The sequence below is a fragment of the Arthrobacter sp. NPDC089319 genome, assembly GCF_040684925.1.
Lineage (GTDB): Bacteria > Actinomycetota > Actinomycetes > Actinomycetales > Micrococcaceae > Crystallibacter.
This window is the reverse complement of sequence record NZ_JBFBGZ010000008.1, coordinates 113,672-170,994: the sequence shown is the minus strand read 5'-3', so window position 1 is coordinate 170,994 and position 57,323 is coordinate 113,672. Positions and strand designations below refer to the sequence as shown.

The 57,323-nt window shown below is 67.3% G+C and carries 51 protein-coding genes (2 of these 51 running past the window's edge); 19 read left to right on the top strand and 32 right to left on the bottom strand.

Annotation, left to right across the window (positions count from 1 at the left end):
• The 6 genes from aceE to fabF form a co-directional block, all read left to right on the top strand.
• Positions 1–1,616: the 3' portion of a pyruvate dehydrogenase (acetyl-transferring), homodimeric type gene (aceE, locus tag AB0N75_RS13405; protein WP_364650571.1), read on the top strand. It extends 1,126 nt beyond the left edge of the window; the window shows 1,616 of its 2,742 coding nt (coding positions 1,127–2,742); its start codon lies off the left edge, out of view; the stop codon is at positions 1,614–1,616.
• 128 nt (positions 1,617–1,744) lie between these two features.
• On the top strand, positions 1,745–3,151 hold the full coding sequence (locus AB0N75_RS13400; RefSeq protein WP_364650568.1) for a helix-turn-helix domain-containing protein: 1,407 nt from the start codon (positions 1,745–1,747) through the stop codon (positions 3,149–3,151).
• Between the two features lie 109 nt (positions 3,152–3,260).
• Positions 3,261–4,226, top strand: coding sequence for an ACP S-malonyltransferase (locus AB0N75_RS13395; RefSeq protein WP_364650565.1), 966 nt, complete (start codon positions 3,261–3,263; stop codon positions 4,224–4,226).
• Complete coding sequence (locus AB0N75_RS13390; protein ID WP_364650562.1) at positions 4,223–5,290, top strand: beta-ketoacyl-ACP synthase III; 1,068 nt, start codon at positions 4,223–4,225, stop codon at positions 5,288–5,290. The genes AB0N75_RS13395 and AB0N75_RS13390 overlap by 4 nt, the downstream gene beginning before the upstream one ends.
• A 112-nt stretch (positions 5,291–5,402) precedes the next feature.
• Positions 5,403–5,648 carry an acyl carrier protein gene (locus AB0N75_RS13385; RefSeq protein WP_136786952.1) on the top strand — a complete coding sequence of 82 codons (246 nt, stop codon included), beginning with the start codon at positions 5,403–5,405 and terminating at the stop codon, positions 5,646–5,648.
• A gap of 106 nt (positions 5,649–5,754) precedes the next feature.
• Positions 5,755–6,990, top strand: a complete 1,236-nt coding sequence (gene fabF / locus AB0N75_RS13380) for a beta-ketoacyl-ACP synthase II (RefSeq protein WP_364650559.1) — start codon at positions 5,755–5,757, stop codon at positions 6,988–6,990.
• Between the two features lie 102 nt (positions 6,991–7,092).
• Here the strand turns inward: fabF and AB0N75_RS13375 are convergent, their stop codons facing one another.
• The 16 genes from AB0N75_RS13375 to AB0N75_RS13300 form a co-directional block, all read right to left on the bottom strand.
• Positions 7,093–7,596: a DUF3145 family protein gene (locus tag AB0N75_RS13375; RefSeq protein WP_353918298.1), complete on the bottom strand. Its 504-nt coding sequence runs from the start codon at positions 7,594–7,596 to the stop codon at positions 7,093–7,095.
• Positions 7,597–7,919: 323 nt separating this feature from the next.
• Positions 7,920–8,873, bottom strand: coding sequence for a tyrosine recombinase XerC (locus tag AB0N75_RS13370; protein WP_364650555.1), 954 nt, complete (start codon positions 8,871–8,873; stop codon positions 7,920–7,922).
• A 144-nt stretch (positions 8,874–9,017) separates the two neighbouring features.
• Complete coding sequence (locus AB0N75_RS13365) at positions 9,018–10,217, bottom strand: DNA-processing protein DprA (protein WP_364650777.1); 1,200 nt, start codon at positions 10,215–10,217, stop codon at positions 9,018–9,020.
• 50 nt (positions 10,218–10,267) lie between these two features.
• Complete coding sequence (locus AB0N75_RS13360; protein ID WP_364650552.1) at positions 10,268–11,809, bottom strand: YifB family Mg chelatase-like AAA ATPase; 1,542 nt, start codon at positions 11,807–11,809, stop codon at positions 10,268–10,270.
• On the bottom strand, positions 11,809–12,174 hold the full coding sequence (locus AB0N75_RS13355; RefSeq protein WP_364650774.1) for a YraN family protein: 366 nt from the start codon (positions 12,172–12,174) through the stop codon (positions 11,809–11,811). Before AB0N75_RS13355 ends, AB0N75_RS13360 begins: the two co-directional genes overlap by 1 nt.
• Before the next feature lie 1,202 nt (positions 12,175–13,376).
• Positions 13,377–13,700 (bottom strand): DUF2469 domain-containing protein, encoded by a 324-nt coding sequence (locus tag AB0N75_RS13350; RefSeq protein WP_127514805.1) that lies wholly within the window; start codon positions 13,698–13,700, stop codon positions 13,377–13,379.
• Positions 13,701–13,733: 33 nt separating this feature from the next.
• The gene (locus AB0N75_RS13345) at positions 13,734–14,432 is read right to left on the bottom strand and encodes a ribonuclease HII (protein WP_364650549.1); all 699 of its coding nucleotides are present in this window, start codon (positions 14,430–14,432) and stop codon (positions 13,734–13,736) included.
• Positions 14,429–15,247 (bottom strand): signal peptidase I, encoded by an 819-nt coding sequence (gene lepB, locus AB0N75_RS13340; RefSeq protein ID WP_364650546.1) that lies wholly within the window; start codon positions 15,245–15,247, stop codon positions 14,429–14,431. Before lepB (AB0N75_RS13340) ends, AB0N75_RS13345 begins: the two co-directional genes overlap by 4 nt.
• An 11-nt stretch (positions 15,248–15,258) precedes the next feature.
• A complete protein-coding gene (gene lepB, locus AB0N75_RS13335) occupies positions 15,259–15,966 on the bottom strand; it encodes a signal peptidase I (protein WP_364650771.1) in 708 nt (235 codons plus the stop codon).
• 40 nt (positions 15,967–16,006) lie between these two features.
• A complete protein-coding gene (rplS, locus tag AB0N75_RS13330; RefSeq protein ID WP_127514798.1) occupies positions 16,007–16,363 on the bottom strand; it encodes a 50S ribosomal protein L19 in 357 nt (118 codons plus the stop codon).
• Between the two features lie 315 nt (positions 16,364–16,678).
• A complete protein-coding gene (trmD, locus tag AB0N75_RS13325) occupies positions 16,679–17,653 on the bottom strand; it encodes a tRNA (guanosine(37)-N1)-methyltransferase TrmD (protein ID WP_364650543.1) in 975 nt (324 codons plus the stop codon).
• Complete coding sequence (rimM, locus tag AB0N75_RS13320) at positions 17,654–18,202, bottom strand: ribosome maturation factor RimM (protein WP_364650540.1); 549 nt, start codon at positions 18,200–18,202, stop codon at positions 17,654–17,656.
• Between the two features lie 123 nt (positions 18,203–18,325).
• Positions 18,326–18,565 (bottom strand): RNA-binding protein, encoded by a 240-nt coding sequence (locus AB0N75_RS13315; protein ID WP_127514794.1) that lies wholly within the window; start codon positions 18,563–18,565, stop codon positions 18,326–18,328.
• Positions 18,565–18,990, bottom strand: coding sequence for a 30S ribosomal protein S16 (gene rpsP, locus AB0N75_RS13310; protein WP_364650768.1), 426 nt, complete (start codon positions 18,988–18,990; stop codon positions 18,565–18,567). Before rpsP ends, AB0N75_RS13315 begins: the two co-directional genes overlap by 1 nt.
• A 323-nt stretch (positions 18,991–19,313) precedes the next feature.
• Positions 19,314–19,799, bottom strand: coding sequence for a hypothetical protein (locus AB0N75_RS13305; protein ID WP_364650537.1), 486 nt, complete (start codon positions 19,797–19,799; stop codon positions 19,314–19,316).
• A 67-nt stretch (positions 19,800–19,866) separates the two neighbouring features.
• The gene (locus tag AB0N75_RS13300) at positions 19,867–20,754 is read right to left on the bottom strand and encodes a VOC family protein (RefSeq protein ID WP_364650534.1); all 888 of its coding nucleotides are present in this window, start codon (positions 20,752–20,754) and stop codon (positions 19,867–19,869) included.
• Positions 20,755–21,015: 261 nt separating this feature from the next.
• Here AB0N75_RS13300 and AB0N75_RS13295 point away from each other — a divergent pair, with 261 nt between their 5' ends.
• Positions 21,016–21,447, top strand: a complete 432-nt coding sequence (locus AB0N75_RS13295; RefSeq protein WP_364650531.1) for a YkvA family protein — start codon at positions 21,016–21,018, stop codon at positions 21,445–21,447.
• Here AB0N75_RS13295 and AB0N75_RS13290 read toward each other — a convergent pair.
• The 4 genes from AB0N75_RS13290 to ffh all read right to left on the bottom strand — a co-directional run bounded on the left by AB0N75_RS13290 (position 21,429) and on the right by ffh (position 25,756).
• Positions 21,429–22,670: a hypothetical protein gene (locus AB0N75_RS13290; protein WP_364650529.1), complete on the bottom strand. Its 1,242-nt coding sequence runs from the start codon at positions 22,668–22,670 to the stop codon at positions 21,429–21,431. The genes AB0N75_RS13295 and AB0N75_RS13290 overlap by 19 nt on opposite strands.
• Before the next feature lie 61 nt (positions 22,671–22,731).
• A complete protein-coding gene (locus AB0N75_RS13285; RefSeq protein WP_364650526.1) occupies positions 22,732–23,442 on the bottom strand; it encodes an alpha/beta hydrolase in 711 nt (236 codons plus the stop codon).
• A gap of 10 nt (positions 23,443–23,452) precedes the next feature.
• Positions 23,453–24,010, bottom strand: a complete 558-nt coding sequence (locus tag AB0N75_RS13280; RefSeq protein ID WP_364650523.1) for an NUDIX domain-containing protein — start codon at positions 24,008–24,010, stop codon at positions 23,453–23,455.
• A gap of 159 nt (positions 24,011–24,169) precedes the next feature.
• On the bottom strand, positions 24,170–25,756 hold the full coding sequence (gene ffh, locus AB0N75_RS13275; protein WP_364650520.1) for a signal recognition particle protein: 1,587 nt from the start codon (positions 25,754–25,756) through the stop codon (positions 24,170–24,172).
• Between the two features lie 267 nt (positions 25,757–26,023).
• Between ffh and AB0N75_RS13270 the strand changes: the two genes are divergently transcribed.
• Positions 26,024–27,424, top strand: coding sequence for a glucose-6-phosphate dehydrogenase (locus AB0N75_RS13270; protein WP_364650765.1), 1,401 nt, complete (start codon positions 26,024–26,026; stop codon positions 27,422–27,424).
• Between the two features lie 55 nt (positions 27,425–27,479).
• Here the strand turns inward: AB0N75_RS13270 and AB0N75_RS13265 are convergent, their stop codons facing one another.
• From AB0N75_RS13265 to AB0N75_RS13255, 3 genes are all read right to left on the bottom strand, one after another.
• Entirely contained in the window at positions 27,480–29,318 is a 1,839-nt protein-coding gene (locus AB0N75_RS13265; protein ID WP_364650517.1) for an HNH endonuclease, read from the bottom strand.
• A 348-nt stretch (positions 29,319–29,666) separates the two neighbouring features.
• Complete coding sequence (locus AB0N75_RS13260; RefSeq protein ID WP_364650514.1) at positions 29,667–30,005, bottom strand: P-II family nitrogen regulator; 339 nt, start codon at positions 30,003–30,005, stop codon at positions 29,667–29,669.
• Positions 30,002–31,321, bottom strand: a complete 1,320-nt coding sequence (locus tag AB0N75_RS13255) for an ammonium transporter (protein WP_364650511.1) — start codon at positions 31,319–31,321, stop codon at positions 30,002–30,004. The genes AB0N75_RS13260 and AB0N75_RS13255 overlap by 4 nt, the downstream gene beginning before the upstream one ends.
• Before the next feature lie 323 nt (positions 31,322–31,644).
• Between AB0N75_RS13255 and AB0N75_RS13250 the strand changes: the two genes are divergently transcribed.
• Positions 31,645–32,910: an MFS transporter gene (locus tag AB0N75_RS13250; RefSeq protein WP_364650508.1), complete on the top strand. Its 1,266-nt coding sequence runs from the start codon at positions 31,645–31,647 to the stop codon at positions 32,908–32,910.
• A gap of 95 nt (positions 32,911–33,005) precedes the next feature.
• The gene (locus tag AB0N75_RS13245) at positions 33,006–33,803 is read left to right on the top strand and encodes a hypothetical protein (protein WP_364650505.1); all 798 of its coding nucleotides are present in this window, start codon (positions 33,006–33,008) and stop codon (positions 33,801–33,803) included.
• Between the two features lie 223 nt (positions 33,804–34,026).
• On the opposite strand, the gene ftsY is transcribed toward AB0N75_RS13245, so the two are convergent.
• Positions 34,027–35,235, bottom strand: a complete 1,209-nt coding sequence (gene ftsY, locus AB0N75_RS13240) for a signal recognition particle-docking protein FtsY (RefSeq protein ID WP_364650763.1) — start codon at positions 35,233–35,235, stop codon at positions 34,027–34,029.
• A gap of 92 nt (positions 35,236–35,327) precedes the next feature.
• On the opposite strand from ftsY, the gene AB0N75_RS13235 reads away from it, so the two are divergent.
• From AB0N75_RS13235 to AB0N75_RS13225, 3 genes are all read left to right on the top strand, one after another.
• A complete protein-coding gene (locus AB0N75_RS13235; RefSeq protein WP_364650502.1) occupies positions 35,328–36,578 on the top strand; it encodes a CHAD domain-containing protein in 1,251 nt (416 codons plus the stop codon).
• Positions 36,579–36,726: 148 nt separating this feature from the next.
• Complete coding sequence (locus tag AB0N75_RS13230; RefSeq protein ID WP_364650498.1) at positions 36,727–37,461, top strand: glutamine amidotransferase; 735 nt, start codon at positions 36,727–36,729, stop codon at positions 37,459–37,461.
• Between the two features lie 66 nt (positions 37,462–37,527).
• Positions 37,528–37,995, top strand: a complete 468-nt coding sequence (locus AB0N75_RS13225) for a GatB/YqeY domain-containing protein (protein ID WP_364650495.1) — start codon at positions 37,528–37,530, stop codon at positions 37,993–37,995.
• Between the two features lie 161 nt (positions 37,996–38,156).
• On the opposite strand, the gene AB0N75_RS13220 is transcribed toward AB0N75_RS13225, so the two are convergent.
• The gene (locus AB0N75_RS13220; protein WP_364650493.1) at positions 38,157–38,660 is read right to left on the bottom strand and encodes a flavin reductase family protein; all 504 of its coding nucleotides are present in this window, start codon (positions 38,658–38,660) and stop codon (positions 38,157–38,159) included.
• Between the two features lie 215 nt (positions 38,661–38,875).
• On the opposite strand from AB0N75_RS13220, the gene AB0N75_RS13215 reads away from it, so the two are divergent.
• Together AB0N75_RS13215 and AB0N75_RS13210 are read left to right on the top strand one after the other, a co-directional pair.
• Complete coding sequence (locus AB0N75_RS13215; protein ID WP_364650490.1) at positions 38,876–40,165, top strand: ATP-grasp domain-containing protein; 1,290 nt, start codon at positions 38,876–38,878, stop codon at positions 40,163–40,165.
• Positions 40,166–40,281: 116 nt separating this feature from the next.
• Entirely contained in the window at positions 40,282–42,318 is a 2,037-nt protein-coding gene (locus tag AB0N75_RS13210) for a CocE/NonD family hydrolase (RefSeq protein WP_364650487.1), read from the top strand.
• Between the two features lie 7 nt (positions 42,319–42,325).
• Here AB0N75_RS13210 and AB0N75_RS13205 read toward each other — a convergent pair whose 3' ends face one another.
• From AB0N75_RS13205 to AB0N75_RS13175, 7 genes are all read right to left on the bottom strand, one after another.
• Entirely contained in the window at positions 42,326–42,808 is a 483-nt protein-coding gene (locus tag AB0N75_RS13205; protein ID WP_364650484.1) for a hypothetical protein, read from the bottom strand.
• The gene (locus AB0N75_RS13200; RefSeq protein WP_364650481.1) at positions 42,805–45,270 is read right to left on the bottom strand and encodes a molybdopterin oxidoreductase family protein; all 2,466 of its coding nucleotides are present in this window, start codon (positions 45,268–45,270) and stop codon (positions 42,805–42,807) included. Before AB0N75_RS13200 ends, AB0N75_RS13205 begins: the two co-directional genes overlap by 4 nt.
• A 39-nt stretch (positions 45,271–45,309) precedes the next feature.
• Positions 45,310–46,092, bottom strand: coding sequence for a 5'/3'-nucleotidase SurE (locus AB0N75_RS13195; RefSeq protein WP_364650478.1), 783 nt, complete (start codon positions 46,090–46,092; stop codon positions 45,310–45,312).
• A complete protein-coding gene (locus AB0N75_RS13190; RefSeq protein WP_364650475.1) occupies positions 46,089–47,072 on the bottom strand; it encodes a PfkB family carbohydrate kinase in 984 nt (327 codons plus the stop codon). Before AB0N75_RS13190 ends, AB0N75_RS13195 begins: the two co-directional genes overlap by 4 nt.
• Positions 47,073–47,303: 231 nt before the next feature.
• Positions 47,304–48,014 (bottom strand): alpha/beta hydrolase, encoded by a 711-nt coding sequence (locus AB0N75_RS13185; protein ID WP_364650472.1) that lies wholly within the window; start codon positions 48,012–48,014, stop codon positions 47,304–47,306.
• On the bottom strand, positions 48,011–48,790 hold the full coding sequence (locus tag AB0N75_RS13180; protein WP_364650469.1) for an alpha/beta hydrolase: 780 nt from the start codon (positions 48,788–48,790) through the stop codon (positions 48,011–48,013). The genes AB0N75_RS13185 and AB0N75_RS13180 overlap by 4 nt, the downstream gene beginning before the upstream one ends.
• An 18-nt stretch (positions 48,791–48,808) precedes the next feature.
• Positions 48,809–52,537 carry an AAA family ATPase gene (locus AB0N75_RS13175; protein ID WP_364650466.1) on the bottom strand — a complete coding sequence of 1,243 codons (3,729 nt, stop codon included), beginning with the start codon at positions 52,535–52,537 and terminating at the stop codon, positions 48,809–48,811.
• Between the two features lie 177 nt (positions 52,538–52,714).
• On the opposite strand from AB0N75_RS13175, the gene AB0N75_RS13170 reads away from it, so the two are divergent.
• The 4 genes from AB0N75_RS13170 to AB0N75_RS13155 form a co-directional block, all read left to right on the top strand.
• On the top strand, positions 52,715–53,722 hold the full coding sequence (locus AB0N75_RS13170) for a glycosyltransferase (RefSeq protein ID WP_364650463.1): 1,008 nt from the start codon (positions 52,715–52,717) through the stop codon (positions 53,720–53,722).
• Positions 53,719–55,176: a hypothetical protein gene (locus tag AB0N75_RS13165; protein WP_364650460.1), complete on the top strand. Its 1,458-nt coding sequence runs from the start codon at positions 53,719–53,721 to the stop codon at positions 55,174–55,176. The genes AB0N75_RS13170 and AB0N75_RS13165 overlap by 4 nt, the downstream gene beginning before the upstream one ends.
• A 141-nt stretch (positions 55,177–55,317) precedes the next feature.
• Positions 55,318–56,343, top strand: coding sequence for a 3-oxoacyl-ACP synthase III (locus AB0N75_RS13160; protein WP_364650457.1), 1,026 nt, complete (start codon positions 55,318–55,320; stop codon positions 56,341–56,343).
• Positions 56,337–57,323, top strand: partial view of an alpha/beta fold hydrolase gene (locus AB0N75_RS13155; protein ID WP_364650454.1) — the 5' portion only. It continues 1,878 nt past the right edge of the window; the window shows 987 of its 2,865 coding nt (coding positions 1–987); its start codon is at positions 56,337–56,339; its stop codon lies off the right edge, out of view. Before AB0N75_RS13160 ends, AB0N75_RS13155 begins: the two co-directional genes overlap by 7 nt.

The following is a 57,323-nucleotide window of genomic DNA, read 5'->3' as shown; positions in this document are numbered from 1 at the left end:
GCGGCCACGACTACCACAAGGTCTACGCCGCCTACCGCGCCGCCACCGAGTTCAAGGGCAAGCCCACCGTGGTTCTGGCCCAGACGGTCAAGGGCTACGGCCTGGGCACGCACTTCGAGGGCCGCAACGCGACCCACCAGATGAAGAAGCTGACCCTGCAGGACCTGAAGGACTTCCGCGACCACCTGCGCATCCCGATCAGCGACGAGCAGCTCGAAGCCGATCCGTACCGGCCGCCGTACTACCACCCGGGCGCCGACGCCCCGGAGATCAAGTACCTGATGGAACGCCGCGCCGCCCTGGGCGGGTCCGTACCGGAACGCCGGACCGAGCACAAGCAACTGCACCTGCCCGACGACAAGGCCTACGAAGTGGCCAAGCGCGGCTCCGGCAAGCAGCAGGCCGCCACCACCATGGCGTTCGTCCGGCTGCTCAAGGACCTGATGCGGGACAAGGAATTCGGTGCCCGCGTGGTGCCGATCATCCCGGACGAGGCCCGGACCTTCGGCATGGACTCGTTCTTCCCGACCGCGAAGATCTACAACCCCAAGGGCCAGAACTACCTGTCCGTGGACCGTGACCTGGTGCTGGCGTACAAGGAGTCCCCGCAGGGCCAGATCCTGCACACCGGCATCAATGAATCCGGTTCCGTGGCCGCCTTCACCGCCGTCGGATCGTCCTACGCCACCCACGGCGAGGCCCTGGTGCCGATCTACATCTTCTACTCGATGTTCGGCTTCCAGCGCACCGGCGACTTCTTCTGGGCCGCCGCCGACCAGATGGCACGCGGCTTCGTGATCGGTGCCACCGCGGGACGGACCACGCTGACCGGCGAAGGCCTGCAGCACGCCGACGGGCAGTCCCCGATCCTGGCCTCGACCAATCCGGCCGTGGTCACCTACGACCCGGCGTACGGCTACGAGATCGGGCACATCATGCGGGCCGGTTTGGAGCGCATGTACGGCGGGAACCATCCGGATCCCAACGTGATGTACTACCTGACCGTGTACAACGAGCCGATCGTGCAGCCCGCGGAACCCGAGGAACTGGACGTCGAGGGTGTAGTCAAGGGCATCTACCTGCTGGCTCCGGCGAAGATCGACGGGCCGCGCACCCAGCTGCTGGCCTCCGGTGTGGCCGTGCCGTGGGCGCTGGAAGCCCAGCAGCTGCTCGCCGAGGACTGGGGCGTCTCCGCCGACGTCTGGTCCGTGACCAGCTGGAACGAGCTGCGCCGCGACGGCCTGGCCGCCGAGGAAGATGCCTTCCTGAACCCCGGTTCGGAGCCGCGCAAGCCGTTCGTCGCCCAGCAGCTCGAAGGCGCCACCGGCCCGATCGTGGCGGTCAGCGACTACATGGCGGCGGTGCCGGACCAGATCCGGCAGTACCTGCCGAACGAGTTCGCCACCCTCGGCGCCGACGGCTTCGGGTTCTCCGACACCCGTGCCGCTGCCCGGCGCTTCTTCAAGATCGACAGCCACTCGATTGTGGTCCGCGCGCTGCAGATGCTGGCCCGCCGCGGCGAGGTCGACGCGAGTGTGCCCAAGGATGCGTTCGAGAAGTACCGGCTGATGGACGTCAACGCCGGCACCTCGGGCAACGCCGGAGGCGACTCCTAAACCCGGCAACAGCGCCACTATCCAGGCGGCGGACCCGGCCTTTCACGGCCGGGTCCGCCGCCTGTTTTAGTAGGAACCACACAAAAGACCGAATGGAGCTTGCACCGGCGAGTGCGTATGCTCATTGCATGCCCCAAGCCCGCACCGACACCGCCAGAGCTGCCGCGCAGCCTCCTGCGCAGCCCGCCTCGGCGGCCGCGGCTGCAGCCGGGCAGCAAGCCGATGATGCCGCGGCGGAGGCCGCTGCCGAGTCCGCTGCCGGGTCCGCTGCAGAGGCCGCCGGGAAGAAGCCGGCGTCGACCCCGGCCCCCGCTCGCCGCCGCGCCGCCGCGGGGCGAAAGGCGGACCGCGCTGCCACCGGCAACCCCGATACGCTGGAGCGGCTGCGGTCCAAAATCGGCGCCCTGGCCACCGCCACGCTGAAGCGGCTGGACTCTGACCTGCCCTGGTACCGCGGGCTGCGGCCGGATGAACGGTCCGCGCTGGGCCTGGTGGCGCAGAAAGGCATCGCGTCCTTCGTGACCTGGTACGAACGCCCCACCTCCCCCGCCTGGGTGATGAACGACGTGTTCGGCACCGCCCCCACCGAGCTGACCCGCTCCATCAGCCTGCAGCGCGCCCTGCAGCTGATCCGCGTGGTGGTCGAAGCGGTGGAAGACGAAGTCCCGGACCTGGCCGGCGGCAGCGACGAGGCCCAGTTGCGCGAAGCCGTGCTGCGCTATTCGCGCGAAGTGGCCTTCGCCGCCGCGGACGTCTATGCGCGTGCTGCCGAGACCCGCGGCTCGTGGGACACCCGGCTGGAGGCGCTGGTGGTGGATGCGATCCTGCGCGGCGAAAGCTCCGATGCGCTGCGCTCCCGGATTGCCGCGGTCGGCTGGAAGACCACAGGCCCGATCACGGTGATGGTGGGCGGCTCCCCCGGCGAGCCGGGGCCCAGCTTCGTGACCGAGCTGCGCCGCGCCAGCTCCCGCTATGCCGCGGACACACTGGTGGGCATCCAGGGCGACCGGCTGATCCTGGTGCTGGGCGGGGTGACGGACCAGGACACCGCGTTCGTCCGGCTGGCCGACCTCTTCGGGCCCGGCCCGGTGGTCTACGGACCGGAGGCCCGCTCGCTGGTGGACGCCAGCAGCTCGGCGCAGGCCGCGTTCGCCGGGCTCAGCGCCGCGAAGGCCTGGCCCGCCGCGCCGCGGCCGGTGGCGGCCAACGACCTGTGGCCCGAACGGGTGATGTCCGGCGACGATATTGCCCGCCGGGACCTCTATAAGTACATCTACGTTCCGCTGGTCAACGCCGGCAACGGGCTGGTGGAAACGCTCTCCAGCTACCTGTCCCTGGGGCATTCGCTGGAAGCCACCGCGCGCGAACTGTTTGTCCACGCCAACACCGTGCGCTACCGGCTCCGGCGGGTCTGCGACGTGACCGGCTGGGACCCGCTGCTGCCGCGGGAGGCCTTTGTGCTCCAGACCGCGCTCGGCGTGGGCCGCCTGATCGCTCCGGCGAGGGGCCCGAAGGACCGCTCGTCCTCCCGGTGATAGCCTGCGGCAATCGACACTACCTTGTAGACTTCCTACAAAGCGGTCCGGCGAGCTTCGTGTGCCGAAACACCGTGGAAACCATCTCCTCTTTGGAAAGCTTGAATACGTGCTTGCAATAGTCTGCCCAGGCCAGGGCTCCCAGACGCCCGGATTCCTCAGCCCCTGGCTTGAGGTACCCGGCGTGGCCGAACACCTCGGGCTGCTCAGCGACATCGCGCAGCTGGACCTGCTCTCCCACGGCACCGTGTCCGATGAGGAGACCATCAAGGACACCGCCGTCGCCCAGCCGTTGATCGTCGCCGCCGGCCTGCTGGCTGCCCGCACCCTCACTGCGGACGAGGCACTGGACCTGTCCACCGTCGTCGCGGGTCATTCGGTCGGCGAAATCACCGCTTCCGCTGTGTCCGGCGCGCTGACCGAGAACGATGCAATGAACTTTGTGCGCGAGCGGGCCAACGCCATGGCCCGTGCCGCCGCGCAGACCCCCACCGGCATGAGCGCCGTACTCGGCGGCGATCCGGACGAAGTGCTGGCCGCCATCGAGGCCGCCGGCCTGACCCCGGCCAACGCCAACGGCGGCGGCCAGACGGTTGCCGCCGGCACGTTGGAGCAGCTGCAGGCGTTCGCCGCGAACCCGCCCGCCAAGGCGCGCGTCATCCCGCTGAAGGTCGCCGGCGCCTTCCACACCGAGCACATGGCCCCCGCGGTCAGCGCCCTGGAGAACCTGCGCCCGCAGCTGAAGCCGGCGATGCCTTCGCTGACCCTGCTCTCCAATTACGACGGCGAACCCGTCGTCGGCGGCGAAGAGAACCTAGACAGCCTGATCGCCCAGGTCTCCCGCCCGGTCCGCTGGGACAAGTGCATGGAGAAGATGCTGTCCGTCGGCATCACAGGCCTACTGGAGCTGCCGCCGGCCGGCACCCTGGCCGGGCTCGCCAAGCGCGGCATGAAGGGCGTAGCCACCATGTCGCTGAAGTCGCCGGAGGACCTGGACGCAGCCCGGGCCTTCATCGCCGAACACACCGAACAGACCCCCGTCCTGAACAGCATGTCTGGAGAATCCGAGAAGTGAGCACCCCCGTCATCCAGCAGACCCCGCTCCGCGACTTCTCTCGCGTGCTGGGCATCGGCGCCTACCGTCCCGACGTCATCGTCACCAACGACGACGTCTGCCAGTGGATCGATTCCTCCGACGAATGGATCCGCCAGCGGACCGGAATCGTCACCCGCCACCGCGCCAACGCCAACACCTCCGTGCTGGACATGGCCGAAGGCGCCGCCAAGGAAGCCATGGCCCAGGCCGGCATCCCTGGCGACCAGCTCGGAGCCGTGATCGTCTCCACCGTGTCGCATCCGTACGCCACGCCGTCAGCCGCCGCTGCGCTGGCCGACCGGGTGGGCGCCACCCCGGCCCCCGCCTTCGACATCTCCGCCGCGTGCGCGGGCTACTGCTACGGCATTGCCCAGGCCGATGCCCTGGTGCGGTCCGGCACCGCCGACTATGTACTGGTGGTCGGCGCCGAGAAGCTCTCCGACGTCATCGACAACACCGAGCGGACCATCTCCTTCCTGCTCGGCGACGGCGCCGGCGCCGTCGTCGTGGGCCCTTCCGACATTCCGGGCATCAGCAAGCCGGTCTGGGGCTCAGACGGCAGCAAGTGGGACACCATCAGCATGACCCACTCGCTCAATTCGGTGCGCGAACTGTCGCTGGCCGCCGAGGCCGCCGGCTCGCTGTCCGCCGTCTCCGACACCTTTGACGAAAAGGACACCAAGCTTTGGCCGACGCTGCGCCAGGACGGGCCGTCGGTGTTCCGCTGGGCCGTGTGGGAAATGGCCAAGGTGGCCAAGCAGGCGCTGGCAGCCGCCGGCCTGCAGCCGGAAGACCTCGCCGCCTTCGTCCCGCACCAGGCCAACATGCGCATCATCGACGAGATGGTCAAGCAGTTGAAGCTGCCCGAGAGCGTGGTCGTCGCCCGCGACATCGCCGACGCCGGCAACACCTCGGCCGCTTCGATCCCCTTGGCAACCCACCGCCTGCTGCAGGAGAACCCCGCGCTCTCCGGTGGACTGGCCCTGCAGATCGGCTTCGGCGCCGGCTTGGTCTTTGGCGCGCAGGTCATCGTCCTGCCGTAGACTGCCTTGCGGTAGTCGGGCCCTCCCCTACATTCCCACCAGAACCAGGCCGCAAAACGCGGCTTGAAACCCCGTCCGGACACCGTCCGGCAGCACAAGAAAAGGAGCCACCATGGCTAGCAACGAAGAAATCCTGGCCGGTCTGGCCGAGATCGTCAACGAAGAGACCGGCCTGGCCCCGGAGGCTGTCGAGCTGGACAAGTCCTTCACCGATGACCTGGACATCGACTCCATCTCGATGATGACCATTGTGGTCAACGCCGAGGAAAAGTTCGGCGTGCGCATCCCGGACGAAGAGGTCAAGAACCTCAAGACCGTCGGCGACGCCGTCAACTTCATCGTCAACGCCCAGGCTTAGTTCCGCGTTGCCCGGGCCCGCCCGGGATTCGGCGGCCGGCGGGTGATCCCCCAGTCCGGCCGCCGCACCAGATTTATCGCCCAATCACTATTGAGAGACTGAATCAATGGCACGCAAAGTAGTCATCACCGGCCTCGGCGCCACCACCCCAATTGGCGGCGACGTCCCCACGATGTGGCGCAATGCCCTCAAGGGCGTTTCCGGGGCCCATACCCTCGAAGATGATTGGGTGGCCAAGTACGAGCTGCCGGTGACGTTCGCCGCCAAGGCCAGCAACCGCCCCGACGAAGTACTGACCCGGGTCGAAGCCAAGCGGATGGATCCCTCCACCCAGTTCGCCGTCGTCGCGTCGCGCGAAGCCTGGAAGGATTCCGGCATCGAAGAGGTGGACCACGACCGGCTGGCCGTGGCTTTCGCTACCGGCATCGGCGGCGTCTGGACGCTGCTCGACGCTTGGGACACGCTGCGTGACCGTGGCCCCCGCCGCGTGCTGCCGATGACGGTTCCGATGCTGATGCCCAACGGCCCCGCTGCCGCTGTCAGCATGGACCTAGGCGCCCGCGCCGGCGCGCACACCCCCGTTTCCGCCTGTGCTTCCGGCACCGAGGCGATGTCCATGGGCATCGAACTGATCCGCGCCGGCAAAGCCGACGTGGTGATGACCGGCGGTGCAGAAGCTGCGATCCACCCGATGCCGATCGCCGCCTTCAGCGCCATGCAGGCGCTGTCCAAACGCAACGATGACCCCGAGCGCGCTTCGCGCCCCTATGACCTGGACCGCGACGGCTTCGTGATGGGCGAAGGCGCCGGTGCGCTGGTGCTGGAGGCCGAGGAACATGCTCTGGCCCGCGGCGCCCGGATCTACGCCGAACTGGCCGGCTCCGGCGTCACCGCCGACGCCTACCACATCACCGCTCCGGACCCCGAAGGACTGGGTGCCACCCGGGCGCTGAAGGCGGCCCTGTTCGACGCTCGGGCGCAGGCAACCGACGTGGTGCACGTCAATGCCCACGCCACTTCCACCCCGGTGGGCGACAAGCCGGAGTACACCGCGCTGAAGGCCGCACTGGGCGACCATGTTTCCAACGTGGCTGTCTCCGCCACCAAGTCGCAGACCGGTCACCTGCTCGGGGCCTCGGGCGCCGTGGAGTCCGTCATGACCGTGATGGCCGTCTACGAACGCCGCGCTCCGGTGACGATCAACCTCGACAACCAGGATCCGGAGATCCCGCTGGACGTTGTCACCTCCGCCCGCGACCTGCCGCAGGGCGACATCATTGCGCTGAACAACTCCTTCGGCTTCGGCGGACACAACGCCGTCGTCGTGTTCCGCAACGTCTAGTAGTTGAGTGAGCTGCCCGCGGGCAGCACGAAAGGGAGGGCGGCCGGTGTTTACCGGTCGCCCTCCCTTTTGCGTTGTTGGAGGAGGGGTTGAAGCCCGCGGTTAGCCGACTTGATGCAGCCAGCGCACGGGGGCGCCTTCGGCTGCATGGCGGAACGGCTCGAGTTCTTCGTCCCAGGCCTCGCCCAGGGCGAGGGACAGTTCGTGGTAGACGGCGGCGGGGTCGCCGGCACCGGCCTCGTAGGCGTAGCGGATGCGGTCTTCGCTCACCATGACATTGCCGTGAACGTCAGTCATCGCGTGGAAAATCCCGAGTTCGGGGGTGTGCGACCAGCGGCCGCCGTCGACGCCTGGGCTCGGCTCTTCGGCCACTTCATAGCGCAGGTGCGCCCAGCCGCGCAGGGCAGAAGCCAGCATGGCGCCGGTCCCTTGGGGCCCGACCCACGACAGCTCTGCCCGGTACATTCCGGGCGCGGCGGGTTGAGCGGTCCACTCGAGATCGGTGCGCTTATCCACGACCGATCCGACGGCCCACTCGATATGAGGGCACAATGCCGAAGGTGCTGAATGCACAAACAGCACGCCACGAGTCATCACAACAGACATCCCATCCTCCATTTGCTGTAGGTACGTCTTCCCCAACGACCTTCAGCCTTGCGACAGGTGGAACATGTCAGTACTGCTGTTTCCGACGCTTTCGATCCTCATTGTGCCGTACGGCGGCTAATTGCGCCAGTGTAACTACCAATGTGCCATTGCGTGTCGCGGATTCGGCTCAAGCAGGCCTGTTCGGGGCCCTGAGCCGACGGATCCCGATCCCGGCTCAGTCTTCCCTCGGCCAGTGACTCTCGCTTCCCGGGGTTACGCCCGCTGGTGCGCCCGCTCCCGGTACACCCTTGCCGCTACCGCTGGCTCCGGCTGCCCGGTAGCTAAGCCCGCGGGTGCGCCTGCTGGTAGCTGCTGCGCAACCGGTCGACAGAGACGTGGGTGTAGAGCTGGGTGGTGGCCAAGGTGCTGTGACCCAGAATTTCCTGGACGGCACGCAGATCCGCTCCCCCGTCCAGCAGGTGGGTGGCCGCGCTGTGCCGCAGCGCGTGTGGCCCTGTGGCCGAGGTATCGCCCAGCAGTGCGAACAGCCTGGCCGACACGGAGCGTACTTGTCGCGGGTCCACCCGTTTCCCCCGCTGGCCCAGGAACGCGGCCGGGCCGCTGTCTCCCCCAACAAGTTTGGGGCGCCCGCGGCGCAGCCAGTCATCCAAGGCGACGGCGGCCGGCAGCCCGAACGGTACGGTGCGCTCCTTGTTGCCTTTGCCCAATACCCGGATGGTCCGCCGTTCGTTGTCGACGTCGTCGATGTCGAGGCCAGCCAATTCACTGACCCGGATCCCGGTGGCATAGAGCAGTTCGATCATCGCCCGGTCGCGCAGCGGCAGCGGTTGGCCGTCGGCTGCTTCCTCGGCGAGGGTGCGGAACAACTCGTCCACCTGGGCCGACCGCAGCACGGTCGGCAGCGAACTGTTGCGTTTGGGTGCCTTCAACCGAAGCGATGGGTCGGTGCGGATGAGCTCCTCCCGCAGCGCCCAAGCCATGAAGCTGCGCGCCGTCGCAGTGCGCCGCGCCAGCGTGGACCTGGCCATGCCTGCACCGTTCATCGCACCGAGCCAAGAGCGCAAGGTCCCGAGGGTAATGTCCGAGAGTGTGGTGGCGCCAGCCTCCGCCGCGTAGCCGAGCAAGTGCCGGACGTCGGTCAGATAGGCGCGAACGGTGTGTTCCGACCGGGCACGTTCAGCACTCAGATAGCGGGCGAAGCCGTCCAGAGCCGTATCAAAAGCCCTCGGAAGTGGGTCTGTGCCCTGCACTTCGGGATTATCTGCAGAGCTCATCCCTTCACTTTGCTGTCAGGGCCAGAGGAACTCAAGCAGGCGCACGGCATGGCCCCGATCTTTCTGTCCCGTCCGCGTCGAATCCGCTCGCCGGTTCTGTCATCGTCCGCCTGATCGTCACCGACAGGTGTCGCGGTCCGGCCTTCAGCCCCTCCTTCCGCGCCGCCAGCCGCCGGCATCCTGCACGGCGAGCCCCGCCGCTTCCAATCGCCCGAGGCCAGCCAGCACGGTGCGGACCGGGATTCCAGCGACTGTGGCGAGCTTGTCCACGGTGCTTCCGCGGCGAACCGGCAGGGCGTCCAGCAGCAGCAAGTCGTCCACGCCGAGACCGTCGTGATCCGCCAACGTTTCCTGAGTTCCCGATTCGAGGGCGGTTCCAACGGGTCCAGCGAGTTCGGCAGCTTCCGCCGCGTCGGTAATGGCCGTTGCGCTGCCGTCGCGCAGCAATCGATGTGTACCGGCCGAGTTCGCGCTGTAGACGGATCCAGGAACCGCGCCCACGCCTCGGCCAAGGCCAGCGGCATGATGCGCAGTGTTCAGAGCGCCGGAGCGCCACCGCGCTTCCACAACGATGGTGGCCGCCGCCAGCGCTGCGATCAACCTGTTTCTTTGAAGGAACCTCCAACGTGTTGGTGCGGCACCGGGCGGAACCTCGGCCAGCAGGATCCCCCGGCTGGCGATGGCCCGAAGCAGTTCCTCGTTTCCTGCCGGGTAGTAGCGGTCGAGACCGCCGGCCATGACGGCCATGGTCGGGACGTGGTCCACCTCCGTGGAAAGTGCTGATCGATGAGCTTGGGCGTCAATTCCATAGGCGCCGCCGGAGATGACGCAGTAACCCCGCTGCGCAAGTCCGCTGCTGATGTCGCCTGTCACCTGGTTGCCGTAGTTGGTGCTGTCACGGGAGCCGACGACGGCCACCGTTGCTCCGACTGCCGGAATGCCATCTGTGAACCTGCCTCGTGCCCAGAGGCAGAGCGGTTCTCCGAGCCCGAGGTCGGCTAGGGCTGCAGGCCAGACTGCATCTCCGGGAATGAGCAACGCGCCGCCAAGTCTGCCCACGACAGCAAGGTCGCGTTCCGGCGCTAGATCCTTAACCCGCGGTCCCCAGCGTTCCAAGGCATCGGACAGCGGCTGCGTGGTGCCCGTCGCGGCCTGCCGGTCCAGGGTCCTGAGCAACTCCGCTTGCAGACCGTGCCCAACGCTCACCTGACCGGTGGCGATGCGCAGCGCATCGAACGGACCGGCAACGGCAATCAAGGCGAGTCCGATCCAGTCCGACGGTTCCATCAGCCGGGACAGCGCCGCCCGGGCCAGCCGCTCGTCGTCGGAGGGCAATTGCGTCATTCTGGTCATCTCCTGGTAGCTGGTCGTCGACGCTGGTGGGGAAAACACGCTCAGGCCGCCTTGAGCTGTTGGCGGAAGGTCAGCGCGGTGCTGACGGTGTCCCGGTCCGGCCGGTCCAGGCCGGCTAGGTCCGCGAGCGTCCATGCCACGCGCAGGACCCGGGTATAGCCGCGCCCGGTCAGCACCGCCCTCTCCATGGCACGATCCAGGTCGCGGGTGACGGCCGGAGAAGGCCGCAGTTTGCCGGTCAGCAGTTCCCCGCTGATCTCCGAATTCAGTCCGAGCCCCCACCGGCCAAGCCGCTCCTGCTGGGCCATTCGGGCAGTGGCGACCCGGCCGGCGACGACCGCGCTGCTCTCCCGGCCGGTGCCGGCGGCCATCATTCCCACCGTCAGACGCTGCAAGGTTAATTGCAGGTCGATGCGGTCGGTCAAGGGATTCGAGAGCTTGCCAAAATAGCGGCGCTTCTGCTCGGCCGTACAGGTACAGCCCAGTCCCTTGGCTCCGGAAAGCCCGCACGGACAAGGATTGGCGGCCATCAGCAGTTGGAAGCGTGCCGGGTATGCGGCACTTCCGGCGGCCCGGTGCACCACCAGCTTTCCGCTTTCCAGCGGCTGGCGCAGGGCGTCAAGGACCTGGCGGTCATACTCCGGCGCCTCGTCCATGAAAAGCACGCCGCGGTGGGCCCTTGAAGCGGCACCCGGTCGGGGCAGGCCGGAACCGCCGCCGATGATGGACACGGCGGTGGCGGTGTGGTGCGGGCTCTCATAGGGCGGGCGCCGGATCAGTTCGGTGAGCGGCGCCGCTGTGGCGCTCAGGGAGTGGATGGCGGTGACCTCCATGGCGTGATGGTCAGGGAGGTCGGGCAGTATGCCGGGCAGCCGTTCGGCCAGCATTGTCTTCCCAGCACCCGGCGGGCCGACCAGCAGCAGGTGGTGCCCGCCCGCGGCGGCCACTTCCAAAGCCATCCGGGCTTCGTGCTGGCCCGCAACGTCTTCCAGATCCGGTGCCGGACCGGCAAGGGCAGTGGCAGCCGGAGTGGGTTCCATGCGAGGTCCCGGCGCGGCGAGGTTGAGCCGGTCGAGATCCGCCCCGAAGGCCAGGAGCACCTCGGCCAGCGTCTCGAAGCTGCGTACTTCCGCACCCGGCACCAGAGCGGCCTCCTCGGCATTGGCCGCGGCGACGGCTACCTGCGAATATCCCGAGTCCACAGCTGCCATGACAGCCGGCAGGACCCCGCTCACCGGCCGGAGCCGTCCGTCCAGCCCGAGCTCGGCCAGGAATACCGTACGGCCGGTGGGGCGGATGTCGTCCGCGGCTTGAAGGGCTGCCAGAACGATGGCTAAATCAAAGCCGGAACCCTTTTTCGGCAGCGAAGCCGGGACCAGATTGACAGTGATCTTCCGGCGGCTGAGCGGGACACCGGCGTTCTTCGCGGCGGCCTTGATCCGCTCCTTGGCTTCGGACAGGGACGCATCCGGCAACCCCAGAAGCACGAACGCCGGAAGTGTCTGTCCGATGTCCGCCTCGACCTCCACGATGTGCCCGTTCAGGCCCACCAGTGCGACGGAGAACGTCCGCCCGAGGCCCATCAGCCGACGTCCTTCAGGTACTCGATCACTGGCCAGCGGGCCTGCCCGTAGAGCACCGCCACGGCGTCCACCCGCACGGCGGTGCCGGCCATGCCGTGGCCGCGCAGCCACTGGTGGCCCAAAGTCTGGAGCCGCCGGACCTTGGCGCCGGTGATGGCCTCGAAGGGGTGGCCGTAGTCGGTGCTGCGGCGCGTCTTTACCTCGGAGACCACGATGGTGGTGCCGTCCACGGTGATAAGGTCCAGCTCCCCGTCCGGGCTTCGCCAGTTGCGGTCGATCACGCGCTGGCCGGCCCCCGCCAAATAGGCCGCGGCTATCTCCTCGCCGCGCCGCCCGAGTTCATCCTTCGCTCTCATGCTCTCCAGCTTGGTGGGGTGCATCAGTGGAGGGCGGAACGAAAGGCCCGAATGTGGACAGGCCGCAATGGGAGAGAGCCTGTGAAGGGCGAGTCAGGAAGAGCCGCTGGCGTCTCACTGATTTCCGTTGGTTGGCTGCTCCCGCCTTCTGCCGGCGTGGCCTGATGATGCATGGTTCTGCTTCGCGATGTCTGCAGGACAATGCACGACTACTCAACGGTCAAGGATCTCCCGGTCCGTTCGTTCCGCATTGCGGTGGGAGGCGGACGATGGCAGGATCGCTTGCGATGTCCCCGCCTTTTCTTGCCACTGCGCGCACGCCGCTGCCTGTGCCCCTTGCTGCGGGCTGCCGCTGGCCGTGCTGGTGACGGCAGTTGCGCTGGCTGCGGCCGGGCTGCTGACGGCGTGGCTGGGTGATGGCAGGAGCTTTGTCGAAAGGCTGCTTCCGGCGGCGTTGGTTTCGGTCGTAGTGGTGCCGGCCATACTGTTACTTCGCCTCCGTGGGGACAGGAGACGTTCGTCTGGGATCGGGCTCACCGGCCTTCGGACCAGCGTGAATTCCCTACTGCTGGGCGCGGCCGTCGTATCCGGCTGCGGCGCTTTTATCGTCGCCGGGGTGTCCCTGATCGGGGGCATTAGCTGGATCGGCTTCGATCCACTGGAGTTCCTGACATTCTTGGCTGTCAACACGGCGATCGCCCTGCTGTTGGAAGCGCTGCACGAAGAACTATCCATCCGCGGGACCAACTGCGCCGCCATGCTACGCCCTCACGGCACTGCGGTCGCGCTGCTCCCGCGGCGTCGCAGCTCTGCTGGCCTCCGCGGCGTTTTTGGCACTCCCGCCGATTGCCCTAGGTTTGCAGGCCCTGCTGAGCGGGCTCGCCGGCTCGGAACCGCTCCCCTCACTCGCGCCCGCCGAAGAGGGAGCGTTGACCTACTATGCCATGCTGGCCGGCTTCAGCATGCTGCTGATCTTCGCCCGCGAAGCCACGGTGTCGTCAAGTATCTGGACCTGCATCGGCGCACACCTGGCATTCCTGACCGTCAACCGGATCCTGTTGGGGGGCGGGCGCGACGGGTGTGGAACTGGAGTTGGCCGGCCCCGCGCTTGCCGTGACCCTACCGCTGCACCTTTGCACCGCCGTCGTTGCATTCAGCCTGCTGCGGGAACGCGCGGACCGCCGGCGTGCCCAGTAGTTCGGCAGCTAAGCTCAGCCGCCGAGGCCGTCCTTGGGCAGGGTCAGGTCGTCGTTCTTGGTCAGCTCCTCGACGTTGACGTCCTTGAACGTGATCACGCGGACGGACTTCACGAACCGCGCGGAGCGGTAGACATCCCAGACCCACGCGTCCTGCAGGGTCAGGTCGAAGTAGACCTCGCCGTCGGCCGAGCGGGCCTGCAGGTCAACGTGGTTCGCCAGGTAGAAGCGTCGCTCCGTCTCCACAACGTAGCTGAACAGGCCGGCGACATCGCGGTACTCCCGGTAGAGCTGCAGCTCCATATCGGTTTCATAGTTTTCAAGGTCTTCGGCGCTCATGTGTCCATCCTGCCCCAGATTGGCTGGCGGTGTTTAGTTGGCGATGTCAACCGCGGGCATCAGCGGCTGCTCCGGGGTCAGCCGCCAGCTCCGGCGGTGCAGATCGGACGGGCCGACGCCCAGCAGGGCCGCGCGGTGTGCGGCCGTGGCGTAGCCCTTGTTGATCTCCCAAGCGTACTCAGGATGGTCGGCCGCATAGCCGGTCATCATCGCGTCGCGCTCAACCTTTGCCAGCACACTGGCTGCGGCCACGCTGAGGCACTGCAGGTCCGCCTTGATCCGGGTCAGGACCGGGGCGTCGCAGCCAGGCTGGGCGGCGTCGTCGAACAGCGACGGCTCTCCGGCCGAGAGCCAGTCGTGGTTCCCATCCAAAATCACGATGTCCGGGCGGGCTGTGGCCAGTACCTGACCCCAGGCGCGGGCGCCGGCGAGCCGCATGGCCGCCATCAGGCCCAGCGTGTCGATCTCCGCGGCGCTGGCGTGGCCCACGCCGTAGGCCAGCGCCCATTTCTGGATCTTGGGCACCAGGGCCACGCGATCGGCCGGGGTGAGCAGCTTGCTGTCCCGCACGCCGCGGATCTGCTTGGCCGAGGTCGCGTCGATGGCCACCATCCCTACACTGACCGGACCGGCAAGGGCGCCGCGGCCCACCTCATCCGCACCGGCGACCAGGCGGTGTCCGGCCTCGACGAACGAACGCTCAAAACGCAGCGTGGGGGCTTTGGATGTCACGGCGACTCGTTCTGACGGGTGATGGCGGGCGGCTCGGCGCCGGCCGCCGCGGAAGGTGCCGGAACGCCGTCGAACACTTCCGGATAGTTGCCCAGGAAGCTCAGGCGGTCCAGCGGCCAGGCGATGACGCTGGCCTTGCCCTCAACGGATTCCACGTCAACGAAGCCCTTAGAGGATTCGTCCTGGTGCTCGCGCGAGTCCGCGGAATGATTCCGGTTATCGCCCATGACCCAGATTTTACCCTCGGGCACGGTCACGTCGAAGGGGATCCGCGTGTTGTCAGAGCCGGGAGCCAGATACGGGGATTCGTCCAGCGGTTCGCCATTGACCGAGATCCGGCCGTCGGCGTCGCAGCAGACCACATGGTCTCCGCCCATGCCGATGACGCGCTTAACCAAATGCTGCTGCGAGGCGTCGGGCATCAGGCCGACGAAGGTGAGGAACTGCTGGAACCAGTTGCCGGCATTGTGCTCCCCGTTGGGAGGCAGCCAGCTGAGGTCGTCCTGGAAGACCACCACATCGCCGCGGGTGAGCGCGAACGGCTGCGGCACCAACAGGTTGACGAAAATCCGGTCGTCCACTTCCAGCGTGTCCTCCATTGAGGTGGACGGAATGAAGAAGGCACGGAAGAGGAACGTCTTGATCAGGAAAGAAAGCACGACGGCGACCGCGACGATCGTGGCGATCTCCTTCAGCCACGACAACAGCGAGTTTCGCCCGGTGTTCTTGCGTTCGCGGTTTGTGCGATCGCGTTTCTGCGGCCCGGAGGCGTCCGGCTGGTACCCGCCAGTGTCCTTCGGGTCGTCCTGGTTCATGCTCACTATCCTCAATTCTCCGCGGGCTGGTCCGCCGGCTGGGAACCCAACTGTATCCGGTCCAAACCGGCCGTCCGGTCGAACGGCCAGATGATGCTCAGCGGCCGGCCGATGACCCGCTCAACTGGAACCATACCCCCGCCGGGCGCCCCCAGGAGGGCACGGGAATCCGCCGAGGCGGAGCGGTGGTCCCCCATCAACCACAATCTATCTTTGGGCACCTCGACGAAGAACTCCATATCGCTGGGCGCGTCGCCGTCGAAAATATAGTCCTCTTCCACCGCTTCACCGTTGACCTGCAGGCGGCCGTCCGGACCACAGCATTTGACGGTGTCCCCCGGCAGCCCGATCACGCGCTTGACGTAGATGGTGTCGCTGCCGGCGACGCCCAGCCACTGGCCGGCCTGCTGCAGGAGATCCACAAACGGGGAGTTGCCGCTGTTGAACGGTGCGAACGAGCCGCGGCCGTCGAAGACCACCAGATCGCCGCGCCGTATTTCACCGAAGTGGTAGTCGGTGCGCGAGACCAGCACCCGGTCTCCGGTCTCCAGCAGCGGCTCCATGGAACCGGAGGGAATGTAGTAAACGTCCACCAGTGTTGCCCGCACGATGGCACTGAGCACCACCGCGCAGACCACGATGGCCAACACAAAACGCCAGCCCGGAAGTCCGGACCGGCGTCTTGGCGGTTCCCCGGAAGTGTCCGGGGAACCAGAGATTTGCTGCACTGCCTAAGTCAAGAAGCTGCTGTGGGCAGCTTTACTTGGCGGTGCCGAAGTCGCGCTTCTCCTTGATGCGGGCAGCCTTACCGTGGCGCTTGCGCATGTAGTACAGCTTGGCGCGGCGAACGTCGCCCTTGGTTACGACCTCGATGTGGTCGATGATCGGGGAGTGTACCGGGAAGGTACGCTCCACGCCCACGCCGAAGGAAACCTTGCGGACGGTGAAGGTCTCGCGGACACCATGGCCCTGGCGGCCCATCACGTAACCCTGGAAAACCTGGATACGAGCGGTCTTGCCTTCGATGATGTTCACGTGCACCTTGACGGTATCGCCGGCGCGGAACTCGGGAACGTCGCGCAGGGATGCTGCGTCGACAGAGTCGAGGATATGCATTTCTCACTCCTGGTGAACGCCACAGGTCATTCACTTTGGTTACGGCGCGACGGCCAGGGCGCACCCTGCAACAGTCGCTGCCGAAATTCAAGAACCGGCCCGTCCGGGAATCGGCGGCCGGCGAATCCAACTGTTGGCAGCGCTCCCCCTGTGGCAGGATCGCGCCCAGCGGACACAATCCTCTATTTTGCCACATGGCGCGGCCGAAGCTCTAATTCCGCGGCGATCCAATACCTGCTCCGACCTCTGCGGCCCCTGCGAGGTCGTTGGCGGCAACCCCTGACATGGCGGGCAGATCTCCCCCTGGCTACGAGATCAGGGGGTGTGCGGGGTCGCTTCGACGGCAACCCCTGACTCCGACGTAACCGGCCGGATCTGCGTCGGGGTGATGATGTAGCCGAGCGAGCCCAGAGTGGCGCGGTCCGCCTTATCCAGCGTCTCCGGATCCAGCGCCAGAATCAGGTCCGGCCGGCGTTCGGCGGTGCGGCGCAGTTGTTCGTCGCGGCGGTGCCGGGCGATCTTGGCATGGTTGCCGCTCAGCAACACGTCCGGAATGCCGCGGCCGCGCCAGTCCGACGGTTTGGTGTAGACGGGGTACTCCAGCAGCCCGTCCGAATGCGACTCTTCCACCAGCGATTCGGGATTGCCGACGACGCCGGGCACCAACCTGCCCACGGCTTCAACCATGGCCAGCACGGCCACTTCTCCCCCGTTGAGCACGTAGTCGCCGAGGCTGACCGGGCGCACCCGGAAGTGCTCAGCGGCCCACTCAAGGACACGCTCGTCGATGCCTTCGTACCGGCCGCAGGCGAAGACCAGATGGTCCTCGAGGGCGAGTTCGTAGGCAAGGGCCTGGTTGAAGACCTCGCCGGCGGGCGAGGGAACGATCAGGATCGGGCGGGCAGCGGCGGGATGCGCTTGGGTCTCCACGTGGGTCTCCACGTGTTCGCTGGCGCTCACTTGGTCGACCACCGGGGAGGCGGGCTTTGCTAGGGTCTCCACGCGTTCGCTGGCGCTCACTTGGTCGACCACCGGGGAGGCGCTCACTTGGTCGGCCGACGGGGTGTTGACCAGCGATTCGAGGGCTAGGGCCCAGGGTTCGGGCTTCATCACCATGCCGGCACCGCCGCCGTACGGGGTGTCGTCCACGGTGCGATGGCGGTCGGTGGTGAAGTCGCGCAGGTCATGCACCTTCAACGCCAGGAGTCCGTCCTGCCGGGCTTTGCCAATCAGCGACAGATCCAGCGCTGCCAGATACTCCGGAAAGATGCTGACGACGTCGATGCGCACTTAGCGCTCCCCCTCGCCGTCGTCGGGGGCTTCCTGTGCGTCGGGCGAGTTCAGCTCAAACAGCCCGGCCGGCGGGGTGAGCCGGACGAAACCGGCTTCCACATCGACCTCCGGCACGATGGCTTCGACGAAGGGCACCAGGACTTCCTCGCCCTTGACGTTTTCCACGACCAGCAGGTCTTGGGCCGGCATGGTGTTCAGCCCGGACACCTTGCCCACTACCTCGTCCCCCACGCGCACGTCGAGGCCGACCAGTTCGTGTTCGTACCAGGCATCGTCGTCGTCCTCGACGTCGTCGGTATCGATGAAGAGCTTGGCGCCGCGGAGTTCTTCGGCACCGTTACGGTCCGAGACTTCATGGAAGCCCAGCAGCAGGATGTCCTTGTTCCAGCGGGCGCTGCTCACGGTCAACGGCCCAAGACTCGCCGGCTCCACGGTCAGTTCGACGTCGGGCACGAAGCGGTCAGCGGGAGCATCGGTCAATACCTGTACGGTGACCTCACCCCGAATGCCGTGGGGCTTGCCGATCCGGGCAACTTGTAGCTGCATGCAGACTCCTTGGGAAAACGTCCGTGGGGTGAAAAACGTCCGGCCCCTGGACCATTAGCTGGTACAGGGGCCGGAGGTTATGGAATGGGTGCCTGGCATGACGCCGGGCAGCGCCGATCCGGATCAGCGTCGGCGGTCGGTGTCCACCACGTCGACGCGGACCTGCTCATCGGCCAAGGCGTTCACCACGGTGCGCAGTGCGCGGGCGGTGCGGCCCTGGCGGCCGATGACGCGGCCCAGATCCTCCGGATGAACACGCACCTCGATGATGTCACCGCGGCGGTTGTTCTTTTGCGTGACCTTGACGTCCTCGGGACTGTCAACGATCCCGCGGACCAGATGATCGAGCGCTTCAGCCAGCATTACTCAGCCTTTTCGGCTTCGTCTGCAGCTTCCTCGGCCGGAGCCTCGGCAGCTTCTTCCTTCTTGGCCTTCGGGGTGATGGCCTCGGGGATGATCACGGAGCCCTTTTCGGGAGCCACGAAGGCTTCCTTGGCTTCCTTGGTCTTGAGAGTGCCTTCCTGGCCCTCAATACCCTTGAACTTCTGCCAGTCACCGGTGATCTTGAGCAGGACTGCAGCCTGTTCGGTCGGCTGGGCGCCGACGCCGAGCCAGTACTGAGCGCGATCGGAGTTGATCTCGATGAACGAGGGCTCTTCGGTCGGGTGGTACTGCCCGATCTCTTCGATGGCACGGCCGTCGCGCTTGGCGCGGGAATCCATGACAACGACGCGGTAGTGGGCAGAGAACTTCTTACCGAAGCGCTTAAGGCGAATCTTTACGGCCACTGTTGTGGTCACTCCTGGTTCTGAAAATGGGCGAACCCGTATGTCTGCTCCCGTGGGGCGGGCCATGGTTGGGGTTCAAAGGACAAGATGCATACACGGAGAGAGGGGCCGCGCAGATCGAGTACCTGTCTATTGTGCCAGATAGGAACCAATCCGCGCGACTCGACGGCGGTGCTTTGGTTTTGCGCGGTCTCCGCGCGTTCGCTGGCGCTCACTTGGTCGACCACCGGGCGGGCAATCGCTGGCCCTCACTTGGTCGACCACCGGGCGGGGCAATAGCAGACGCTCACTTTGCCGGCCACCGAATGGGTCGGCCACCGAGGCTAGGCTTCGGCGGTGCTGGACCAGACGTAGAGCTGCTGGCGTTCGGCCTGCTCGGCCTGCGACGCCAGTTCCGCGATCCGGCGGACGTGGTCCTCGGCGATCTCGCCGCTGAACGGCATATCCTCTTCGGCAGCCCACAGAGCGGCGACCTCCGGGATTAAGGAGGCACCGGCGTCGTCGGTATGGGTCAAGAGTTCAGCCAGCGACTGGACCATGCCATCCGAGGCCACCATCAGGTAGTCACTGGAGACGTCGGCCATGTCCAGCGACTCGCCGCCGGCGGCTCCGACCGCCTTAGCGGCCAGGCCGCCGAGGATCTCGACCTCCAGGTCGGTGACGCCATTGAGCCGGAGGCTGGGCGCATCCCCGACCGCGGCCATGGGTCCGTCGGTTTCGCCGCGGGATTCGACGCTGGCCTCGAGTTCCGCGGCGCGCCGGACGGCGGCATCGTGGGTGGCAACGAAGATTTCGGTGGTTCCGGACATATGCAAGCCCTTCCGCGGCTAGACCGATGGTTCTCTTTCAGCCTAGCCGCAGCGGGCGGGTTTCCGGTTAGCCGACGGCGATGCGCAGCTGGTTGCGCCACGGATCCTCGAAGCGCAGCTCGGCGCCGGTGTGGTGATGCGAGACGCCGGCGCTGGTCAGCCGCTCGGCTAAGGCGCCCACCTCGTCGTCGGCCGGCACATGGATGAGCACTTCGCCCAGACCCAGGGTGTCCTTGCGCGGGCCTGCGCCGCGGCTGTTCCAGACGTTCATGGCCATGTGGTGGTGGTAGCCGCCGGCAGCGACGAACAGCGCCTGGCCATGCCAGCCGGCGGTGCGCTCGAAGCCCAGGGTCTTCACGTAGAACTCTTCGGCGATGTTGGTGTCGCCGACCTGGAGGTGCACGTGGCCGATGCCGGCGCCGGACTGGCGCTGGCTGGCGAGCGACGCCTCGGTCAGGTGGCTCTGCAGGTAGGTCTGCGGGTTCAGGGCCAGGCTGTCCATGTGGACTTCCTTGCCCTCGGCGGTCTCGTTCCACGACCACTGGTCGCGCGGGCGGTCCCAGTAGAGCTCAATGCCGTTGCCCTCCGGGTCGGTGAAGTAGAACGCCTCGCTGACCAGATGGTCGGCGCTGCCGGTGAAGCGGGAGGGATCGGTCTGCGCGGCGGTGGCTACGGTGGCCGCCAGGTCAGACTGGTTCTCGAACAGGAAGGCAGTGTGGAACAGACCGGCCTCTCCGCGGGACGGCAGTTGCAGCCCGTTGGCCGGTGCCAGGTGGAGCAGCGGCGTGGTGCCGCGGCCCAGGAAAACCCCGCCGAGTCCCTCGGAGACAGGGTCCAGCCCCAGCGCCTGCTGGTAGTAGCTGGTCATGTTCTTCATGTCCCCCACCTTGAGCATCACGGTGCCCATGCTGAGGTCGGCGGAGAGCAGGTCCTGGGGGTTTACTTGAAAGTTCATGTAAATATAATACTTGAAGCTTCACGTTTATTCCAGTCCCCTGTTTCGGGGGTGAAGGCCGCGCTACTCCGCCGGTTCGGAAGAGCGCCATCGGGCGGACCGGTAGCTGATTTCGACGCCGGTCCCGGCCGGCAGTCGAACTTGGCGGTACCGGCCGGCCGACGGCCGATCCTGCCGGCATGGGGCAGCCTCCGGCCGATCCCGCCGCGGCCCGGGCCGGTAACCTGATTCCTAAGAGTCACTTCGAGTCAGGATGCCGCGATGCAATGGTGGGAACCCGTCCTCGTCGTGGCCGGCGGGCTGGCGCTGTTGTATGCCCTGATGCTCCTGGCTCTGTGGGGGTACGCGCGGCGTCATCCGGACACCGTCCGCATGCGGGACGCCTTGCGCCTGTTGCCCGATCTGCTACGTCTGCTGCGCCGGCTGGCGGCCGACCCGGAACTGCCGTTCCGCACGCGGCTGCTACCGCTCCTGCTGCTGGCCTATTTGGCCTCACCCATCGACTTGGTTCCCGACTTCGTCCCGGTGCTCGGCTACGCCGACGACGTGTTGGTGGCCGCCTGGCTGCTGCGCGCGATGGTTCGGTCGGCGGGACCGGATCCGCTGCGCCGGCATTGGCCAGGCACGGAGGCCGGACTCGACGCCGTCGAACGTCTGGCCGGGGTTTCCGGGTATCAGCGGCGCCGACGGTAAGCCAGGTAGCTGCCCAACGCCACGTCCCCAGCGGCCTGCAGTACCAGGCCCAGGGCACCGGCGCGCAGCAACCGGGCGCTGGCCGGTTTCCGGCCCGCGGCCCGGAACAGCAGCGCGGCTCCGGCGGTCGCGGCGGCGGCGCTGCCGGCCAACATGCCGGGGCGTGCGACGACGGCGCGCTGCCAGGCGGCCAGCGGCCCCCTCCCTTCGGCGGGGGTGCTGGCCAGTTCCAGCAGAGCTTTGCCGATTGATTGGACCGGGAGGGTCTCCATTCCGGGCACCCTGTCAGGCGGCAGAGATCCTTCGGCCAGCCGGGCGGCGACCGGCGGCAGTTCCAGGAGTTGGCCGGCGCGGGCCAAGATCCCCGGCTCGTCCGGCGAGGCCATCAGCTCTTGCAGTCCTTGAACGGCGCCCGGCTCCAGTCCGAGGACTTCGCTGAGCCGCCGCGGATCGGGGCCTTCGGGATGCACAATCCGGCCGAGCAGCCGCAGTGCCTCGGCGTCGGCGCGGGAGGCCGACGGGAACGGCTTGGCCGGCCCCTCCCAAGCGTGCCAGAAACTAGTATCCGGGTCGCGGCGGGTTCCGGGCAGCCATGCCTCCACCGCACGGAAACCGTCCAGATCCATCAACGCCACGATGGGTTTGGCGGAGGCCGGCCAGTTGTAGAGCCCCGGCGCCGCCTCGCCGTGGACCAGCACGATGCGCTGCCCGGACGCAGACTGGTCAGCGCTTCCCTTCCCGGACTCCAAAACGTGGACTTCCACGCCGTTGATTGCACCGAACATCATCAGATCCTCGCGCCGAAACTTTCCCACCAGTACGGTGCGCAGCTCGGCGGCATCCGGCGCTTCGAACTCTTCGGCGTCGTCCGGTTCGGGCACGGCTTCCAGTTCCAGCGCGGCTTCCGGTGCCGGCGCCTCGTATTCGACGCCGTCAATCTCCACAGCCGCCCCTAGATCGGCGGAGAGCCCGCGGACCAGCGCCGCGACGTCCGGGCCTGGTACCGCTTTGCCGGCGGTATCCAAGACCGCCGCGCGCTGCTCCGTGTTGACGGCCAGGAGCAGGGACACCACGCTGTCGCCGGGCTGCGGGACTCCGCCGGCGAAGGCGCCCAGCAGGGACCGGTTGGTGAGTTGCTGCTGCAGTGCCGCCACTCCGGCCTCGTCCAGCGGCCATGGCCACCACAGTTGTCCGGACGCCGGTTCCCAGCCTGTTTGGTTCATAGCTCAACGCTAGCAACCTCTGGTCGGTCCGGCTGCGCAGCGACGGGCGGAAATCCTCCGGTCAGTCCGGCAGTGCCTGGCCGGCCAGGAAGGCTTCCAGCAGCGCATGGCCCTGGGCTGTGTCCTGCGGACGGTGGTGCCCGCCGGCGTGGCGGTGGATGGCGCCGGTGCCGGACAGGTAGTGGGCCACTTCCTCATACAGCGGTTCCCAGCCGCCAGTGACCACCAGCGTGGGCAGACCTGGGACAATGTGCAGCGGCGCGTTCCACGGCGGTGCCTGCAGCCGTTCCCGCGTGGCCTGTGCCCGGTCGGCCGCGGTGGTCAGCGGCAGCGCTTCGGCCCCGACCACCAGCCGGACGAACTCGCGCTGGTACTCCTCGTCGGTCAGCTCACCGCGGGCAGCGAACAATGGCTCCAGCCGTTGGCGGTAGGCCCGGGTGGCGGGCAAATCGGCGGTCAGGGATAAGCATGCCGGCTCGAACAGCGTCAGCGAATGCACCTTATCCGGGTGCTCCACGGCGGCCATCATGGCCGCGACGGCGCCCTGCGCGTGTGCCACCACATGGGCGCCCTCGCCGAGATGCCGGCCGATGATCCGGTTGTCTTGATCAAAGTCGGTCGGCAGCGGGTCGGACTGCAGGTCAAACCCGTGGCGGCGGAGGAACAGGCAGTCGTAGCGTCCGGCCAGCCGGTGCTGGTGCGGCCAGGCCGCTGCACCGAAGCTGTCCGTGCCGTGGACAAAGACCACCCGCTCTCCGCTGCCGCATGCCATGGGAGAAATACTAGACGCCGGACCCGACAGTTCCTTTCGAGCCGGCCGCTGGCTCGGGTTCCCAGACCTGCGGCGCCAGCTCGCGTTCCGGCACGCGGGACTGCGCTGTCCGCAGCACCTGCCCGTTGCGCAGTTCCACCACCGTGAGCAGTTCATGGGCGCGGAGACCGGCGGCCAGCTGGGCGGACTGCGCGCTGTCCAGGACCGCTTCGGCCTGTTCCACCGGGAGGAAGACGGCCTGTCCCCCGGCACCCGCGGCGAGCTCACCGCCGTCGTACGTTCCGCCGTCGTACACAAAGGTGATGGCTTCGGCGGGCGCTGGAGCCACCGGCTGGTAATCCAGCGCCAAGATGCGCCCCGGCGGCACCGGCAGGGAGCATTCGGCGAGCACTCGGGACGCAGCGGACCGCGGGTCTTCACCCGGCCGCACCGCAGCAGCCGGCAGAGCGGGGCCAGCGGCGCCGTTCAGCAGCACCACGGCACCGCCGACGCTACGGACAATGACGACGACGGCGGCCTGCCGCCTTCCGGCCGGGCGGTCCACGCCGCTGGGTGCCTGCTCTGCCACAAAACTCCTTCGCTGCGCTGCCTCGCCGGTGGGGCTTCACGGCCCTCGTCGTCGTCGCCGAAACGATTCAGCAACCCAGCTTACCTTCCCCCTAGATGCCAAGTGCCCCGCCGGACTCGCCGGCGGGGCATTCAACACTGCATATGGAACGTGGGCGGACTACTTGCCGAGGAACTTTTCGAAGCCCTTCGGCAGGTTCAGCGCCGACGGATCAAAGTCCTGTCCGTCCTGCGGGGCACCGAAGGCACTTCCGGCCGGAACCGATGCCTTGTTCTTGCGCCGCTCCTCGGCCTCGCGCAGTTCCTGCGCCGCCTTGGCCGGGTTGCCGGAGCGGGTCTTCTTCTTGCCCTTGGCTGCCTGCTGCTTCTTGCGTGCGCCGCCGAAGCCGCCGGGGCCGGCTACCCCGGGCATACCCGGAATGCCGCCGCCCTGCGCCATCTTCTTCATCATCTTCTGGGCCTGGCCGAAGCGTTCCAGCAGGCCGTTGACCTCGGAGACGTGGACGCCGGAGCCCTTGGCGATGCGGGCGCGGCGGGAACCGTTGAGGATCTTCGGCGCAACACGCTCGTGCGGGGTCATCGAGCGGACGATCGCCTCCACCCGGTCGATCTCGCGCTCGTCGAAGTTCTCCAGCTGCTGGCGCATGTTGGCGGCGCCGGGCATCATCATGAGCATCTTCTTCATCGAGCCCATTTTGCGGATCTGCTGCATCTGGGCGAGGAAGTCGTCCAGCGTGAAGTCTTCCTGGTCGGCGAACTTCTGCGCCATCCGCTCGGCTTCGCCCTTGTCCCAGGACTTCTCCGCTTGCTCGATCAGGGTGAGGATGTCGCCCATGTCCAGGATGCGGTTGGCCATCCGGTCCGGGTGGAAGATCTCGAAATCGTCCAGGTTCTCGCCGGTGGATGCGAACATCACGGGCTTGCCGGTCACCGACGCGACGGAAAGCGCCGCACCGCCGCGGGCATCGCCGTCGAGCTTGGAAAGGACGACGCCGGTGAAGTTGACGCCCTCGTTGAACGCCTGCGCGGTATTGACCGCGTCCTGGCCGATCATCGCGTCGATCACGAAGAGGACTTCGTCCGGGTTGATGGCGGCGCGGATGTTCGCGGCCTGCTGCATCATCTCGGCATCGACGCCCAACCGGCCGGCGGTGTCCACGATGACCACGTCGTACAGCTTCTGCCGCGCTTCGGCGATGCCGTCGCGGGCAACGGCCACCGGATCGCCGGTCACCGAATCGAACTCGGACTGGACGCCCGGGTGCGGGGCGAAGACGGGCACGCCGGCGCGCTGCCCGTTGACCTGAAGCTGGGTCACGGCGTTGGGCCGCTGCAGGTCGGCGGCGACCAGCAGCGGGCTGTGGCCCTGGCCCTTGAACCACTTGGACAGCTTGCCCGCCAGCGTGGTTTTACCGGCGCCCTGCAGGCCGGCGAGCATGATCACGGTCGGCGGGTTCTTGGCCAGCTTGAGGCGGCGGGTCTCGCCGCCGAGGATGTTGACCAGTTCGTCGTTGACGATCTTGACGACCTGCTGGCCCGGGTTCAGGGCGCCCGAGACTTCCTCGCCGAGGGCGCGTTCCTTCACATGGGCGGTAAACTCGCGCACCACGGGCACGGCGACGTCGGCGTCAAGCAGGGCACGCCGGATTTCGCGCACGGTGGCATCGACGTCGGCCTCGGACAGGCGTCCCTTGCCGCGCAGATTCTTGAAGGTTGAGGTCAACCGGTCAGAGAGTGAATTGAACACGCGCCGTGTCTACTTTCGTCGATCTGGTTCACAATCCCCGGGCTACGCCGGAGTTCAGCTCTTAAGGGTATCAACTGGCGGTGGCCTCAGTCGCGCCGTCCTTTGATGCCCTTCTGCGGAGGCTGGGCCACACAAGTCTGTAGACCGCCGTCCCTGCACCTGCCTCCGGTACCGTTCCCTCCGGGTCGCGGCCATGGCAAGGTGGGAATCGTGAGCGCTGAACAGACCCAGACCAAGGACGTCTCCTCCCCCTATGCCAGCGGACCGATGCAGATCCGGACACTGCTCATCCTCGGGGCATCCGGCGATCTGACCGGCCGACTGCTGCTGCCTGGGCTGGGCAAGCTGATTGCTCAGGGCAAAACCACCGGACTGAAGCTGGTGGGCGCCGGCTCCGATGACTGGGACTCCTCACGATGGCAGGAACGCGTCAGCGGCGCCTTCGATTCCTGTGCTGGTGCCGCGAACGACGACGGTCGGCAGCAGCTGCTCGACATCCAGCAAGACACGCAATACCACTCGGTGGATGTGACCGCCGAGGGCGCTCTGGCCAAGCTGCTGGCGGAGTTGGACGGCCCGGTGGCTGTGTTCTTCGCCCTGCCGCCGGCCGTCAGCCAGAAAGCGTGCGAAGTGCTCCGGCCCGAGGAGGTGCCGGAGGGGACCCGTCTGGTGCTGGAGAAACCGTTCGGCACCAGCCTCGAGTCGGCTGAGTTGCTGAACAAGATGTTGCTGAAGCTGGTGCCGGAAGACCATATCCACCGGGTGGACCATTTTCTGGGCAAGGCGACCGTCTTCAACATCCTGGGTCTGCGCTTCGCCAACCGCCTCTTGGAACCGCTGCTCAGCAATGAGCATGTGGCCAAAGTGGAGATTTTCTACGACGAATCCCTGGCCCTGGAGGGGCGCGCCCGCTACTACGACGGCGCCGGGGCATTGCGGGACATGATCCAGAGCCACTTGCTGCAGGTCATGGCGCTGACGGCTTTGAACCCGCCGGCCACCCTCACGGAGCGAGACCTGCGCGACCACATCGGCAGCGTGATGCGGGCTGCCAGCGTCAACCCCGATTTCGCCAATAGCACCCGGCGGGCCCGCTACACCGCTGGCCGCATCGGCGACCGTGACATACCCGACTACACCGCAGAACAGGGCGTGGACCCCTCGCGAAAAACAGAAACCCTTGCTGAAGTTGAGGTTTCCATCAACAACAGCCGTTGGGCGGGCGTGCCGTTCATCCTGCGCTCGGGCAAGGCGCTGGCCAAACCGAAGAAGGAAGTCATCATCACCTTCAAGCCGGTCAATCACCTGCCTGCAGGATTTAAGGGCGTCGACTCACCCACTCGATTGAGGATCGGCCTCGGGCCCGAAACCCTGCGGTTGGAGATCGATGTCAACGGCCCGAGTGACCTCTTCACGCTGGACCGGGCAGTGCTGGCGGCGGATCTGCACGCCGCAGACCTCCTGCCCTACGGCGAAGTCCTAGAAGGCGTCCTGCACGGCGACCCGCTGTTGTCTGTCCGCGGAGACATCGCCGAGGACTGCTGGCGGATTGTCGAACCAGTCCTTAACGCCTGGAAAAATGACGTGGTGCCGCTGGAAGAGTATGAGGCCGGGAGCCTTGGTCCGGCCGGCTGGGGCACGTCCCGGAGCGACACCCCGCTCCCCTGATAAGCAACGCCCTGGATAAGCAACGCCGTGGATAGGCAGCGCCGCGCTGCTTCCATCAGAAGGGCGGCTGCGTTTCGTCGCATGGTTCGCCGTCCTCTGCGTCGGCGGGCCCACCTGCTGCGCTTTTTCCCGGGCTGGTTGTGTTGCTGGCTTGGTCTTCGGTTGTGGGGTAGGTGATGGCCCAGCCTTCGTCGGGGGTGGTGGTGTGGGTGTGGCCGGAGCGGGTGGTGAAGTGAAGGGTTCCGTCCTTGTTTTGGGTGACGGTTCCGCCGCCGTGGTGTTTGGTTTTGTGGCCGGGTTTGCAGCGGGCGCCGAGGTTCTCGGCCACTGTTTTGCCGCCGTCTTCCCAGGCGATGGTGTGGTCGATCTCGCATTGGTCGGCGGGGACGGTGCAGCCGAAATCGCGGCAGTGCCGGTCGCGTAGCCGGACGAGGCGTTTGAGCCATTCGGGCGGGATGCGCAGGTCTTTGGCGGCGGCGATGGCTTGGCCGTGGTCGTCGGTGAGCACGAGGAGCCAGGATTTGGCCAGCGCGGTGAGGTTGCGGGTCATTTCGGGTGGGATGAGTCCGTAGCCGGTGAGTTCGCCGGGGTCTTCGGCCAGCCGGAGCAGGGTGGTCAGCGGGGCGGTGACTGCGGCCGAGGCGGTGGTGTTCGCGCCGCAGCAGGTGCAGTGGCCCTGGCCGGCGGCCCCGTTGCCGGTGGCAGTGTCCCGGGCGGCCGTCTCCGTGGCGGCGGTTTCGGGTTTGGTCGTGGCTGCGGCTTCCGGTGTTGTTGTCTGCGCGGCGGTGGTGGTGCCGTTGCCGGTGGTGGGGGCGGGTTGGTAGGCGTGGTCGGGGTAGCGCAGGAGCATGTCGGTGAAGACGTCGGCGCGGAGTTGGCCGAGGGTGCGGTTCTCTTTGGCGGTTTGGAGTTTCCTGGCGTGGGCTTGGATCAGGTTGTAGGCGAGCAGGGCTTTGTCCGCGGAGGTGCGGATGTAGAGGTCGGCCATGCCGTCGTCCTGCGGGAGGTATTGGACGGTGCGCCGTTCCATCGCGGCCCGGTGCCGGGTCTCGAGGGGTTCGGGGTGGAGCCGGTCGCGGGCGGTGCGGGCGCGGGCCTGGACGGATTCGAGGGTGATGGTCCCGGCGCCGTCCAGGACCGTGTGCTCGAACTCGGCCAGGGTGTCCGGCGGGAGGTCGGCGCCTTTGCGGGCGATCGCCGCGGCGCGGGGCAGGTCGATGGCGCCGTAATCCAGGGCGGTCAGGGTGGCGGGCAGGTGGGTGGCGATTTGGTGCGCGTCGGCTAGGTCAGCGGCCGCCTGCCGGCGGGGCAGGGCGAGGATGGGGGCGAGTTCCTGGGCGGCGTGCCGGGAGATCCCGTCCGGCGCCCCGGCATCGGTGCCGGTGGCGGGCCGGAGCACGGCCATCCGGTGCAGGCCGCGGGTGCGGCGGGACTGGGTCCAGGCCTCGTGTTTGCGGACGGCTTTGAGGTATTCGAGGACGGACCAGTCGTCCAGGGTCTCGGGGTCGGTGCCGGCGAGCAGCCCGGCCAGTTCCGCCGGTTCCAGCTCCCGCCAGTCCTCCTCCCACAACTCCCGCGCCGGTGGCACCCCTTCCGGGGTATCACCTTCCGGGCCGGAGGCGACCGGAGAATCGGCGGCTGCCGGGGCAGTTCCACAGGCGGCAAGTTCTGATGGGAGTCCGTCCTCCGCTGTGGCAGGATCGGCTGCAGATTGAGCAGGGGCGGTTCCGTCGGGACTGGGGACCGGCTCGGCGGCAAGCTCAGCCTCCGGCTCGGAGTCATGCTCCGATTCCTGCTCGGCGCCGTGCACAGCTTTCGACACTCCGTCGGGCGTGGCTTTGGAGCCGGAGTGTTCCTCCGGCTCCTGCGCCTCGTCCAACGGGTCCGCTGCCATGCTTCAACGCTACGCAGCGCAAGCTTCGGGTAGAACGGATGTTCGACGAATGTGCACAAACGACAGCCGGCGCGGCCCTGTGTAGGACAGGACAGATGTCGAGGCCGGGAGCGGCTTGTGCAGGAGAAGACCGGCCTGTGTAGGACAACACGGCTGCCGGAGGTGGGGAACATCTCGTGTAGGACAGGTCCCGCCTGAATAGGACAAGTCGCCAACACGTTCGTCAGGTGATCTGGCTTCCAGCGCATGGCAAACCGTGCAATGCGCGCACACCAAAAACCCGGCTGCCCGGCCGCCACAGGGGCGGCCAAAGCAACCGGGCTTTGGAGCTGTCGGAGAGTAAGCGGCCTAGATGGCTGCCTCGCCACGTTCGCCGGTGCGCACCCGCACGGCTTCGTGGACGTCAACCAGCCAGACCTTGCCGTCGCCGGCGTGGCCGGTATTGGCCGTGGCGACCAGGACATCGACGATGTCGTCCGCCTGTTCGTCCGCGACCAGCACTTCGATCCGGATCTTGGGCAGCAGGTCCACGGTGTATTCCGCGCCGCGGTAAACCTCGGTGTGACCGCGCTGCCGGCCATATCCGCTTGCCTGGCTGATGGTCAGGCCCTGGACGCCGTAGCTTTCCAAGCTGTTGCGGACGGCGTCGAGCTTTTGCGGCCGAATGATCGCTGTCACCAGTTTCATGCGTTGACCTCTTCCTTGATGGCCGATCGGGCGCCCGCGCCATGCGCGCTGCGGTCGGTAGCCGGGTGCGGGATGAACGTGCCGCCGGTCCCCAGGCCGCCGAACTCGTACGCGGATTCGGCGTGCTGGGTCAGGTCCACGCCAGTGACCTCTTGCTCTTCGGTCACCCGGAAGCCGATGGTCTTGTGGATCGCCAGCCCGATGAGGACGGTGAGCACCGCGCAGAACACCACGGATACCACTGCGGCCACGGTCTGTGCCCACAGTTGGGCGACGCCGCCGCCGTAGAAGAGGCCGCCGCCAACACCCTCGACCGGCAGGGCGATGAAGCCCAGGGCCAGCGTGCCGACCAGGCCCGCCACCAGGTGGACACCCACCACGTCCAGCGAATCGTCATAACCGAACCGGTACTTCAGCCCGACCGCCAGCGCTGCCAGCACGCCGGCCACCAGGCCCAGGCCAACTGCGCCCACCGGGGAGACGTTCGCACAGGCCGGGGTGATGGCCACCAGGCCTGCAACCACGCCGGATGCTGCCCCCAGCGAGGTGGGACGGCCGTCGCGGATGCGCTCGGTCACCAGCCAGCCCAGCATGGCGGCGGCCGGAGCGGCCATGGTGTTGACCCAGATCAGCCCGGCTTCCTCGGCCGAACCTGCCGCGCCGCCGTTGAAGCCGAACCAGCCGAACCACAGCAGAGCGGCGCCAAGCATCACCAGCGGAATGTTGTGCGGGCGCTGGGCCGGGTCCTTGCCGAAGCCCTTGCGCTTGCCCAGGATCAGGGCCAGGATCAGGCCGGCCACGCCGGCGTTGATGTGCACCACGGTGCCGCCGGCGAAGTCGATTGCCTCTCCGGCCCACGCGCCGATGGCTCCTTCAGCGCCGAGCAGTCCCCCGCCCCAGATCATGAAGGCCAGCGGGCAGTACACCAGCGTGACCCAGATCGGTACGAAGAGCGCCCACGCGCCAAACTTTGCCCGGTCGGCGATGGCGCCGGAGATGAGCGCCACCGTGATGATCGCGAAGGTGGCACCGTAGCCTGCGCCAATCAGGTCTTCGGTGTTCAGCAGCGACTCAAGGCCGAAGGCGGCGATCGGATTGCCGAAGAGCTGAGCCACTCCCTCGCCGCTGCTCATGGAGTAACCCCACAGCACCCAGACCACCGCAACCAGCGCGATCGCGGAAAAACTCATCATCATCATGTTCAGGGCCGACTTGGCCCTCGTCATGCCGCCGTAGAAGAACGCCAATCCCGGCGTCATGAGCAGCACCAAGGCTGCCGAAATCATTACCCAGACGTGACCTGCTGACAGATCCATCTTCACGTCCTCTCGTCCTTCGGCAGGTAGCTTCCCGCCGCTGACTCAAGCCTGACGACGACGTGTTTCGGCAAACCGGGGCGTGCATTGCGGGAGTGTTACAAGAAACCCGCCCAGGTAAAACCGGCTTGTCCGGCGTGTTTCGGCAGTGTTACGGCGGCGGCAAACGCACGACGGCGGCGCCCGCCTCCGACCGCGGCGTGGCACATGTGGGGTGGCACCTGCTACGAACGACGGCGCTGCCCACCCGGTCGTGCGCGGAGAGGCCGTGGCCCGGGCCGCTGTCACGAGGACACCAATTTAACCGGGCTAGGCTTGATGACATGCCAGTTTCACGCCGCACGGAGCGCCATATCCGCCTGGCCGGTCTGCAACGTCCGGGCCGGGAAGCGCAGACTCCGCTGCCGCGGGATATCAAGGTCCTGATTGCGGCAGCCTTTGTAATCGCGCTCGGGTACGGCTTGGTGGCGCCGGTGCTGCCGCAGTTCGCCGCCAGTTTCGACGTCGGCGTGGCGGCCGCGAGCGTGATCGTCAGTGTGTTTGCCTTCGCCCGGCTGGTGTTCGCGCCCGCCGGCGGGGTGCTGGTGGGCCGTTGGGGCGAGCGCCGCGTCTACCTCACCGGGCTGCTGATTGTGGCCGCTTCGACCGGAGCCTGCGCGATGGCGCAGGACTATTGGCAGCTGCTGATCTTCCGCGGCCTCGGCGGCCTGGGGTCCACCATGTTCACGGTGTCGGCCATGGCGCTGATCCTGCGGCTGGCCCCGCCGAACGGACGCGGCCGGGTCTCCAGCCTCTACGCGGGAACCTTCCTGATGGGCGGCATCCTGGGACCGGTGGTCGGCGGCCTGCTGGCCGGGTTCGGACTCCGGATGCCTTTCGTGGTCTACGCCGTGGCCCTGGTCGTGGCGGCCGCCGTCGTCGCCGTCCTGCTAAAGAAGCCCGCCCCCAGGACCGCCGACGACGGGCCGGCGCCGGTCGCGATGGATCTGCGCGAGGCGCTGTCGGATCCCGGCTATCGCGCCGCCGTCGTCTCAGCCTTCGCCAATGGCTGGGCCACCTTCGGCGTCCGGATGGCACTGATTCCGCTGTTCGCGGCGGCCGTGCTGGGTGCCGGTCCGGCGACCGCCGGCCTGGCGCTGGCCGTCTTCGCCGTCGGCAACGCGATGGCCCTGACCTTCTCCGGCCGACTCGCGGACAACGTCGGCCGCCGCCCGCTGGTGGTCGCCGGACTCACCGTCGCCGGACTTGCCATCGCAGCCATCGGTTTCATCGATTCCGTGCCGGCCTTCGTGGCGGCCTCAGTGATTGCCGGCTTCGGATCCGGGCTGCTCGGGCCGGCACAGCAGGCCGCCGTGGGGGACATCATCGGCAATGACCGCACCGGCGGCAAGGTGCTGGCCGTCTTCCAGATGGGCACCGACGCCGGGGCCATCATCGGCCCGGTCCTGGCAGGCATGTTGGCCGACCGGCTCAACTATGCGTGGGCCTTCGGCGTCACCGGCGCGGTCATGCTGGCCTCCGCCCTGCTCTGGCTGGTGTTCGGCCGCGAGACGCTGATGAAGCCCGTCAAGGAAGCTGCGGCGGACTGACCCGCGTCGCCCGGCACCACCGCCGGCAAATGGCAGTTTCTGCGCCAAGCTCGCGTCTGTAGCCAAGCACCGTGTGCACCGCTATTCTCTGACCCATGACCGTTGGGGGACGCATTTTCGCGGGGTTCGCGGTGCTTTTCTGGGCCGTGCTGCCCGGTTTCGGACTGATCGATCTGTCGACCATGTTCGTTGAGGATTCCTTCTTCGCCGAGGTTGCGGCGCTGGAGACCAGCTGGGGCGTCCTCACCACCTTTGCGGTGGCCCTGCCATTCGGCTGGGCTGTGTTCCGGCCACGGGACGTTTGGCCGGTCCTCGCCCTGCTGTGGCTCACGACGGCAGCGCTCCTCCTGGGTGCCTTGCTCGGCTTCAGCTTCGGCCCGGTGGTGATGGCCGGGGTGCTCGGCGTCATGTCCCTCGGCCTGCTGTGGTCCGCCCGACGGGCCGGCACCCGGTACCAGAAGCCGGTGCTGTCGGTGGACTGGCCGCTGCTGGTGCTGGCCGTGCTGGCCCTCCCCTTCTGGGCCACCTACGCCTGGTACGCGCTGGACATCTCCCGCGCCACAGGATCAGAACCCGAATACTGGACCATGGGCATCGATCACTGGCCGGTCCAAGGTGCCCTGGGCCTGACGCTGGCCGCGGCGAGCCTGCTGCATGCCCTCTGGTTCGCGGCGCGTTCACTTCTGCGGACCGTGCTGAGCTTCAGCGCCGTGTCGCTCGGCATCAGCTGGCTGCTGGGTCCGGAGACCGGAGGCAGCGTGGACGTCACGCTGCTGGCCATCGCCGCGGTGCTCTGGGGCTTGCTCATCGCCCTCCGCACCCTGGGCGTTCCGTCCGAAGCGGGCGCGCAGTCGACGAAGCGTCGGCAGAACCTGCGCTCCACCGCGGTTTAGGCTCCCGCAGTTTAAGCTCCACCGCAGTTTAAGCTCCACCGCGGTTTGAGCTCCACCGCGGTTTAAAGGAAAGTCCCTCCCGCCGGGCGTCAGGCCCGGCAGGAGGGATCGCCGTCGTGCGGTGTGGGTTGCCCTTGGTTGGTGCGCTGACCTGGGTCGATGCCCTGCCCATAGCGGGCGGCGCCTAAGGGGCACCGGCCTACTAGTCCAGCGGCGTGTCCACCTAGTTCAGCAGGGCGTCCACGAAGTCTTCGGTTTCGAACGGGGCCAGGTCGTCGGCGCCTTCGCCCAGGCCCACCAGCTTCACCGGCACGCCCAGGCTGCGCTGGATGGCCACCACGATGCCGCCCTTGGCGGTGCCGTCGAGCTTGGTCAGCACGATGCCGGTGATGTTGACGACCTCCGCGAAGACCTTGGCCTGGTTCAGCCCGTTCTGGCCGGTGGTGGCGTCCAGCACCAGCAGGACTTCATCGACTGTGGCCTGCTTTTCGATCACGCGCTTGACCTTGCCGAGTTCGTCCATCAGGCCCACCTTGTTCTGCAGGCGGCCGGCGGTGTCCACCATGACCACGTCGACTTCCTGATCGATGCCGGCCTTGACCGCCTCAAAGGCGACAGAGGCTGGGTCCGCACCATCGACGTCGGACTTCACCGTGGGAACTCCCACACGCGAGCCCCAGGTGGCGAGCTGCTCGGCCGCGGCCGCACGGAAGGTATCCGCGGCGCCCAGGATCACGTCCTTGTCCTCGGCCACCAGCACGCGGGCCAGCTTGCCCACCGTGGTGGTCTTGCCAACGCCGTTGACGCCCACCACCATCATCACGGCGGGGCGGTCGGCGTGGCGCATCACGGCCAGCGACCGGTCCATGGACGGGTCCACCAGCTTGATCAGTTCCTCGCGCAGCATGGCCTTGACCTGCTCCGGGTTCCGGCTGCCCTCCACCTTCACCCGGTCCCTGAGCGCGTCCACCAGTTCCAGCGTCGGGTCCGTGCCGAGGTCGGCCAGCAGCAGGGTCTCTTCGATTTCGTCCCAGACGTCCTCGTCGATCTTGTCGCTCGCGAGCAGCGCCAGCAGTCCCTTGCCCAGCGCGTTGTTGGACTTGACCAGCCGGGCGCGCAACCGGGCCAGGCGGCCCTGCACCGGCGCCGGTGTTTCCACCGGAATGGTCTCCAGCGCCGCGGCGTCCTCCGGAATTTCGACGCCGACCGGCAGCGGTTCCTCTTCGGTCGGCACCCCGACGGGCGGTGCCGTGGCCGTTGGTCCGCGGGGCGCTTCCAGTGTGTCGGTGCCGCCCCCGGCCGGCGGCGCGGCCGGGTCGTTGGCGTCCCGGGTGGTGGTGTAGGTGCCCGGCGGAGTCCTGCGCCCGCGCAGCAAAAGCGTTGCCACGAGGCCGATGACGGCGATGGCGATGACTACGTAAATGATGATCATGGTTGCGTCCACGGGGTCTAGCCTACCGGCCACCACGGCCCGCCGTGCAGGCGCGCCGGAGGACCGATTACCGTCCGCGGTACACTGCGGGCATGTCCACCAAAGGCGCGGACCAGGGCGGGCCGAAGGCTGCACCGGCAGACCACGAGCAGGGCGCATCGGCCGGCCACGAGCAGGGTGCACCGGCAGACCACGAGCAGGGCGCATCACCGCTGCCACCGCACGCTGAGCCGAGCCTCAAAGGCCCGGCCGGCGACTTGCTGCTGGATGCCGCCCGCGGACATTTTCTTCAACTCAAGGAACTGGCCGGGCCCGCCCGGCGGAACGCCCCGGATGCCGTGCACCAGATGCGCACCGCGACCCGCCGGGTGCGCTCGGTCTTGAAGGCCTACCGGAAACTGTTGGACCCGCCGCCGGACCTGCTGCAGGCCGAACTGAAGTGGCTCGCCGGCGAATTGGCTGCCGCCAGGGATGCGGAGGTGCAGGCCGAACGCCTGAGGCGGTTGCTGGCCGTCGCCGTCGAAGACCAGGCCGACGGCGAGGCCCGGGGCGACGGCGAGGCCCGGGGCCGCGAGCAGGACGGCGAGGCCCGGGGCCGCGAGCAGGACAACGGAACCGGAACGGCCGGGTCCGACGACGGGGACGGCACGGACGAGGCCCCCGGGAATGCACGCGCGGATTTGGGTCGGCAGTTGGATCGGCAATTGGAGCGGAGGGTAGTGCCGGGCGCTCCCGGCACGGCACCTGCCGTCCGCCGTCTGAACGCCGAGCTGGCGGAACGGCTGGACGCCGGACATCGGCAGGTGGTGCGGGCCCTCAACGGCAGGCGTTACCGCCGGTTTGTGAAGGACATCGAGGCCTGGCTGGACCAGCCGCAACTGGCCCCGCTGGCCTCCGAACCCGCCCGGCAGGTCGTGCCCCGGCTGGTGGGCCGGCAGTTCAAGCGCCTGCGCGCCGCAGCCAGCTCCGCCCTCGCCGCCCCGGACGGCTCGGAACAGGCCGAACTAGCGCTGCATGAGGCCCGCAAACGGGCCAAGCGGCTGCGCTATGCCGCCGAAGCGGCGGCGGTGCTCTCCCCCATCGGCGCCGCGGACTTGGGCCAAGCGGCCCATGAAATTCAGAGCGTGTTGGGCGAACACCAAGATGCCGTGGTGGCGCGCCAACTGCTGCGCCGAGTGGCAGCCAAGGCAGCCTACGACGGCGAGGATACCTTCTTCTACGGCCGTCTTGACGCCCTCGAACAGGCGGCGGCCCAGGAGGCAGTGTCAGAGTTCCAGACGCTCTGGCGCCGCTTCCCCTCGGCCAAACCGAAGAGCTGGGACAAACCGTGGAAGCCTGCCTGAGCGCTTGGCGGCATGGTTGCCTGCGGTAGGGCTGCCTGACCGCGCGCGGCAGCAGCCACGGCCGGACGCAGCAGCCACGGCCGGACGCATCAGGCGACCGCGCCGGCCGCCGTACCGGCGAACCGCACGGCGACTGTACGATCAACGCATGAAGCCGTTCCTGCTGCTGGCCACACGGGCCGACGACACCGCAGCCGATGAGGAATATGCGGCCTTCGCCCGATTCGGTGGTCTGGAGCTGGATCAGCTGCGCCGCGTTCGGCTGGAAGCCGGGCCGATGCCGGCCATCAATCTGGACAACTACAGCGGCATCATCCTGGGCGGCAGCCCGTTCACATCCAGCGACGACGACGCGGCCAAACCGTCCGTCCAGCTGCGGGTGGAAGCCGAGCTGGAGCAACTGCTGGACACCGTCGTCGCCCGCGATTATCCGTTCCTGGGAGCCTGCTACGGCGTGGGCACGCTGGGACGGCACCGCGGCGGAGTGGTTGACCGGCAATACGGCGAGCCGATCGGCGCAGTCCAGGTAGTGCTGACCGACGACGGTGCCGCCGATCCCCTGCTGTCCGGCCTGCCGCGGGAATTCAGCGCCTTCGTGGGACACAAAGAAGCCTGTTCCGTGTTGCCCGCGGGCGCGGTCCATCTGGCCGCATCGGAGCACTGCCCGTACCAAATGTTCCGGCTCCGGAACAACCTTTACGCCACCCAGTTTCACGCCGAATTGGATACCGAAGGCCTGCTGACCCGGATCTGGATCTACCGGGATGCAGGCTACTTTCCGCCCGACCAAGCGGAGGCTGTGATGGAGCAGGTGCGCAACAAGACGGTGTCCGTGCCGCAGCGAATCCTGCACAACTTTGTCGCCCGCTACGCCACCGACTGACGGCACAACTGATCCCGCAGAACCGACCCACCCACTGACCACCTACACCGAAGCAAGGAAACTGACGTGACTTTGAAAGAGCAGCTGCAGGCCGACGTCGTCGCCCATATGAAGGCCGGGAACAAGACGGCGCTGACCACCGTCCGCAATGTGCTGGGCGAGATCACTACCAAGGAAAAGTCAGGCAAGACGCCGGTGGAGCTGGACGATGCCCAGATCATTACCCTGTTGCAGAAGGAAGCGGCCAAACGCCGCGATACCGCCCGGATCTATACCGAAGCCGGCGAGTCGGAACGGGCCGCTGCAGAGAGCGCGGAAGCCGAAATCATCGAGGCCTACCTGCCCAAGCCGTTGAGCGAAGCCGAGGTGGCGGAGATTGTGGACAGCACCATCGCCGGTCTCAAGGCAGACGGAGTGGAACTGTCCATGCGGCAGATGGGAGCGGTGATGAAGCCGGTTACCGAGAAGGTTGCCGGCCGCTACGACGGCAAAGCGGTCAGCGAGATGGTCCGCGGACGGCTGGCCCAGCAGTAACGGCCCGGCACGGTAGAGGCGCCGCCCTCGTGTCTTGGGCGGGAAGCCGCCGTCGGAATAGCCGACGTCAGGCGGGATGGCCGGCAGCAGACGGGATGGCCGGCAGCAGACGGGATGGCCGACGTCAGAGGGATGGCCGGCAGCAGACGGGATAGCAGGCGTCAGGCGGGATGGCCGGCGTCGAAATCCTTGACGTCGCTGAAGGACAAAAGGTCGGTGGCCTCTCCCCCGCGAGTCTCAATCGGCGCCAACAGGAAGCCGGTGTGGTCGCCCAGATCCACCTTTTTCACCACCCGGCCCACCATGACCCGCGCAGCGTCCGCCAGCAGCGGAACGTCCTCCGGCCCCGGTTCCCAGTCGCAGCGGGAGAACTTGTCCACCTGGTCGCCGGTGGTTTCACCGAAGATTTCTGCGAGCGCCCGCTGGCTGCGCGCCAGCACATGCACCGCGAGGACGGTGGCCTCCAACGCCACCGGATGGGTGTGGTTCAGCTGCGAGATGCAGACCAAGAACAGGGCCGGCTTCAGGCTGCACTGCGTGGCGAAGCCAACCAGGCAGCCGGACCGTTCGCCGCCGCCCACGGCTGTGACCACATACATCGGATAGTCAAAGCCCTGCGAGAAGTCGCTCATGGGCTGCTCCGACGGTGCCTGTTTCTGCGCCATCTCCCCATCATGCCGTAAATCACAGTGGCCCTGTCTGGCCCCCTCGACGGCGGCGGGCGTCCTGTCCGGCCCCGCCCTTCCGGCCCGCCCGGTGCCTTGACGGCCCATCTGGTGCGTGGTTGGGTCGAAATACCCCACCCGATCAACCGATCCTTTCCATGGCCCGTGCACCTGCACGGTCCATGAGGGTCACCACCAACAACGGGAGGCATGATTTGAAGAACGTATTTATTCTGGGACTTACAGACTTTCAGGCCGGCGAACTTGAGACCGTCCGCGGAGCCGAGAACTACACTTTCCACAGCCTGCTGGACTACGACCGACTGGTCGGCGCGCAGGAGATCGATTTCCAGGGCTTGCTGGAGGCAGCACGACGGCAGTTGCGCGAATTCGACGGCAGCGTGGACGCGATCGTCTCCCACTGGGATTTCCCCACCAGCGTCATCGGCCCCATCCTCGCCAAGGAATACGGCATCGCCGCGCCATCGCTGGAGAGCGTGCTCAAATGCGAACACAAGTATTGGAGCCGGCTGGAGCAGCAGGCGTCCATCCCCGAGGTAGTTCCGCAGTTCGCCTCCTTTGATCCGTTCGACGACGGTGCCTTGCAGCAGATCGACATTCCGTTCCCCTTCTGGGTCAAACCGGTGAAGGCGCACTCGTCCAACCTCGGATTCGAGATCCGCACCGAAGAAGACTTCAATCACGCCATCGGGCAGATCCGGGCGGAGATCGAGCAGGTCGGCGATGCCTTCAACGAGGTCCTGAAGATGGTGGACCTGCCGGCGGAATTGCAGAATGCCGGCGGGAACACCTGTCTGGCCGAACAGTTCGTCGCCGGAACCCAGGCCGCCCCCGAAGGCACCATGTTCCGCGGCTCCTACAACGTCCACGGCGTCTTCGACATGCACAAGGACGCCGCCGGCACCAGCTTCGAACGGCTGGACTACCCGGCGAACAGCGTCCCGGAGGCCGTCCAGCAGCGCATGATCGACCTGGCCGAGCGGTACCTGCGGCACGTTGGTTTCGACAACGGCTGCTTCAACGCCGAATTCATGTGGGATCAGGCGGAGGATCAGCTCTGGCTGATCGAGTTCAACACCCGCATTTCCCAGTCGCACAGCGATCTCTTCGCCAAGGTGGACGGCGTGTCCAACCACGAGGTCGCCATCGACATTGCGCAGGGCGTCGAACCGTCTATGCCGCACCGCAAGGGTGAATTCGCCGTCGCCTCCCAGTGCATGGTCTTCCACGACGAAGACGCCATTGTGACCAGCGTCCCGGGCGAGCTGGACATAGCCCGGCTGGCCAAGCGGATCCCGCACGCCAGTTTCACCCTGCAGGCGCAGGTGGGCGACCGCTTGTCCGAACTGCCCAACCAGGACAGCTACCGCTACGTCATCGGCATCCTGTATTTGGGCGCCGATGACCGCGACCAGCTGGTGGAGGGCTACAACGCCGCGGTCGACTTGCTGCCGTTCGAGTTCGAGGCAGTCGCCGCCGCCTAGCCCCGCTGCGTGTGCCGGGCCGCAGCCACGCGGCCCGGCACACGCGTACCCTGCGCATCCGCACCCGGTGCTGGCCCCTGGTGCAGAGAACAGCCGAAAGGAGCACTGAGCACTGCATGAAAACCATCGAGAACTTTCCGCACACAGTCCATGCCATCGAAAACGTCTTCATTCCGATGCGCGACGGCGCACGGCTGGCGGCGCGGATCTGGATGCCGGAGGGGGCCGAGCAGCTTCCGGTGCCGGCCATCCTCGAATACATCCCGTACCGCAAGCGGGACAACTCCCGCGGCCGCGACGAACTGAACCATCCCTACATGGCCGGCCACGGCTACATCAGCGTCCGCGTGGACATGCGCGGCAGCGGCGATTCCGACGGCGTGATGACTGACGAATACCGGCCGCAGGAACACGAAGACGCCGAGGACGTGATCGCCTGGCTGGCCGACCAGCCGTGGTGCGACGGCAAGGTGGGAATGATGGGCATCTCCTGGGGCGGCTTCAACAGCCTGCAGATGGCCGCCCGCCAGCCTCCGGCCTTGAAGGCGATCATCAGTGCCTCGGCCACCGACGACCTGTACGTGGACAACATGCATTACATGGGCGGCTGCCTGCTGGCCGACAACCTCTCCGAGGCCACCGTGATGTTTGCCTTCAACAGCCTGCCGCCGGACCCGGAAATCGTCGGCGAGCGTTGGCGCGAGATGTGGCAGGAGCGGCTTTCCGGCAGCGGCCTCTGGCTGGAGACCTGGCTGGAAAATCAGACCCGCGGCGAGTATTGGAAGCCGGCGTCGGTCTGTGAAGACTATTCGCAGGTGAAGATTCCGGTCATGGCCGTGGGCGGCTGGGCGGACGGCTACACCAACGCCATTTTCCGCCTGATGGAGAACCTGGACGTGCCGCGCCAGGGCCTGATCGGCCCTTGGGGGCACAAGTACCCGCATCTGGGCGTGCCCGGTCCGGCCATCGGCTTCCTGCAGGAGGCGGTGCGCTGGTGGGACCACTGGCTGAAGGACAAGGACACCGGCATGATGGACGAGCCGATGGTCCGGGCCTGGATGCAGGACGCGGTCTCCCCCGAGCCCTCCTATGAGGACCGTCCCGGCCACTGGGTGGCCGAACCGTCCTGGCCGTCGCCGAACATCGAGAACCAGCGCTGGCAGCTGGGCCGTTACGGCTTGTTCCCGGAAGGCTCGCCGGTGGAGCCGGGCGGCGGCGTCGATCTGCTCTCGCCGCTGAGCGTGGGCATGTTCGCCGGCAAGTGGGCGTCCTACGCCGCACTGCCCGACCTGCCCTCCGACCAGCGCGAAGAGGACGGCGGCTCGCTGGTCTATGAGACGGAACCGCTGGAGGGTGATCTTGAAGTCTTCGGCCGGCCGGTGGCCGCGTTTGAAGTCGCCTCGGACAAGCCTGTCGCCCAGTTGGTGGTCCGGCTCTCCGATGTGGCGCCGAACGGGGAGGCCACCCGGGTCACCTACGGCCTGCTCAACCTGACTCACCGCGACGGCAGCGAACAGCCGCAGCCGCTGGAACCCGGCGAGCGCTACCGGATCGAGATCCCACTCAACGGGCTGGCGCAGTCGTTCCCGGCCGGGCACCGGCTGCGGCTGTCGGTCTCGACGTCGTACTGGCCGCTGGTGTGGCCGGCGCCGGAACCGGCCACCGTCACCATCTTCTCCGGCGGCACCCTGGACATCCCGGTGCGCAAGCCGCGGGCCGACGACGGCGAGCTGCGTCCCTTCGCGGAGCCGGAAGCGGCTCCGGAGCTGGCCACCACGCTGTTGAACCCGGGCAACCACCACTGGCGGACCATCCGCGATCTGGAGTCGGGCACGTCGACGGTGGAGATCATCAATGACCAGGGCCGGTTCCGGATCGACGAAACCGGCACGGACCTCCGGCGGGTCAGCAACGAGTGGTATAGCTCCCGCGGGAACGACGTGAATTCGGTCCGCGGCGAGACCCAGACCATCCGCCGCTACGAACGCGGCGACTGGCGGGTCGAGGTTCAGACTAGGACGGTGCTGACCTCCACGCCGACGGATTTTGTGGTGAACGCACAGTTGGATGCGTACGAGCTGGACGAGGACAAGGGCAATCCCCGCGTCTACTCGCAGAACTGGCAGCGCAGCATCCCGCGCCAGCTGGTCTGACCCGCGCTCAACTGATCAGGATCTGGGTCGAAGACTCCTTGAGCTTCGAGTTGGCCCAGTGCATCTGGCGCACCGTCTCGGGGTGGCACTTCTGCGCCACCCCGAGCAGGTCGGTGTGTTTGATGCCCTGGGCCGCCTGCGCCAGCATTTCCCAGTCGGCGGAGACCCCGGACGCCTTCGTATAGACCTCCCGCAGGTCGCGCAGCAGCAGCAAGCCGACGTCGCCGCGGCGGCCCAGGAGTTCACTGCCCTTTTCCCTGATCCGTTCGGCCCAGGCCCCCTCGTCCTTCGGTTCCGGGTCCAGGTCCAGCCCGTACTGCCGGCCGATCTCGGCGATCTCCCGCACGTGCTGCTGCGACCAGCGGGCCAGGTCGCGGCCGAGGTGGTAGATCTCGTGGTCCACCTTGTGCCGTTCGGAGACCTGAAGCAGTTCGTGGGCCAGGTCGTTTTCGGATCGGTGCAGCTCTTCCAGTACCAGGCCAATCCTCATGACTGTCCTCTCCCATGGGTCGTCTGCAGTTCTTCGTCGGCGCCGGCGCTGTCGCCTCCGGCCGTCTGCCGGCCAATCGCCCCGACCGGCGCGGAGGCCGTGGTGGTGGGAGCTGGTGCCGGTCCGTCGCCGGCACCAATTTTCTTGAGCCGGGCGGCGGCGGTCTTGTAGATGGGCTGCTTAGACGCGGCATCCCAGTCGGTGATGGTCAGTTCGTTGGCCGCGCGCCCGGCGCCGTCGGGCTGGTGGCCGCCATCCGTGTCCCAATAGCCGTAGTGGAAGGGAAGGAAGAGCACGCCGTCCCTGATGCCGCTGATCCGCACCTGGGCCTGCACGGACCCCCGCGGCGTTGCCACCTCGGCGAGGTCCCCTTCGGCAATGCCGTAGGCGGCCGCATCGGCCGGGGACATTTCCACCCAGACATCGGGAGCCGCCGCCTGCAGTTGCGGTGCCCGGCCGGTCTTGGTCCGGGTATGGAAGTGGTAGAGCGTCCGTCCGGTGATCAGCTGCAGCGGGAAGTCCTGGCTGGGCAACTCATGCGGCGGCAAATAGTCAGCGGCTTTGAGCAGCGCCTTGCCGTCCGGGTTCAGCGCCTTGTACTCGTCCGGCTCCAGCGGGGCACCGGTGAGCAGGTCCCGGCCGTAGCTTTCGCAGTAGTCCGGCGCGCTCCAGAACTTGCCGTCCGCATAGATCCGTTCGGTGCCGTCCGGGTTGTCCTCGTTGCAGGGCCACTGGATGCCCGAAGCGCCGCGCAGCTTCTGGTAGGTGATGCCGGTATAGTCGCAGGGCCGGCCGCGCGTGCACTCCTTCCACGCTTCGAAGGCCGATTCCGGGTCGTGCCATTTCACCAGCGGGCCGCCGTCCTTGTCCCGTAGATCCAGCCGCCGGGCGTAATCCAGGAAAATATCCAGGTCCGGTCGCGCCTCCCCCGGCGGATCCACCGCCTTCTCCGACAGGTGGACGGTCCGATCAACGTTGGTGAAGGTGCCGGTCTTCTCGCCCCAGGTCGCCGCGGGAAGCACCACGTCCGCCAGCTGCGCGGTCTCGGAGAGGAAAATGTCCTGCACCACCAGGAACAACCGCTCCTGTTCCAGGATCGAGCGGATCCGGCGCAGCTCCGGCAGCGAAACGGCGGGATTGGTGCCGCTGACCCAGAGCATCCGGATGGACCCGTCCTCCACGTACCGCATCATCTGCATCACGTGCGTGGGCGGCGACATGTGCGGGATCGCCATCGGGTCCACATTCCACAGCCGGGCCAGATCCTTGACATGCTCGTCGTTGGACCAGTTGCGGAAGGCCGGGAAGTCGCCGTCGGCGCCGCATTCGCGGGTGTTCTGCGCCGTCGGCTGGCCGTTCATCTGCAGGATGCCGCAGCCGGGTTTGCCCAGCATCCCGCGGACGATGTTGATGTTATTGACCTGGACTGCGGCCGCGGTGGCCTGATTGGACTGGTAGAACCCCTGGAGCACGGTGGAGAACAGCCGCTCGGCACCGCCGAGAACACGGGCGGCTTCGCGGATCTTTTCCACCGGGACGTCGCAGATGTCCGCCGCGAGCTCCGGCGGATACTCCTTCACCCGCTGTTCCAGCTCCTGGTAGCCCACGGCATGGGCCGTGACGTACTCGTGGTCCACCCAATCGTTGGCGATGATCTCGTGCAACAGGCCGTTCATCAGCGCCACATTGGTGCCCGGCCGGGGCGCCAGGTGCACGGTCGCGGCCTTCGCCACCGGCGTGGACCGCGGATCGATACAGACGATTTTCGGCGGGTTGGGGCCGGCCAGCCGGTCCAGCACCCGGGACCACAGCACCACCTGGGTCTCCGCCATGTTGTGCCCGTAGAGCGCGATGACGTCCGCGTGGTCGATGTCCGTATAGGAACCGGGCTGGCCGTCGCAGCCAAACGACGCCTTCAGCGCCGCCGCTGCCGTTGCCGTGCACAGCCGAGTGTTGCCGTCCACATGGCTGGTGCCCAGCCCGCCATGGGCCAGCAGGCCCAGCGTGTAATACTCCTCGGCAAACAGCTGACCGGTGGTGTAGAAACCGATGGCGCTGCCGCCCTGTTCGTCCAGCAGCTTTTTGGTCCGGCCCACCACCCGGTCCATGGCGGTGTCCCAGTCGGTTTCCACGAGCTTGCCGTTCTCCCGGATGAGCGGCTTGGTCAACCGGTCCGGTGATGCGTTCGCCTGCCAGCCATAGAGGTCCTTGGGTCCCAGCCGCCCGTGATTGACCCGGTCGGTGGCCCGCCCGCGCACCCCAGCCATCCGGCCGTCCTTGACCGCAATGTCCAGGGCGTCCCCGTTCGAGTGCAGGATGGAGGCCGTCTGCACCCATCGGTCCACGTCCTCCGGCTCCAGCCCGTCCTGCAGGTACATGTCCACCCGCACCGGCCAGTCCTGCCCGGCGGCGTACGGGGTCCGTGTCCCCCATGGTTCGGCTATCCGGTCTATGCGGGTCATGGTGCCTCCGGTTGCTCCGCGGTGTCAGGGAACTGATTTTTAGGAACGACGACGGTCCGCGACCGCGGCGAAGTCCGGCAAGTGGCTTTCGGTGACCGGCTGGATTCCGGTCACCGTGGCGAAGCCAGCGGCCAGCAGTGCGAAGTCGCTTCCCGGTGGCGCCAGCTCCTGGCTGTCCGCGATGGCCAACCGGAGATGGTCTTCGCCCCGTTCGGCCACCGTGGTTTGCACGATGCCGAACTCGGCCAACGTCGCGGTCCGGAATTCCGGCAGCACGGTTCCGTCCACGTTCGGCACGTTGAGGTTCAGGACGGTGCCGGCGCGCTGATCCATCAGGTACGGCAGCAACCCGGTGGCCAGCAGCGCGGCGGTCTCCCAGTTCAGCCCCTCCGGGTTCAGGCCGGTGTCCAGCGAGACAGCCATGCCGCGTCCGCCGTTCACCCCCGCGGTCAGCGCGGCCCCCACGGTGCCCGAGTGCAGGATCACCCGGCCCACGTTCGCCCCGCGGTTCACCCCGGAGAGCACCAGGTCGGGCCGGTCGCCAAAGGCGCCGTGCGTGGCGATCATGGAGATGAATCCGGGGGTGCCGTGCACGGCGAAAGCCGGCACGGATTCGAGCCCTTCCAGCGTCCGCTGCTCAACCCGGATGCGGCCCTCGTCCTCCCAGGCCGTGATGGAGGCGCTGCTGCCGCTGGCTTCGGTGACCGGGGCCGCGATGGTCACGTTGAGACCGGCATCCAAAGCGCCGGCGGCCAAGGCATGCAACCCCGGTGAGTCAATACCGTCGTCGTTGGTGATCAGGACCATCTTCGGCGTGTTCATTGTTTCCAGACCTTTCGGGCCAGTTCGTCCGGACTGGCCTGCTGGTCAGCTGGCGGCTCCTCGGACTGGTAGGCCGAGACCGTCACCAGCTTGGTCAAGTTGCGGATGGCACCCTCTTCGCCGGTGCCGAGGCCATGGCGGGTGACGTTTAGGGCGCCGGCGGCCGTGCCCAGCACCACCGCCTCGTGCATCGACCCGCCGTCAGCCAGCGTGGCGGCCACCCCGGCGGTCAGCGAATCCCCGGCTCCGCGAGTGTCAACGCTCTGCATCTCGGGCACGTGGATCTGGCTGAGCTCGTCCTCGTGCAGCATCAGCGAGGGCAAATGCGCGCGGGTCACGATGACCGTGCCGGCCCCTTCCTCATGCAGGGCGTGCATGGCCTCGATGATCGCCTCGGGTTCGTCCGAGCTGGCACGCCCGCTCTCGGTGAGTTCGTCGTCGGCAATTTTCGCCACCGAGACGCCGCCGGCGAGCGCCGCGGTGAGCCGGTCGCCGGTCAGGTCAACGATCACCCGGCAGCCTGCGGTGCCCAGATCGGCAGCGAGTCTCCGGTAGACATCGGAGGGGACGGCGTCCTCGCGGACTGCTCCGCTGAGGATCACGGTGCCGGCGTCCATGCCGACCTTCAAGGTCTGCCCGTACAGTTCGTCGAGGTCATGGCGGGTCAGCTTTTCACCCGGGCTCTCCGCCACCAGTTCCCGGGCGCCCTCCCGCCGGTCATGGATATAGGCCCCGCTGCTGCCCTGCCCCTCCACCGATACGACCTCAACGCCCTCGTCGGCGATCAAATGCCTGATGACGGTGCCGGTTTCGCCGGAGAAGACGGAGCACATGGTGACCGACGAGCCAAGGCCGGTCAGCATCCGCGCCTGCCAGACGCCCTGCCCGCCGGCATGAAAGTGGATATCCGGGCTGCCGTCGACATCCTCCACCGTCACGGTCAGTCCGGGCGACGGGGCGAAAACAACTACCGAACCCATGGCGCACCTCGGTCCAAGCGGATTGTCCTGGTTGTCGTCATGCCTGCCTCCTTTGCTCGGGCAGTCAACACGGCAACGCCGCTGCCCGGTATCCGTCTGCAGTGGTCCTTGGTTTCGACACTAACGCCGGTGGGCGGGCCGGACAATGGGCCGACCTCCCGGTGGCCGACCAAGCGAGCGCCAGCGAGCGCGTGGAGACCCGCCTCCATCGACCACCGACGACGCTCGCAGCTATTCCGGTGTCTGGCCGGCCAGCACCTGGTCGATGATGTCGTGAACGCGTTTCTCGGCAAGGATTTTAAAGTGCCCGGTGGTTTCCAGCCGGATGTTCACGCCGCCTTCCAGCCAGCAGCCCCCGGGAATGTGCGGGTCGAAGGCGCTGTAGGCGGACACGATCCGGTGGTTGACGTCCAGGTTCGCCAGCAGCTGCTGCAGCATCCGGTTCTTCGGCGAGAACGCCCGGACCATCGGCGTCACGGCAAACGCCGCGTAGCGGGAACCGGAAAAGGGGGTCCCGATGGCCACCATCCGCTGCACTCGCCCGGCGGACTCCGCCGTCGTCATCAAGAGTTTGCCGATCAGGCCGCCCTTGCTGTGCGCAATGATCGTCACGTTCTCCAGGCCTTGCCCACGCAGGTAGTCGCCCACGACATCCGCCATGCGCGCGATACTGCCGACGTTGTAACCCAGCGGCTCGACCACGTGCACCGGATGCCCGCGGTCGTGGACATGCTCAATCAACGGGAGCATGAAGGTCCAGGACTCGTAAATACCCGGAATAACGACGACGGGACTCCCACTGTGCGCGCGGTCCCCCCGGTACTGTGCCGGGTCGGCCCTCGCGAGGAATCCCCGGACGTGATGTCGGCCGAGGTAGATGTAGTCCTCCAGCCAGCCCAGGGCCCGCCGCAGCACCCGGAGCAGCCGAAGCAGCCGGTTCACGACCGGTCCCCGACGGCGGCGTCCCCGCCGGGCCCAGCCGGTACCAAGCACAGCTGCGCCACCGGCGCGGGTGAGCGGAACATCATCACGTGCCCCTCGCCGTCGATGTTGTCCACCGTGGTTCCCGGCAGGGCCTCGGCCAGCTCCTGGCACCAATACAGCGGCACGATCGGGTCCCGGCTGCCGCGGACGATTCGCACCGGTACCCGCACTCCGGCGATGCGGTCCTCCAGTTTCTGGCCGAGCATCGCCGGCAGCAGGGAGAGGTACCAGCGCGGCCCGCAGCGCAGATAGTCGGTCACTTCGATCGCGTCCACCGCCAGCGGTTCCCGGAAGCCGTCCTGGAACAGCCGCAGACCCTGCTTCCACGCGGTACGCTCGCGCCGGTTGGAGGTCGGTGCCAGCAGCACCACGGCGGTGGCCGCTCCGGGGTGCAGCAGGGCCAGTTCGGTGACGACCTGGCAGCCCATCGAGTGACCCACCAGCACCGCGGGCCCGATCCGCAGCCGGTCCAGGGCGCCGTGGACCAACCGGGCCAAATCCACCAGGTCGAGGGCTCGCTCCGGCTTGGGCAAACCGCCGTGGCCGGGCAGGTCGACCAGATGGACGGTGCCGTGCCGGGCGAGTTCGGCCGCGAGGGGTTCAAAGTAACGGCCGGAAACGCCGATCCCGTGCACCAGCACGAAGACCGCCGGGCCGGAGCCGACGGTCCGGACGCGCAGCCGGCAGCCATCGATGGTCAGCAGCTGCGCCGTTTCCCCCGGAATCTTTACCATCGCCCGCCTCCCCTGCTTTTAGTCCACCAGAGCCTTGGCATGCTCCAGCCGCTGCGAGATCACGGTGGTGACGCCGTCGCCACGCATGGTCACGCCGTACAGGGCGTCGGCCACTTCCATGGTGCGCTTCTGGTGTGTGATGACAATCAGCTGGCTGGATTCGCGCAGCTCCTCGAAGATGGTGATCAACCGGCCCAGGTTGGTGTCGTCCAGCGCGGCTTCCACCTCGTCCATCACGTAGAACGGCGACGGGCGGGCCTTGAAGATCGCCACCAGCAGTGCCACCGCAGTCAGCGAACGCTCGCCGCCGGACAGCAGCGACAGCCGCTTGATCTTCTTGCCGGCCGGCCGGGCCTCCACCTCGATGCCCGTGTTGAGCATGTCCTCCGGATCGGTGAGCACCAGCCGGCCTTCGCCGCCGGGGAACAAGCGGCCGAACACCCGCTCGAACTGCACGGCGGTGTCGCGGTAGGCCTCGGTGAAGACCTGCTCCACCCGCTCGTCGACTTCCTTGATGATGTCCAGCAGGTCCTTGCGCGTGGCCTTCAGGTCCTCCAACTGGGTGCTCAGGAACTGGTGGCGTTCCTCCAGCGCGGCGAACTCTTCGAGCGCCAGCGGGTTGACCTTGCCCAGCGCGGCCAGATCCCGTTCGGCTTTCTTGAGCCTCTTCTGCTGCTCCTCGCGCACGAACGGAACGCCCTCGACCACGTCGTTGCCCGCCTCGTCCACCGGAGCCCGCAGCGCGGCCCACTTGTCGGTCGACGCCGCCGTGGCGACCGGCACCGGCTGGTCCGGCCCGTACTCGGCAATCAGATGGTCCGGCGTCAGGCCCAGCTCTTCGATGGACCGGGTCTGCAGGGCCTCGATTTTCAGCCGCTGCTGGGCCCGGGCCAGTTCGTCGCGGTGCACGGTGTCCGTCAGGTCCCGTAGTTCGGCGGCGAGCGCGTCGGTGGACGAGCGCACGGTGGACAGCTCCGCCTCCCAGGCAGCGCGGACCTCTTCGGCCTCGTCGCGTTCCCGTTCGGCCAGATCCACCGAGACGTCCAGCCAGGCCAGCGTCTGCTGCGCGCCTTGGGCCACAGCGGCGGCCTTGGCTGCCTGCAGCCGGCGCTTGCGGGCGCGCTCTGCCGCCTGCGCACGGGCATGGCGTTCGGTCGCGGCGGCCCGCTCCAACGATGCCGCGCGGTTGCCGATGGCGGTCAGCTGTTCCTCGCCGGAACGCAGCGCCAGCCGGGCTTCCATTTCCACCTGGCGGGCGTGGGTAGCCGCGGCGGCGAGCGCATCACGCTTGTCGGTGGACGGTTCGGCTTCAGCCGGAGCGTCCTCGGCGGCCTGTGCCGCGCCGAGGCGTTCGGTGATTTCGGCCAGCTTCTGCTGCTCGGTCACGATGTTGGCCTCGGCGGCAGCCACCAGCTTGGCCAGCCGTTCGCTCTCGCCAGTGGCTGAGCGCAGCGCTGAGCCGAGCTGTCCCAGCCGTTCGGCCACGGCCGCCAGCCGGGCGTCGGATTCGTGCAACTGTTCCAGGGCCGCGTCGGCCCGCAGCTTGGCTTCGTCCCGTCGCGAGGCTGCGCCTGCGATCGCAAATTTGGCCCGTTCGCCGCGGGCCGTCGCGGCCTCCAGCCGCTGCGCGGTCTCGTCCACGGCTGCCTGGACTTCCAGCAGGCTGGGGCCGCCGGCGGAGCCGCCCCGCGCGGAGCAGGAGGTGAAGATGTCGCCCTCACGGGTGACCGCGGTGAGCGCCGGATCCGCTGCAATAACGCGCGCGGCGGCGTGGAGGTCTTCCACCACGACGACGGCGGCCAGCAGCGCACGGACGGCACCCTCGACGCCCTGCTTGGCCTGGACCAGGCTGTTCGCCGGGATGGCGCCCGCCGGGGTCTCCACGCGGTCGCTGGCGCCCGTGGTCGATGGAGGCGCGCCAGCGCCGAGTAGAGACCGGTCGACCACCGAAGATCGGTCGCCGGCGCCGGTGGTCGAAGGAGGCGCGCCAGCGCCGAGTAGAGACCGGTCGACCACCGCGGACCCGTCGACCACCGAGCCGGCGATGAGCAGGTCCACTTGGCCGGCGTCGTCGATCTTCATCAGTTCCAGTGCCCGGACGGCGGCGTCCGGGTCGGCGACGGCAACGGCTTCCGCCAGCGGGCCCAGGGCCGCCGCGATGGCGGCCTCGTACCCCGGTTCCACCGTGATGAGGTCCGCCAGCGGGGCCAGCACGCCGTCGGTGCCGGAGGCCAGCAGCGTCTCGCTGCCGTCCCGCCGGTTCAGCCCTACTTCAAGTGCTTCCTTGCGGGCGGTCAAGGCATCGCGTTCCCGTTCGGCCTCGCGGTCGTCGGCCCGCAGCTGCTCCAGTTCCGCTTCGATCTCTGCCAGTTCGTCGCTGGCCTCCTCATAGGCGGCGTCCAGGCCTTCTTCGCCTTCTTCCACCCCGGCCGCCTGGGATTCGAGCGCGGTGAACTCGGCCTGGGCGTGGCGGCGGCGTTCCTCCCCCTCGGTGATCGACGTGCGGAGCCGGCCCAGCTCCGCCTCGGCAGACTCCACCCGGGAGCGTGCCGCGCCCACTTGGCCGGCCAGTTTGGCCAGCCCTTCGCGCCGGTCGGCCGCGGCCCGCAGGATGTTGGTCAGCCGCTTCTCTTCGTCCTGCGCCGCCCGTTCCGCCGCGGCGCGCGCTTCGATCGCGTCGTCCAATACCTCGCGGCGGTCCTCCAGCTCGAACTCGAGCTCGGCCTGCTCCTCGCGGACCTCGGCCGCCTGCTGCTCCAGAATCTCCGGGTCCCGTCCGCCGTCCGGTTCCTGGTCGGCGGAGCCGAGCAGCCGCCGTCGTTCATTGGCAAGGCTGGCGAGCGCGCGGAAGCGTTCGCGCGTGGACGAGAGCTGGTACCAGCTGTCACGCGCAGCATTGAGCTTGGGCGTGGCCTCCGCCGCCAGCCGCTCCAGTTGGGCCAGCCGGCTGCGGCCTGACGCCAGGGTCTTCTCCACCTCGGCCTGCCGGGACTTCAGCGCAGCCTCGTCGGCCACCTCCTGCTCCAGCGAGGTGCTCAATTCCACCAGCTCGTCCGCCAGCAGCCGGGCCCGGGCATCGCGGACTTCGAACTGCACCTGCTGGGCCCGGCGGGCCACTTCCGCCTGCTTGCCGAGCGGGGTCAGCTGGCGGCGGATTTCGCCGGTGAGGTCGGTGAGCCGCTGCAGGTTCGCCTGCATGGACTCCAGCTTGCGCACCGTCTTTTCCTTGCGTCGGCGGTGCTTGAGGATGCCGGCAGCCTCCTCCACGAAGCCGCGGCGGTCCTCTGGGGTGGCGTGCAGGACCATGTCCAGCTGGCCCTGGCCGACGATCACGTGCATCTCGCGGCCGAGGCCGGAGTCAGAGAGCAGTTCCTGGATGTCCAACAGCCGGCAACTGCTGCCGTTGATGGCGTATTCGGAGCCGCCGGTACGAAACAGGGTGCGGGAAATGGTGACTTCGGAGTATTCGATCGGCAGCGCGCCGTCGCTGTTGTCGATGGTCAGCGAGACATGCGCGCGGCCCAGCGGCGGCCGGCCTGCCGTGCCGGCGAAGATGACATCCTCCATCTTGCCGCCGCGCAGGGTTTTGGCGCCCTGCTCCCCCATCACCCACGCGAGGGCGTCCACCACGTTGGATTTGCCCGACCCGTTCGGACCGACAACAGCGGTCACGCCGGGCTCGAAGTCGAAAGTCGTCGCCGACGCAAAAGACTTAAAGCCCCGCACAGTCAGAGATTTAAGATGCACGTTGTGTCTCCCGCGGCGGACGTTTCCTTGCAACAATCTACCGTGTCAACCGCGTATTCCCCGGCACCACGGCCTTGTCCCGCCGGACAAACAGGTGTAGTACCTAGCGGAGGTGGCCGGTCTCACTGGTCACGGAGATCCAATCCAGGCCGTGTCCGGATAGAGGTGCAACCTCCCGTGTCAGATCCAGCCAGCTTTCCGGGGCAGCGCATTGCCGCCATTGTTCCCTGCCACAACGAAGAACCGACGGTAGCCGCAGTAGTCCGGGATCTACAGTTGGCTGTCCCCGGGATCACGGTCTACGTCTATGACAACAACAGTTCCGACCGCACCGCGGAACTGGCAAGGGCAGCCGGAGCGATCGTCCGGCACGAAGCGCGCAAGGGCAAGGGCAACGTTCTCCGGCGCGCATTCGCCGACATCGACGCCGACATCTACGTCACGATCGATGGCGACGACACCTACGAGGCAGCGGCCTTGCCACGCATGATCGAAGCCCTGTTGGAAGGCCCGTACGATCACGTGCTGGGTGTTCGTTCCTCGGGCGAAGCCGGGTCCTACCGCCCGGGACACGAAACGGGCAACCGGATGTTCAACCGGATGGTCAGCCTCCTCTTTCGATCCCAGGTTTCCGACATGTTGTCCGGGTACCGGGTGTTTTCCCGCCGCTTCGTCAAGTCGTTCCCCGCCGTCTCCAAGAAATTCGAGATCGAAACCGAACTCACGGTGCACATGACCTCGCTGCGCCTGCCGCAGGTGGAGGTCGAGATCGGATTCGGTGAACGGCCCGAGGGAAGCGAAAGCAAACTCCATACCTACACCGACGGCTTCAAGATCCTCTATCTCATCGTGCAGCTGGTCCGCCATGAACGGCCGACCCTTTTCCATGGCATCATCGCCGCAGCGCTGGCATTGATCTCGCTCGGGCTGGGGGTTCCCGTGGTGCTGGAGTATTTTGAAACCGGCTTCGTCCCCCGCTTCCCGACGGCGATCCTGGCTGCCGCTTTCATGGGGGTAGCCGTCCTGGTGGGCTGCATCGGCATCATCCTCGACGCTCTGAAGCGAGGACGGCGTGAAGCAGCCCGGTTGGCCTATTTGCGCCTCGAGCCGCCGCCGCAACCGCAGGATGCGGATGTACTGCAACCGGACGCCGAAGCGCTGCGTTTCGACGGGAAGACAAAGTGACCGGTGCATCCGCCCGCCCGTCCCGCGGCAGCACCGGCAGCCTCGTCGGCGGGCGGACCCCGTGGACGGCGCCGGACTATTGGTGGCTTTCGGTGGTGGGTGTCGTCGCCCTGTTGGCGACCGCTTTTCTGTGGGTGGCGAACCGGCCGGGCCGCATGACCAATGATTCCGCCCACCAGCTCAAGCAGGTCCTCGGCCGGATCCCGCTGGACGACTGGCACCCCGCCATCATGACGGTCAGTTGGACGGGTTTGTACAGGCTGACCGGCGAAATCAGCTCGATGGTGCTGGTGCAGATCGGGTTGACGTTCTTGGCGGCGCTGCTGCTGGCGGTCTATCTGCACGATCTCACCCGGAGCCGGTTAGTGTCTTTGCTCGCCCTCGCTGTCCCCCTGCTGCCGTTCAGCGTCACATTCCTGGGTGTGCTGTGGAAGGACGTGCAGATGATGATCGCGTTCTTGCTCGGCACGGTCTTGATCTTGCTGGCCGAGCGATTCGCTACCCTCCGCTACCCGCTTCTGGCCCTGTCCCTGCTCTTCCTGCTCTATGGGGCCATGGTCCGCAAGAACGCCTTCTTTGCGATCCTTCCGCTGGTCTTCCTGCTCTACCGGGCGTGGCGGAACGGATCGCCCGGGCTGCGCAAACGGCTGACCTCGAACAGGAGGCGCCTACTGGGCGGCTACACGGCCGCGGCTGTCACTTTCCTGGTGCTGTTGCTGGGGGCCGGTTCGGCCTTCAACGCGGTTTTCCAGCCCAAGCCAACCGGCCAGCTGTCCCAAGTCTTCCTCGACGACATCATCTTCACCGTGCCCGCCCGGGAGATTCGGGCCGCGGACATCCCGCAGGAATTGGAAGACAAGTTGCTTCACGCCCGCGATGTCTGTCAGTCCCAAGACGTGATCTGGGATGCCTACTGGAAGTGCTATGGCCGGGGGGCAACCGGCAAGCAGTTCGAGCCGATCGCTTATCAGGCGGAAGTACGCGACCTCTGGTTGAGCCACGTCGTCACACACCCTGCCCGGTACGCCTACTACCGCGCGCAGACCTACGCCCGGTTCCTGTTCGTCGGCAAGAGCGAGTTTGCGCCGGTGACGGCGGGCCGCCACGCGGTCCCCGCCGCCTTCCATGTGCAGCCCACCAAAGCCGACAACATCTTGTCCGACTATGTAGTGGAACTGGGTGCGAAAACGTTCCCTTGGTTCTTCAGGGCGTGGTTCTGGCTGGCGGCAGCCGCAGCTATCATCGTGCTGCTCCCCAAGGCGAAATATCTGCGCGCGCAGATCGCGGCGCTCGGCTGGTCTGCGCTTCTCTACCTTCTCGGTTACATCCCGATCGTCCCGGCCTCTGATTTCCGCTATTCCTATTGGCCCGCCGTCGCCTGCACCCTTGCCGCAGTGCTTTTTCTTGCCGACCAGCGCTTAAAGGGTGACCCGAAACACGTCGCAGAGCAGTAGCAGAGACAATTGCCACAAACCAATGCCATTGTGCGTATGTGCGGAACGTTGGCGCGGGGTGCATAGTTAAGACTTCGGGTGCCCATACCGGATTCTCCGTGTACAGGTGACCGTCCCCGACAGACGAATAAAGGCTGGATATTGATCGGTAACGCGACGTTTCGACATGACAACGCGGCTTTGCTGGCCGTCTCTAGCGTGGAGGCGCCCGTAGCCGTCACTTCCGCCGAGTTCGATGAGCGCCTTGCCCCCAGCCTGAAGCGCCTGAAGCTCTCCCGGAAGCTGCTTGAACGGGTTGCCGGCGTGACCGAGCGCCGCTGGTGGTCGCCCGAGTCATCGTTCGACGACGCCGCCATCGAAGCCGGCGCCAAGGCCATGGCCGAAGCCGGCGTGGAGCCGAACCAAATCGGGCTGCTGATCAATACGTCAGTGACGCGCGTAAACCTGGAGCCCTCGGTCGCGGTGAAGATCCACCACGGGCTGGGTTTACCGTCGTCGGCCATGAACTTCGACCTGGCCAACGCCTGCCTGGGCTTCGTCAACGGCATCACGCTGGCGGCCAACATGATCGACTCCGGCCAGATCAAATATGCGTTGATCGTCGCGGGCGAGGATGCCCAGCCGACCCAGGAAACCACCTTTGAACGCCTGAACCGTCCGGATTCCACCCGTGCCGACTACCTGCGCGAATTTGCCACGCTCACCTTGGGCTCTGGGGCAGCCGCAGCGGTGATCGGCCCCGCCGACGTCCACCCCGAATCACACCGGATCCTTGGCGGCGTCTCGCGTGCCGGCACCGAGCATCACGAACTGTGCGTTGGCGGGCCCGCCGGAATGTTCACGGACACCAAGGGGCTGCTGGACAACGGGCTGGAACTGGTGGTCAGTGCCTGGCACGAGGCCCACCGCGATGGGTGGAACTGGACCGCGATGGACCGGTACGTAACCCACCAGGTCTCCACGTCGTACACCAACGCGATCATCAAGGCGGTCGATCTGGTCCGCGAGCGCGTGCCGATCACCTTCCCGAAGTGGGGCAATGTGGGGCCGGCCTCGCTGCCCATGACGCTGGCCCAGGAGTCGCAGACGCTGAACAGCGGAGACCGGGTGCTCTGCATGGGAGTTGGCTCCGGCCTGAACACCACGATGATGGAGATTGCGTGGTAGACCAACCCCTCTGGCCCGGTGTCGACCCGGCCTGGTCCCGCCGCGTCCGCGTCCCCTCCACCGCCCCGGTGGATCCGGCCGGCAGTGCCCACACCTGGCACCTGCTGGACAACGGCCCGCAGCTGGCCGAACGCGGCGTCGAGCCGGTCGGCACCCTGCTCTGCGTGCACGGCAACCCCACCTGGTCCTACCTCTGGCGCACTCTGCTGGCCGCAGCCGGCGACGCCGCAGCGCCGTGGCGCGTGATCGCCGTCGACCAGCTGGACATGGGGTTCTCCGAGCGCACCGGGCGTTTCCGCCGGCTGGAAGACCGGATCACGGACCTGGGCGACCTGACCGCCGAGCTCGGCATCACCGGTCCGGTGGTCACCGTGGGGCACGACTGGGGCGGCGTGATCTCGCTGGGCTGGGCCACCCGGCACCGCGGCCAACTCGCCGGCGTCGTGCTGACCAACACCGCCGTCCACCCCGCCGGCTTCGGGCTTCCCGCCCCGCTGAAACTCGCGCTACATCCCGCCGTCCATCAGTGGGGCACGACGACGTCGGCCGCCTTCCTGCGCGTCACGCACGCCTTGGCGCATCCTCCTTTGGAAAAAGACGTCAGGGACGCGTTCATGGCACCGTACCGGCACGCTGCCCGGCGCACCGGCGTGGGCAACTTCGTGGCGGACATCCCGGCCGACGAGGGCACTCCCAGCTGGAGCACGCTGAACGAGGTGGCCGAGGGCATCCGTGAGCTGGACGTGCCGGCGCTGATCATGTGGGGCCCCAAGGACCCGGTTTTCTCCGACCGCTATCTGCGCGATCTGCTGGACCGGCTGCCGCAGGCGGACGTGCACCGCTTCGAAGGCGCCGGTCATCTGCTCCCCGAAGACCGCGACATCGCCACCCCCCTCTTCACCTGGCTCCCCACCGCTCCGGTGGTCGACCAAGCGAGCGCCAGCGAGCGCGTGGAGACCCGCGTCGAGACCCGCCCGGGT

What these genes read in the sequence shown, in the direction of transcription:
- AB0N75_RS13265 (WP_364650517.1), bottom strand. Translation starts at nt 29,318, where the DNA reads ATGGCAGCGGACCCGTTGGACGAGGCGCAGGAGCCGGAGGAACACTCC.
- AB0N75_RS13220 (WP_364650493.1), bottom strand. Translation starts at nt 38,660, where the DNA reads ATGGCGCAGAAACAGGCACCGTCGGAGCAGCCCATGAGCGACTTCTCG.
- AB0N75_RS13350 (WP_127514805.1), bottom strand. Translation starts at nt 13,700, where the DNA reads ATGAGCGCCGAAGACCTTGAAAACTATGAAACCGATATGGAGCTGCAG.
- AB0N75_RS13230 (WP_364650498.1), top strand. Translation starts at nt 36,727, where the DNA reads ATGAAGCCGTTCCTGCTGCTGGCCACACGGGCCGACGACACCGCAGCC.
- AB0N75_RS13400 (WP_364650568.1), top strand. Translation starts at nt 1,745, where the DNA reads ATGCCCCAAGCCCGCACCGACACCGCCAGAGCTGCCGCGCAGCCTCCT.
- AB0N75_RS13255 (WP_364650511.1), bottom strand. Translation starts at nt 31,321, where the DNA reads ATGGATCTGTCAGCAGGTCACGTCTGGGTAATGATTTCGGCAGCCTTG.
- AB0N75_RS13305 (WP_364650537.1), bottom strand. Translation starts at nt 19,799, where the DNA reads ATGTCCGGAACCACCGAAATCTTCGTTGCCACCCACGATGCCGCCGTC.
- AB0N75_RS13260 (WP_364650514.1), bottom strand. Translation starts at nt 30,005, where the DNA reads ATGAAACTGGTGACAGCGATCATTCGGCCGCAAAAGCTCGACGCCGTC.
- AB0N75_RS13300 (WP_364650534.1), bottom strand. Translation starts at nt 20,754, where the DNA reads ATGAACTTTCAAGTAAACCCCCAGGACCTGCTCTCCGCCGACCTCAGC.
- lepB (WP_364650546.1), bottom strand. Translation starts at nt 15,247, where the DNA reads ATGAACCAGGACGACCCGAAGGACACTGGCGGGTACCAGCCGGACGCC.
- AB0N75_RS13385 (WP_136786952.1), top strand. Translation starts at nt 5,403, where the DNA reads ATGGCTAGCAACGAAGAAATCCTGGCCGGTCTGGCCGAGATCGTCAAC.
- AB0N75_RS13290 (WP_364650529.1), bottom strand. Translation starts at nt 22,670, where the DNA reads ATGAACCAAACAGGCTGGGAACCGGCGTCCGGACAACTGTGGTGGCCA.
- AB0N75_RS13200 (WP_364650481.1), bottom strand. Translation starts at nt 45,270, where the DNA reads ATGACCCGCATAGACCGGATAGCCGAACCATGGGGGACACGGACCCCG.
- AB0N75_RS13285 (WP_364650526.1), bottom strand. Translation starts at nt 23,442, where the DNA reads ATGGCATGCGGCAGCGGAGAGCGGGTGGTCTTTGTCCACGGCACGGAC.
- rplS (WP_127514798.1), bottom strand. Translation starts at nt 16,363, where the DNA reads ATGCATATCCTCGACTCTGTCGACGCAGCATCCCTGCGCGACGTTCCC.
- AB0N75_RS13315 (WP_127514794.1), bottom strand. Translation starts at nt 18,565, where the DNA reads ATGCTGGCTGAAGCGCTCGATCATCTGGTCCGCGGGATCGTTGACAGT.
- AB0N75_RS13210 (WP_364650487.1), top strand. Translation starts at nt 40,282, where the DNA reads ATGAAAACCATCGAGAACTTTCCGCACACAGTCCATGCCATCGAAAAC.
- AB0N75_RS13365 (WP_364650777.1), bottom strand. Translation starts at nt 10,217, where the DNA reads ATGACGCAATTGCCCTCCGACGACGAGCGGCTGGCCCGGGCGGCGCTG.
- fabF (WP_364650559.1), top strand. Translation starts at nt 5,755, where the DNA reads ATGGCACGCAAAGTAGTCATCACCGGCCTCGGCGCCACCACCCCAATT.
- AB0N75_RS13235 (WP_364650502.1), top strand. Translation starts at nt 35,328, where the DNA reads ATGTCCACCAAAGGCGCGGACCAGGGCGGGCCGAAGGCTGCACCGGCA.
- ftsY (WP_364650763.1), bottom strand. Translation starts at nt 35,235, where the DNA reads ATGATCATCATTTACGTAGTCATCGCCATCGCCGTCATCGGCCTCGTG.
- rimM (WP_364650540.1), bottom strand. Translation starts at nt 18,202, where the DNA reads ATGCAGCTACAAGTTGCCCGGATCGGCAAGCCCCACGGCATTCGGGGT.
- AB0N75_RS13370 (WP_364650555.1), bottom strand. Translation starts at nt 8,873, where the DNA reads ATGAGCTCTGCAGATAATCCCGAAGTGCAGGGCACAGACCCACTTCCG.
- AB0N75_RS13360 (WP_364650552.1), bottom strand. Translation starts at nt 11,809, where the DNA reads ATGGGCCTCGGGCGGACGTTCTCCGTCGCACTGGTGGGCCTGAACGGG.
- AB0N75_RS13195 (WP_364650478.1), bottom strand. Translation starts at nt 46,092, where the DNA reads ATGAACACGCCGAAGATGGTCCTGATCACCAACGACGACGGTATTGAC.
- AB0N75_RS13270 (WP_364650765.1), top strand. Translation starts at nt 26,024, where the DNA reads ATGCAGATCCGGACACTGCTCATCCTCGGGGCATCCGGCGATCTGACC.
- AB0N75_RS13180 (WP_364650469.1), bottom strand. Translation starts at nt 48,790, where the DNA reads ATGGTAAAGATTCCGGGGGAAACGGCGCAGCTGCTGACCATCGATGGC.
- AB0N75_RS13190 (WP_364650475.1), bottom strand. Translation starts at nt 47,072, where the DNA reads ATGGGTTCGGTAGTTGTTTTCGCCCCGTCGCCCGGACTGACCGTGACG.
- AB0N75_RS13375 (WP_353918298.1), bottom strand. Translation starts at nt 7,596, where the DNA reads ATGTCTGTTGTGATGACTCGTGGCGTGCTGTTTGTGCATTCAGCACCT.
- AB0N75_RS13295 (WP_364650531.1), top strand. Translation starts at nt 21,016, where the DNA reads ATGCAATGGTGGGAACCCGTCCTCGTCGTGGCCGGCGGGCTGGCGCTG.
- AB0N75_RS13250 (WP_364650508.1), top strand. Translation starts at nt 31,645, where the DNA reads ATGCCAGTTTCACGCCGCACGGAGCGCCATATCCGCCTGGCCGGTCTG.
- AB0N75_RS13205 (WP_364650484.1), bottom strand. Translation starts at nt 42,808, where the DNA reads ATGAGGATTGGCCTGGTACTGGAAGAGCTGCACCGATCCGAAAACGAC.
- AB0N75_RS13245 (WP_364650505.1), top strand. Translation starts at nt 33,006, where the DNA reads ATGACCGTTGGGGGACGCATTTTCGCGGGGTTCGCGGTGCTTTTCTGG.